This window comes from Streptomyces sp. NPDC041124, from assembly GCF_055592385.1.
Window position 1 is genome coordinate 57,672 of record NZ_JBVIYR010000007.1, and the last position, 57,671, is coordinate 115,342.

General features: G+C 71.2%; 44 protein-coding genes and 2 tRNA genes (2 of these 46 cut by a window edge). 15 read left to right on the forward strand and 31 right to left on the reverse strand.

Annotated features, from left to right (window positions below; genetic code table 11):
- Positions 1-463, forward strand: the 3' portion of a protein-coding gene (locus ACZ6A9_RS19940; RefSeq protein WP_468987303.1) for an acyltransferase. Its footprint begins 140 nt before the window's first position; only the last 463 of its 603 coding nucleotides appear in the window; its start codon lies off the left edge, out of view; its stop codon occupies positions 461-463.
- 72 nt (positions 464-535) lie between these two features.
- Here ACZ6A9_RS19940 and ACZ6A9_RS19945 read toward each other — a convergent pair whose 3' ends face one another.
- Positions 536-2,677 carry a glycosyltransferase gene (locus tag ACZ6A9_RS19945; RefSeq protein WP_468987305.1) on the reverse strand — a complete coding sequence of 714 codons (2,142 nt, stop codon included), beginning with the start codon at positions 2,675-2,677 and terminating at the stop codon, positions 536-538.
- 126 nt (positions 2,678-2,803) lie between these two features.
- Complete coding sequence (locus ACZ6A9_RS19950) at positions 2,804-4,393, reverse strand: glycosyltransferase (RefSeq protein ID WP_468987798.1); 1,590 nt, start codon at positions 4,391-4,393, stop codon at positions 2,804-2,806.
- A 339-nt stretch (positions 4,394-4,732) separates the two neighbouring features.
- Here ACZ6A9_RS19950 and wecB point away from each other — a divergent pair, with 339 nt between their 5' ends.
- The 4 genes from wecB to ACZ6A9_RS19970 all read left to right on the forward strand — a co-directional run bounded on the left by wecB (position 4,733) and on the right by ACZ6A9_RS19970 (position 10,066).
- Positions 4,733-5,809 (forward strand): non-hydrolyzing UDP-N-acetylglucosamine 2-epimerase, encoded by a 1,077-nt coding sequence (gene wecB / locus ACZ6A9_RS19955; RefSeq protein WP_468987307.1) that lies wholly within the window; start codon positions 4,733-4,735, stop codon positions 5,807-5,809.
- A gap of 146 nt (positions 5,810-5,955) precedes the next feature.
- Entirely contained in the window at positions 5,956-7,281 is a 1,326-nt protein-coding gene (locus ACZ6A9_RS19960) for a glycosyltransferase family protein (RefSeq protein ID WP_468987800.1), read from the forward strand.
- Positions 7,278-8,918, forward strand: coding sequence for a glycosyltransferase family protein (locus ACZ6A9_RS19965; RefSeq protein WP_468987308.1), 1,641 nt, complete (start codon positions 7,278-7,280; stop codon positions 8,916-8,918). Before ACZ6A9_RS19960 ends, ACZ6A9_RS19965 begins: the two co-directional genes overlap by 4 nt.
- A gap of 17 nt (positions 8,919-8,935) precedes the next feature.
- On the forward strand, positions 8,936-10,066 hold the full coding sequence (locus ACZ6A9_RS19970; protein WP_468987310.1) for an acyltransferase family protein: 1,131 nt from the start codon (positions 8,936-8,938) through the stop codon (positions 10,064-10,066).
- Between the two features lie 77 nt (positions 10,067-10,143).
- Here ACZ6A9_RS19970 and ACZ6A9_RS19975 read toward each other — a convergent pair whose 3' ends face one another.
- The 6 genes from ACZ6A9_RS19975 to ACZ6A9_RS20000 all read right to left on the reverse strand — a co-directional run bounded on the left by ACZ6A9_RS19975 (position 10,144) and on the right by ACZ6A9_RS20000 (position 20,917).
- A complete protein-coding gene (locus tag ACZ6A9_RS19975) occupies positions 10,144-11,427 on the reverse strand; it encodes a nucleotide sugar dehydrogenase (RefSeq protein ID WP_468987314.1) in 1,284 nt (427 codons plus the stop codon).
- A gap of 10 nt (positions 11,428-11,437) precedes the next feature.
- Positions 11,438-13,084, reverse strand: a complete 1,647-nt coding sequence (locus ACZ6A9_RS19980) for a glycosyltransferase family 2 protein (protein ID WP_468987315.1) — start codon at positions 13,082-13,084, stop codon at positions 11,438-11,440.
- Positions 13,074-14,099, reverse strand: a complete 1,026-nt coding sequence (locus tag ACZ6A9_RS19985; RefSeq protein ID WP_468987317.1) for a Gfo/Idh/MocA family protein — start codon at positions 14,097-14,099, stop codon at positions 13,074-13,076. Before ACZ6A9_RS19985 ends, ACZ6A9_RS19980 begins: the two co-directional genes overlap by 11 nt.
- Positions 14,096-15,211 carry a DegT/DnrJ/EryC1/StrS family aminotransferase gene (locus tag ACZ6A9_RS19990; RefSeq protein ID WP_468987318.1) on the reverse strand — a complete coding sequence of 372 codons (1,116 nt, stop codon included), beginning with the start codon at positions 15,209-15,211 and terminating at the stop codon, positions 14,096-14,098. The genes ACZ6A9_RS19985 and ACZ6A9_RS19990 overlap by 4 nt, the downstream gene beginning before the upstream one ends.
- A 442-nt stretch (positions 15,212-15,653) precedes the next feature.
- On the reverse strand, positions 15,654-19,877 hold the full coding sequence (locus tag ACZ6A9_RS19995; protein WP_468987320.1) for an Rne/Rng family ribonuclease: 4,224 nt from the start codon (positions 19,875-19,877) through the stop codon (positions 15,654-15,656).
- A 263-nt stretch (positions 19,878-20,140) separates the two neighbouring features.
- Positions 20,141-20,917, reverse strand: coding sequence for a TIGR03936 family radical SAM-associated protein (locus ACZ6A9_RS20000; protein ID WP_468987322.1), 777 nt, complete (start codon positions 20,915-20,917; stop codon positions 20,141-20,143).
- Between the two features lie 491 nt (positions 20,918-21,408).
- Here ACZ6A9_RS20000 and ACZ6A9_RS20005 point away from each other — a divergent pair, with 491 nt between their 5' ends.
- Complete coding sequence (locus ACZ6A9_RS20005) at positions 21,409-22,257, forward strand: hypothetical protein (protein WP_468987323.1); 849 nt, start codon at positions 21,409-21,411, stop codon at positions 22,255-22,257.
- 129 nt (positions 22,258-22,386) lie between these two features.
- Here ACZ6A9_RS20005 and ACZ6A9_RS20010 read toward each other — a convergent pair whose 3' ends face one another.
- From ACZ6A9_RS20010 to ACZ6A9_RS20060, 11 genes are all read right to left on the reverse strand, one after another.
- Positions 22,387-24,336, reverse strand: coding sequence for a TIGR03960 family B12-binding radical SAM protein (locus tag ACZ6A9_RS20010; protein WP_468987325.1), 1,950 nt, complete (start codon positions 24,334-24,336; stop codon positions 22,387-22,389).
- Positions 24,337-24,400: 64 nt separating this feature from the next.
- A complete protein-coding gene (locus tag ACZ6A9_RS20015) occupies positions 24,401-25,972 on the reverse strand; it encodes a CYTH and CHAD domain-containing protein (protein ID WP_468987328.1) in 1,572 nt (523 codons plus the stop codon).
- Between the two features lie 112 nt (positions 25,973-26,084).
- Positions 26,085-27,287 (reverse strand): rod shape-determining protein RodA, encoded by a 1,203-nt coding sequence (gene rodA, locus ACZ6A9_RS20020; protein WP_468987330.1) that lies wholly within the window; start codon positions 27,285-27,287, stop codon positions 26,085-26,087.
- The gene (gene mrdA, locus ACZ6A9_RS20025; protein ID WP_468987332.1) at positions 27,284-29,611 is read right to left on the reverse strand and encodes a penicillin-binding protein 2; all 2,328 of its coding nucleotides are present in this window, start codon (positions 29,609-29,611) and stop codon (positions 27,284-27,286) included. The genes rodA and mrdA overlap by 4 nt, the downstream gene beginning before the upstream one ends.
- A gap of 126 nt (positions 29,612-29,737) precedes the next feature.
- The gene (gene mreD / locus ACZ6A9_RS20030) at positions 29,738-30,406 is read right to left on the reverse strand and encodes a rod shape-determining protein MreD (protein WP_468987333.1); all 669 of its coding nucleotides are present in this window, start codon (positions 30,404-30,406) and stop codon (positions 29,738-29,740) included.
- A 13-nt stretch (positions 30,407-30,419) separates the two neighbouring features.
- Entirely contained in the window at positions 30,420-31,361 is a 942-nt protein-coding gene (gene mreC, locus ACZ6A9_RS20035) for a rod shape-determining protein MreC (protein ID WP_468987334.1), read from the reverse strand.
- A 199-nt stretch (positions 31,362-31,560) separates the two neighbouring features.
- Positions 31,561-32,580, reverse strand: coding sequence for a rod shape-determining protein (locus tag ACZ6A9_RS20040; protein WP_466186876.1), 1,020 nt, complete (start codon positions 32,578-32,580; stop codon positions 31,561-31,563).
- Positions 32,581-32,907: 327 nt separating this feature from the next.
- A complete protein-coding gene (ndk, locus tag ACZ6A9_RS20045) occupies positions 32,908-33,321 on the reverse strand; it encodes a nucleoside-diphosphate kinase (protein WP_468987335.1) in 414 nt (137 codons plus the stop codon).
- Positions 33,322-33,386: 65 nt separating this feature from the next.
- Positions 33,387-33,737, reverse strand: a complete 351-nt coding sequence (locus ACZ6A9_RS20050) for a DUF4233 domain-containing protein (RefSeq protein WP_468987336.1) — start codon at positions 33,735-33,737, stop codon at positions 33,387-33,389.
- 6 nt (positions 33,738-33,743) lie between these two features.
- Positions 33,744-35,243, reverse strand: coding sequence for a bifunctional tetrahydrofolate synthase/dihydrofolate synthase (folC, locus tag ACZ6A9_RS20055; protein WP_468987338.1), 1,500 nt, complete (start codon positions 35,241-35,243; stop codon positions 33,744-33,746).
- A 150-nt stretch (positions 35,244-35,393) separates the two neighbouring features.
- Positions 35,394-38,018 (reverse strand): valine--tRNA ligase, encoded by a 2,625-nt coding sequence (locus tag ACZ6A9_RS20060; protein ID WP_468987339.1) that lies wholly within the window; start codon positions 38,016-38,018, stop codon positions 35,394-35,396.
- A gap of 137 nt (positions 38,019-38,155) precedes the next feature.
- Here ACZ6A9_RS20060 and ACZ6A9_RS20065 point away from each other — a divergent pair, with 137 nt between their 5' ends.
- On the forward strand, positions 38,156-39,130 hold the full coding sequence (locus ACZ6A9_RS20065) for a hypothetical protein (protein ID WP_468987341.1): 975 nt from the start codon (positions 38,156-38,158) through the stop codon (positions 39,128-39,130).
- Between the two features lie 34 nt (positions 39,131-39,164).
- Complete coding sequence (locus ACZ6A9_RS20070; RefSeq protein ID WP_468987342.1) at positions 39,165-40,076, forward strand: DUF1720 domain-containing protein; 912 nt, start codon at positions 39,165-39,167, stop codon at positions 40,074-40,076.
- A gap of 78 nt (positions 40,077-40,154) precedes the next feature.
- Here the strand turns inward: ACZ6A9_RS20070 and clpX are convergent, their stop codons facing one another.
- From clpX to ACZ6A9_RS20095, 5 genes are all read right to left on the reverse strand, one after another.
- A complete protein-coding gene (gene clpX, locus ACZ6A9_RS20075; protein ID WP_004931355.1) occupies positions 40,155-41,441 on the reverse strand; it encodes an ATP-dependent Clp protease ATP-binding subunit ClpX in 1,287 nt (428 codons plus the stop codon).
- A 181-nt stretch (positions 41,442-41,622) separates the two neighbouring features.
- Positions 41,623-42,303 (reverse strand): ATP-dependent Clp protease proteolytic subunit, encoded by a 681-nt coding sequence (locus tag ACZ6A9_RS20080; RefSeq protein WP_468987343.1) that lies wholly within the window; start codon positions 42,301-42,303, stop codon positions 41,623-41,625.
- Positions 42,304-42,418: 115 nt separating this feature from the next.
- The gene (locus tag ACZ6A9_RS20085; protein WP_392035458.1) at positions 42,419-43,024 is read right to left on the reverse strand and encodes an ATP-dependent Clp protease proteolytic subunit; all 606 of its coding nucleotides are present in this window, start codon (positions 43,022-43,024) and stop codon (positions 42,419-42,421) included.
- A gap of 396 nt (positions 43,025-43,420) precedes the next feature.
- On the reverse strand, positions 43,421-44,815 hold the full coding sequence (gene tig, locus ACZ6A9_RS20090) for a trigger factor (protein ID WP_468987344.1): 1,395 nt from the start codon (positions 44,813-44,815) through the stop codon (positions 43,421-43,423).
- Positions 44,816-44,979: 164 nt separating this feature from the next.
- Positions 44,980-45,056, reverse strand: a tRNA-Pro gene (locus tag ACZ6A9_RS20095).
- Positions 45,057-45,222: 166 nt separating this feature from the next.
- Here ACZ6A9_RS20095 and ACZ6A9_RS20100 point away from each other — a divergent pair.
- Positions 45,223-45,293: transfer RNA gene (locus tag ACZ6A9_RS20100), tRNA-Gly, on the forward strand.
- A gap of 332 nt (positions 45,294-45,625) precedes the next feature.
- Here the strand turns inward: ACZ6A9_RS20100 and ACZ6A9_RS20105 are convergent.
- Positions 45,626-45,820: a hypothetical protein gene (locus ACZ6A9_RS20105; RefSeq protein WP_024887528.1), complete on the reverse strand. Its 195-nt coding sequence runs from the start codon at positions 45,818-45,820 to the stop codon at positions 45,626-45,628.
- Between the two features lie 636 nt (positions 45,821-46,456).
- On the opposite strand from ACZ6A9_RS20105, the gene ACZ6A9_RS20110 reads away from it, so the two are divergent.
- Entirely contained in the window at positions 46,457-47,644 is a 1,188-nt protein-coding gene (locus tag ACZ6A9_RS20110; protein WP_468987346.1) for an acyltransferase family protein, read from the forward strand.
- An 18-nt stretch (positions 47,645-47,662) separates the two neighbouring features.
- Here ACZ6A9_RS20110 and ACZ6A9_RS20115 read toward each other — a convergent pair whose 3' ends face one another.
- Together ACZ6A9_RS20115 and ACZ6A9_RS20120 are read right to left on the reverse strand one after the other, a co-directional pair.
- Positions 47,663-48,121 carry an HD domain-containing protein gene (locus tag ACZ6A9_RS20115; RefSeq protein WP_468987347.1) on the reverse strand — a complete coding sequence of 153 codons (459 nt, stop codon included), beginning with the start codon at positions 48,119-48,121 and terminating at the stop codon, positions 47,663-47,665.
- Between the two features lie 22 nt (positions 48,122-48,143).
- On the reverse strand, positions 48,144-49,322 hold the full coding sequence (locus ACZ6A9_RS20120; RefSeq protein ID WP_468987348.1) for a PP2C family protein-serine/threonine phosphatase: 1,179 nt from the start codon (positions 49,320-49,322) through the stop codon (positions 48,144-48,146).
- A gap of 161 nt (positions 49,323-49,483) precedes the next feature.
- Between ACZ6A9_RS20120 and ACZ6A9_RS20125 the strand changes: the two genes are divergently transcribed.
- Positions 49,484-50,734 (forward strand): GNAT family N-acetyltransferase, encoded by a 1,251-nt coding sequence (locus ACZ6A9_RS20125; protein WP_468987350.1) that lies wholly within the window; start codon positions 49,484-49,486, stop codon positions 50,732-50,734.
- A 6-nt stretch (positions 50,735-50,740) separates the two neighbouring features.
- On the opposite strand, the gene ACZ6A9_RS20130 is transcribed toward ACZ6A9_RS20125, so the two are convergent.
- Positions 50,741-51,568, reverse strand: coding sequence for an Fpg/Nei family DNA glycosylase (locus ACZ6A9_RS20130; protein ID WP_468987351.1), 828 nt, complete (start codon positions 51,566-51,568; stop codon positions 50,741-50,743).
- Positions 51,569-51,605: 37 nt separating this feature from the next.
- Positions 51,606-52,091: a ribose-5-phosphate isomerase gene (locus ACZ6A9_RS20135; protein WP_468987352.1), complete on the reverse strand. Its 486-nt coding sequence runs from the start codon at positions 52,089-52,091 to the stop codon at positions 51,606-51,608.
- Positions 52,092-52,319: 228 nt separating this feature from the next.
- Here ACZ6A9_RS20135 and ACZ6A9_RS20140 point away from each other — a divergent pair, with 228 nt between their 5' ends.
- Positions 52,320-53,801, forward strand: a complete 1,482-nt coding sequence (locus ACZ6A9_RS20140) for an amino acid permease (RefSeq protein WP_468987354.1) — start codon at positions 52,320-52,322, stop codon at positions 53,799-53,801.
- A 103-nt stretch (positions 53,802-53,904) separates the two neighbouring features.
- On the opposite strand, the gene ACZ6A9_RS20145 is transcribed toward ACZ6A9_RS20140, so the two are convergent.
- Positions 53,905-54,489 (reverse strand): biotin transporter BioY, encoded by a 585-nt coding sequence (locus ACZ6A9_RS20145; RefSeq protein ID WP_468987356.1) that lies wholly within the window; start codon positions 54,487-54,489, stop codon positions 53,905-53,907.
- 529 nt (positions 54,490-55,018) lie between these two features.
- On the opposite strand from ACZ6A9_RS20145, the gene ACZ6A9_RS20150 reads away from it, so the two are divergent.
- Both ACZ6A9_RS20150 and ACZ6A9_RS20155 read left to right on the forward strand, forming a co-directional pair.
- A complete protein-coding gene (locus tag ACZ6A9_RS20150) occupies positions 55,019-56,404 on the forward strand; it encodes an amino acid permease (protein ID WP_468987357.1) in 1,386 nt (461 codons plus the stop codon).
- Between the two features lie 233 nt (positions 56,405-56,637).
- On the forward strand, positions 56,638-56,880 hold the full coding sequence (locus ACZ6A9_RS20155; protein ID WP_468987358.1) for a hypothetical protein: 243 nt from the start codon (positions 56,638-56,640) through the stop codon (positions 56,878-56,880).
- A 2-nt stretch (positions 56,881-56,882) separates the two neighbouring features.
- Here ACZ6A9_RS20155 and ACZ6A9_RS20160 read toward each other — a convergent pair whose 3' ends face one another.
- The gene (locus ACZ6A9_RS20160; protein ID WP_468987360.1) at positions 56,883-57,530 is read right to left on the reverse strand and encodes a mycothiol-dependent nitroreductase Rv2466c family protein; all 648 of its coding nucleotides are present in this window, start codon (positions 57,528-57,530) and stop codon (positions 56,883-56,885) included.
- Positions 57,531-57,667: 137 nt separating this feature from the next.
- On the opposite strand from ACZ6A9_RS20160, the gene pepN reads away from it, so the two are divergent.
- On the forward strand, positions 57,668-57,671 hold the beginning of the coding sequence (gene pepN / locus ACZ6A9_RS20165; protein ID WP_468987362.1) for an aminopeptidase N. It continues 2,573 nt past the right edge of the window; the window shows 4 of its 2,577 coding nt (coding positions 1-4); it begins with the start codon at positions 57,668-57,670; its stop codon lies off the right edge, out of view.

Genomic DNA, 57,671 nt, shown 5'->3' on the forward strand with positions numbered 1-57,671 from the left:
CGGTTCGGGCGTACGCATGGGCGACAACTGCAAGCTGCAGAACTACGCGCTGGTGTACGAGCCGGCCGAACTCGGCGACGGTGTCTTCATCGGCCCCGCCGTCGTCCTCACCAACGACCACAACCCGCGCTCCGTGGACCCCGACGGCAAGCAGAAGCGCGGCGGCGACTGGGAGGCCGTCGGAGTGAGGATCGCCGACGGCGCGTCCATCGGCGCCCGGTCCGTGTGCGTGGCCCCCGTCACCATCGGACGCTGGGCGATGGTCGCCGCGGGCGCCGTCGTCACCAAGGACGTGCCGGACTTCGCCCTGGTGGTCGGTGTGCCCGCCCGACAGGTCGGCTGGGTCGGCCGGGCCGGGGTCCGGCTCGTCGAGCGGGCCGGGGAGGACGGCGTCTGGGAATGCCCGCAGTCCGGCGCCCTGTACGACGAGAAGGACGGCGTCCTGCTCGAGCGGGCCGTCTGACACCTGCCGCAGGAACGGAGGGGGCCGGCGGCGTACCGAGTACGCCGCCGGCCCCCTTGCCCGTCCCGGCCGTCAGTCCCTGTCGTCCAGCAGCAGCCGGTCGAACTCCGGACCGACCACGGACCAGTCCCACGTCGCCAGCGCGTGCTTGGCGGCGGGCTCCGTGGCGGCGCGCCATGCCTCCTCCGACTGCGTCAGCGCCAGGATCCGCTCCGCGGCCTCCTCCGGTGTCCCGACGACCCAGTCCGCCGGGAAGAGCGTCCGGGGGCCGTTCTCCAGCGAGGCGAAGAAGGGCCAGTCGCGGACCACCGGAAGCGCGCCGCTGACCGCTCCCTCGACCAGACCGCAGTGGAAGCTCTCGCGTACCGAACTGCTGAGGATGACGCCGACCTCCGTGAGCGCGGCCGGCACGTCGTCCGTCTGCCCCACGCGGTGCACCGCGCCGACCGCCTCGAGCTCCTCCAGCTCCGAGGCGAGCAGGTCGTCGTACGCGCGAACCGCGGCGCTCGCCTTGCGGTTGAGGCCCTCCCCGATGATCACGAGGCGGTAGCGCTCGTCCTTCTCGCGCAGCAGCCGCAGCACCTGCAGCGTCCAGCGCGGGTCCTTGGCCACCGCGCTGACACCGACCATGCCGAGGACGAAGCGGGCGTCGGCACCGCTCTTGTCCTGCTGGAAGGGGACGAGGTCCATGGCGTTGGCCACCACGTGGGGCGTGGCGGTGTCCGTACGCGCGAGCTGGGGGAGCACCTTCTCCGTCAGTTCCCGCAGGTGATCGCTGACCAGGATCAGGTCATCCACCCGGGTGAAGTCCACGACGTGCGGCCACCAGGCGAACACCTCGTAGCTGTGCAGGCGGACGACGACACGTGCGGTGCCGGGGTCGACGGCCGTGAAGATGCCGGCCGCGTTGGTGCACCAGTCGATGAAGACGGTGTCGGCCCAGTCGAGATGGGGCCTCAGGGCCGCCTCGAGCTGGGCGCGGAACTCCGGCCGGCCTCCCAGCGCGTGCTCCGTGATCCGCTTCAGGCTCTTGGCCAGCGGGCGGATCGTGGCGTCCTCGTTGACATCGAGGTAGCGGATCTCCACGTCGGGGTGGTGCTCGTAGCGTTCCCGGATGGCCCGCAGGAAAGCGTCGTTGGCATACGTCGTGACCAGCAGCCGCAGCGGACGCCCGGCCGGCGCGGGAGCGGCCGGCAGGGCGCGCCCGCGTGGCGCGGACAGCGCCTTGAAGGCGGCGCTCCGGCGGAAGACCGCGAGGTAGCCCTCCGGGTCGTCGGCCATCGGCGACGAGGTGCCGTCGAAATGCAGGCCACGGTTGAAGGCGAGGGAGAAGGCGGTGGACAGCTGGTCGGCCGCCGCTGACAGGTCCTTCTTCTTGAAGCGCTGGTCCGCCAGGTTCAGCGCGGCCTCTATGGCCTTGGCGCGGACCGCGGGGTCGTCGTGGCCACGGGCCAGGTCGGCACGGGCCGCGTCGGCCAGCAGGGCGGCGCTCAGCTTGCGGTTGGCGATGCGGTCGGCGGCCTGGTTCAGCACGATCGTGGCGCCCTTCCTGCGGCCGCCCTTCGCCATGCTCAGGCTCACTCTGCGGGCGAGCTTGGCGCGCATGCGGTCCGGCACCTTCGGGGCGACGACCGCGGTCCGCCACGCCTTGGCACCGATCGAGGTGCGCATCACGGCGGGTGACGACGCCCTGCGCAGGACGGCGCCGGCGCCGTGCCGCACGGACCGCTTCGTGGTGCGCAGGGTCACCGCCGGGGAAGGCACGGTACGGACCGCGTCACGCAGTGCGTACTGGACGCGGTACGTGTCGCGCGCCTGGAGCGCGCGGAGTGCGGGGGCCACGCCGAAGACGGCGTCGGCCCGCCGGTTGCGCTCGGCGAGCCGCCAGACGCTGTAGACGGCGTTGGCGTCCAGGGCTACGAGGACCTGCGCCTTGCGCGCGCGAGTGAGCACCCAGCGGCTGCGCTCCGCGCTCGCCCACGTCCGGCGGGACGGCGGAAGCTTGGCGACGCGTTTGGCGAACGCGGTGCCGCGGTCCGCGGCGGCCTCGGTCAGGGAGCACACGTCTGCCGCGTCGAGGACGCCGTCCACCGCCGCCCGGTCGAAGTATCCGGCGAGGTGCACCGTGGCTCCCGCGGCCCGCAACTGCTCGACGGCGGCTTTGAGCATGGAGAGCGTCGGCGCCGTGCCGGCGATCAGGAGTACATGGGTCATGCGAGGAGGTCCTTCACCTGTTCTGCGTCCGTTCCGGGCACGGTGCGGTGCGCCGGCCCGGTGGGGAGGGCCGGCGTCCGCCGGCCCTCCTCGTCACCGGGCCGACGGACCGGTCGTGGCCGTCCGTCAGACGGCGCTCGAGTACGCGGAGCCCTCCGGCTCCGCCGCCGGGGCCGGGGGCTGCCGGTCCTTCGACGCGGCAGGCGCCCGAGTGCCGGGCAGCAGCCGGTCGTAGATCTCGCCCAGCACCACGGCCTGGGCCTCCCAGGTCCACTTCTCCAGCAGACCCGGAGTGTCGTAGGCCTTGCGGTAGCGCTCCGGGTCGGCGAGGACCGCCTTGACGGCGCGGACGTAGTCCTCGACGTCCTGGGCCTTGAACACCTCGCCCTGGCCGGTCTTATCGACCATCTCGGCCATGGTGCGGATGTCGCTGACCACCAGCGGCAGCCGGGCCTGGGAGTACTCGAAGAACTTGTTGCTCAGGGCCAGTTCGTGGTTGGGCAGGTGGTGCAGCGGGCTGACCGCCGCGTCCGCCGTGGCCAGGAACTCGGGGACCTGCCAGTGCGGCACGAACGGCAGGAGATGGACACGGTCGCCCACTCCCAGCTCCTCGACCAGCTCCATGACCTTGTTCGTGGCGGGGAACGGCTTCCGCCCGGGCGGCAGGGAGACCAGGGCGACGTGCACGTCGGGCAGGTGCACCAGACCCTCGATCATGGTTTCGACGCCGCGCACCGGGTTGATTCCGCCGCAGTAGGCCAGCAGCGGGGTGTCCCGGTCGACGCCGCACAGCTCGCGCAGGTCCGGGACCGGCTCGACGTCGGCCACCTCGTCCGGCGCCGGACGGGTCACCGGGGCGTTGAGGACGACGTACGGCGTCTCCTTGAGCTTGTGCCCCTTGACCAGCAGGTCGGCGAGGGAGGGGGAGACGGTGATCACCGCGTCGGCGAACACCGCGTGCTCCTTCTCCCAGGCGACGTGCCCCGGGAGCCAGCGCTCATGGTGGGAGTGCAGCCCGGGGACGAACTCGTGCGCGTCCCAGACCAGTTTGACGGGGTGCCCCGCGCCCCGGAGCCGGACTGCCGCACGTGCACCGACCCCCAGCATGCGGAAGTCGTGCGCGTGGATCAGATCGGGCTTCAGCTCGTCGATGTGCTTGGCGAAGGCCAGCTCGAAGTCCCACAGGTACGGCAGCAGCCGCCGCCAGGCGCGCTCCCCCATGGACACCTGCCAGAACTTGGTGACCGCCTTGTCGAAGGGGGAGTCGAACTTTTCCCGCTTGCGCTTCGCCCGGTGCGTCGCCCGCGAGCGCAGCGCGACCCACTTGCCCGTGACCTTCGCCGCGGCCTTCGGGACGACCAGCCGGGCGGGCGAACCGCCGGCGCTCGGCTTGCCGGGCCCGTCGGCCTTGGCCGCGGTCGCGCGGAACCGGAGGTCGGCCCGCCAGGCCTTCACCTGCTGCTTGCGGTAGGAAGCGATCTTCGGGCTGCGGTAGGCGAGCGGGGCGCGGTGCCGCAGCCCCTTCATGTCCTGCTGGCGGGGCGAGAGCGGACTCGGCTTCGGCACCAGCCGGACCTCGGCGTCGCCTATGGTCCAGGTCTGGATCTCGCGCGTGTTCGATATACCGAAGAGGATGACGTCCCATCCCGCTTCAGCGGCGGACCGGGCGGACTTCTGGACGCGGGAGTCGTTCTTGACGCCGTTGTCCACGAGCATCACGATTCGGCCTCGAGTTCCCTTGGGCCGGCGCTGCCCGTCAGCGCTGTCGAGCTCCATAAATACGTGTGCCTTTCGTGATCTGAAGCTTTCGGCACATGGCAGGAGCCCGCACGAAGGATCGAGCTCACACACCAGTTCCGTTCAAAGCGGGCGCCTCGTGCACGCAGTTGCACGCAGACGGCACGGCCACATAACCCGGCCCGCATCAAAGCATACCGGCAGCGCACCTCCCGCCCGGGATCCGGTCCGGTCGTCCCGGGCGCACTGTCAATCATCGACACGCTCGTATGATCAGGGTTCGGTCGTCCGTCGCCTATTTCGGCAGGAGCAGTACACGTGAAGGTCATCAGTGTCGTGGGCGCGCGCCCCCAGCTGGTCAAACTCGCCCCCATCGCGGCCGCTTTCGCCGACACTCCGCACCAGCACGTCATCGTGCACACCGGCCAGCACTACGACGCGGACCTCTCCGACGTCTTCTTCTCCGGCCTCGGCATTCCGGACCCCGACGTGCACCTGGGTGTCGGCTCGGGCGGTCACGGCGCGCAGACCGGCGCGGTGCTCACCGCCATGGACGAGGTGCTGGAGGCCGAGAAGCCCGACTGGGTGCTGGTGTACGGGGACACGAACTCCACGGTCGCCGGAGCGCTTTCCGCGGTGAAGCTGCACTACCGCGTCGCCCACCTGGAGGCCGGGCTGCGGTCCTTCAACAGGCGCATGCCCGAGGAGCACAACCGCGTTCTCACCGACCACGCCGCGGACCTGCTGCTGGCCCCGACCGAGGAGGCCATGCGCCACCTCGCGAACGAGGGTCTCGCCCAGCGCTCCACGCTCGTCGGTGACGTCATGGTGGACGTCTGCCTGCGCATCCGCGACGCCGTGCTCGCCGGCGAGCACCCGCGTCCGGCGCTGCCCGAGGGCATCGACGCCGACGCTCCCTACCTGGTGGCGACGCTGCACCGGCCGGACAACACCGACGACCCGGAGCGCCTGGCCGCCATCATCGGCTCGCTGGCCGCACTGCCCGTCCCGGTGGCGCTGCTCGCGCACCCCCGTCTGGTGGCCCGTGCCGAGGAGCACGGCCTGAAGCTGGACCAGGGCGCGGTGCACGTCGGGCGTCCGCTCCCCTATGCCGGCCTGGTCGGCGCCGTCCTCGGTTCCGCAGGTGTCGTCACCGACTCGGGCGGTCTGCAGAAGGAGGCCTTCCTGCTGGGCCGCGCCTGCACCACGATCCGTCCGGAGACCGAATGGGTCGAGACCCTCGAAGGCGGTTGGAACGTGCTCGTCCCGGACCCGCACGAGACCCCGGACTTCGCGGAGCTGGCCACGCGCCCCGCTCCCGACACCGAGCGCGGTACCCCGTACGGTGACGGGAACGCCGCGGTGCGGGCCGTACAGGCCATCGTCGAGGGCTGACACCACCGTCCTCCCGTCACCGTTCAACAGTCTCTCGGAGCACTCCCTTGCGAAACGTGATCAAGCGCCTCAGCCCGTCGGCTCCGGGCGCGGTGCCGTCCGGCGTCAGGACCACGGGGCCGCGTCCGGACGGCGTCCGGCCGCACATGATCTACCTCGCCATCGGCTTCCCGCCGGCGGCGAAGAGCTGTGCGTACCGGATGCGCGAGACGGCGAACAAGTTCGTCGAACTCGGCTGGGACGTCACGGTGCTCACCATCGCGGAGGAGTCGTGGGAGCGGGAGTACGGCCTGGACCACACCCTCTCCGCCCCGGTGGACCCGCGCGTGCGGATCGTCGAACTGCCCCTGGCCCGTGAGGATCTGGAAACCGACATCCGACTGTTCACCGAGGACCGGGCGCTGAACCCGATCCGCTGGATGCAGCGGGAGCGGGAGCGGCACCTGGAGCACTTCCCCGAGCCGGTCTTCGGTGGCTGGCGCGCGGCGCTGGAGCAGGGCGTCCTGGACATCCACCGCGAGTTCCCGGCCGACCTGCTGCTGGCCAGCTGCGCCCCCTACGTCAACCTGGCAGCCGCCAGGAAGCTGTGGGACACGCACAAGGTCCCGTACGCGATCGACTTCCGGGACGGCTGGTCGATCGACGTCATCGGAGGCGGCGAGGCGTTCACCCGGGACTCCGAGGCCGGCCGGTGGGAGGAGCGCGTCCTGTCGGACGCGACCGCGATCTGGTGCGTCAACGACCCGATCGCCGACTTCTACCGCGAGCGCTACCCGGAGCTCGCCGAGCGGGTCCACGTCGTGCGCAACGGTTTCGATCCGGACAGCGTCCCCGAGGCCCACGGCGCACCGGACGCGGAGCAGGGCCTGACCTTCGGCTACCTGGGGTCGGTGAACTTCAAGCCCGCCTTCCTGGCCACCGTGCTGGACGGCTGGCGCGCCGCCAGGGAGCGCGACCCGCTCGTGGCTCGCTCCCGGTTCGAGATCCGCGGGCACATCGGCGCGGGCGCGAGCCGTGAGGCCAACGCCCACATGACGCTGATCCGGCAGGCCGAGTCGGACGGGGTGTTGTTCGGCGGCCCGGTGGCCAAGGCCGAGGTCGCGGCGACCTACGGCCGCTGGGACGCGCTCGTGCTGATGCTCGTCGGCGGACGGTTCGTCACCTCGGGCAAGGTGTACGAGTTCATGGCCTCCGGACTGCCGGTGGTCTCCTGTCACGAGGTGGACCACGACGCCTCCCACGTACTGGCGGGACATCCGCTGTGGACCGGCGCCGTCGGTCTGGACGCGGAGGGCATCGCGGACTCGTTCGTGCGGGCGGCCCGGATGGCCGTGGAGGCCACCCCGGAGCAGCGGGCGCAGGCCCGTGACCACGCGGCCAGGTTCACCCGGGGCCTGCTGATGGCTCCGGCCGCCCGGAACCTCACCGCGGCGGTCCGGCCGGCGCTCCTCGAGAAGAGCCCGAGGGCATGAAGAACATACGACGGGGGATCCGCGCGGTGACCCGCGGGGGACTCCACCCCAGGGTCCTGCGCACCGGAGCGGGGGCCCGGGCGTGGCGGCTCATGGTGACCGCGCCCGGACTGTCCGACCCGCTGCGGTACCGGCTCGCCCACCGGGTGGGCGGAGGCCTGGACCAGGTCAACCGGCCCGAGGGCGCGGTGCGCACGCTCAGCTCCGCCGCGCGCCTCACGACCGATGCCCGCCGCCGGGCCGACCTGCTCGGTGAGGCGGCCCGCGTCGAGCTGGCCCGCGGCCGGGCCCCCCGCACCCTGAACGCCGCCGTCGGCGCCGAACTCGCCTGGGCCGACGCCCGGTGGGCCGGAGGCGACGCCCGGGCGGCCGCGGCGTCCGTGGTCACGGCGCTGCAGCTCGCTTTCCACCGAGTGCTGCACCTGGACCGGACCAGCTCACCGCTCGCCGACGCCCCCGAGACGTACACGGCGCCGCTGCGCGCCAGCGCGGCCGTCCGGGCGCTGACGGAGCCGGCCGGCCGGACCGTGCCGCCCGCTTCCCCCGGCGGGCGGCCGCTGCGGCTGCTGTTCGTCACCCGCGGCAACGCCAACTTCCTGCACCGGATCCGCGGTCGCTACGAGGACCACCCCGATGTCGAGGTGCGGTTCCTCGACGTGAAGGAGGTGCCGGAGCTCGACGGGATGGCCACCTCCCTCACTCGTCTCGCGGCCCACCGGCTGGGCGCCGACCCGGATTTCGGCCGGCGGGCCGAGGAACTCCTGCGCCCCCATCTGGACTGGGCGGACACCGTCTTCATCGACTGGTGCGTCGGTCCCGCCGCGCTGTTCACCTGTGTCGACCCGGGCAGCACCCGGATCGTCGTACGGCTGCACAGCGCCGAGACCTTCAGCCCCTGGCCGTTCCTGGTCGACTTCTCCCGTGTCGACGACCTGGTGTTCGTCGGTGCTCACCTTCGGGACCTGACGGTGGCCACGGTGCCTCAGCTCGCGTCCCCCGCCGGGCCCCGGCTGCACGTCGTCGCCAACGCCATGGACCTGGCGGGTCATGTCCTCCCCAAGAGCGAGGACGCCCGGTTCACCCTCGGTCTGACGGGCATCTCGTCCGTGGCCAAGGACCCCCGGTGGGCCATCGAGGTGCTGCGGATCCTGCGCGCCCGCGACTCCCGTTTCCGTCTCCTCCTGCTCGGCGAGGACGTGGACGCGCGCTTCAGTGCCGCGTCCCGTGCCTACGCCCGGCATTACCGCCGCGAGGTGGCTGAACTCGAGCCCTCCGGTGCGCTGCGCAGGCTCGGGCAGCAGGACGACGTGCCTGCCGCGCTGACCGGGATCGGTGTGATCCTCAGCTCCTCCGTACGGGAGAGCTTCCACTGCGGGTTCGTCGAGGGCGCCGCGAGCGGTGCCGTGCCGGTGTGCCGTGACTGGCCCTTCTTCACCGGCCGGGCCAACAGCGCCCGCACCCTGTTCCCGGCCGACTGGGTCGTCGGCTCGGCCCAGGAGGCCGCCGACCGGATCCTCGAGGTCACCGCCACCCCCGAGAGCTGGCGGAAGGCCGGCCGGGCAGCGTCCACGGCCGCGCTGGAGGCCTGGGACTGGCCGGTCGTACGTGGGCAACTGGACCGCCTCCTGCTCCCCTAACGCTGAAGGAACCCTCCGTGACCTCGATACCGGCGCCGGGCCGCGACCGGCTGCCCTCGCTGACCGGACTCCGCTTCTGGGCGGCGCTACTGGTGGTGCTATACCACCTGTCCCGGCAGGTCGGCACCGTGCCGGGGGTCAGTGAGGCGGTCTGGTACGGCCGGAGCGGTGTGACGTTCTTCTTCGTCCTGTCCGGTGTGGTGCTCGCCTGGACCTACGACGGAGCGCGTGTGCCCACCCCGGTCTTCCTGTGGCGTCGCTTCGCCCGCATCTGGCCGCTGCTCGCCGTCAGCACCGCCCTCTCGGTCGCCGTGTGGGCCGTCATGGACCGGGCCGTGTCGCTCAAGGCGGTCGCTGCGACGCTGCTGCTGGTGCACGCCTGGTTCCCCGATCCGGTGATGTTCACCGGCGGCAACCCGGCGGCTTGGTCGCTCACCGACGAGGCCTTCTTCTACCTGTGCTTCCCCGCCCTGCTGGCACTGCTGGCGGCCCGCAGGCCACGGGTCTGGGCGTGGACAGCGGTCGCGGTCACCGTCGCCGCCCTGGTGCTGTGGCCCGCGCTGTCGGGGCTGCCGCCGACCACACGCGGCTGGGCCATGGACTACCTGCCGCTGACCCGGTTCCTGCAGTTCGTGCTGGGAGTGGTGGCGGGTCTCGCGCTCAAGCGCGGCTGGCGCCCCCCGGTGTCGCTGCCGGTGGCCGCCGGGCTCGTCGTCGCCTGGCACGTGGCTCTGATCCCCTGGCACCACGCGGTCCCGGACGCCCTCTGGTACAGCCCGTACACCGCCTCCCAGTGGCTGTCCGCGCCGATCTTCGCCGCTCTCATCTGCGCGGCGGCCCGCGCCGACCTCGACGGGCGGCGCACGGGCCTCGGCGGGCCCTGGATGATCCGGCTGGGCCACTGGTCCTTCGCCTGGTACCTCATCCACGAGATCGTGATCCGCGCCGCCGTCTTCCAGTGGGGCCGCCCCGGCCCGGGCGGCGAGACCCTCCTCTTCTGGGCCGGTGTGCTGCTGGTCAGCCTCGCTGCCGCGGGCATCGCCTACCAGTGGGTGGAGCATCCCGCCGAGCGCCGGCTGCGCCGCCTGGGTCCCTCCGTCCGGCGTCCCACCCGGTCCGGGTCCCCACCGATGGCGGACGCCCGGTGACTTCCGTCACCTCCGCGTGAACGGCTCCGGCCCCGCCCCCTGCATGGGGGCGGGGCCGGAGCCGTTCGCGCGGGGAGTCAGCCGCCGATGACGACCCGCCGGACGCCCTTCCAGGCCTCCGGGTCGGTGGTGCGGCGGCCGTCGACGAGGACCGTGACGTCCGGCAGGTCGGCCGGGGTCAGGGTGCGGTACTCGGCGTGGTCGGCCTGCAGGATGGCGGCGGTGACCGTCTCACCGGCGTGCGGGGTGAGACCGTGCGCCGCCAGCTCCTCGGCGGTGTACATCGGGTCGGAGACGAACGGCACCGCGCCGCGCGCCCTGAGCGCCTCGACGGTCGGGAAGACACCGGAGAACGCCGTCTCCTTGACGCCTCCGCGGTAGGCGGCGCCCAGCACCAGCACGTTGACGCCGGTCAGGTCGCCGTAGGCGGCGGCCAGCAGGTCGACGGCGTACTCGGGCATCGCGGCGTTCGCCTCGCGGGCGGAGCGGACCACGGTGGCGGCGGGGTCGTTCCACAGGTACATCCGCGGGTAGATCGGGATGCAGTGGCCGCCGACGGCGATGCCCGGCTGGTGGATGTGGCTGTAGGGCTGCGAGTTGCAGGCCTCGATGACCTTCTTGACGTCGATGCCGTTGCTGTCGGCGAACCGCGCGAACTGGTTGGCCAGGCCGATGTTGACGTCGCGGTAGGTGGTCTCGGCGAGCTTGGCGAGCTCCGACGCCTCCGCCGTGCCCAGATCCCAGACGCCGTTGGGACGGGGCAGGTCGTCGCGGGCGTCGAAGTCCAGGACCGCCTCGTAGAAGACGACACCGCGCGCCGCGGAGGCCTCGTCGATGCCGCCGACCAGCTTCGGGTAGCGGCGCAGGTCGGCGAAGACCCGGCCGGTGAGCACGCGCTCGGGCGAGAAGACCAGGTGGAAGTCCTCGCCCGGGGTCAGGCCCGAGCCCTCGGCGAGCATCGGCGCCCAGCGGGTACGGGTGGTGCCGACCGGCAGCGTGGTCTCGTACGAGACGAGGGTGCCCGGCCTGAGGCCCTGGGCTATCGCCTTGGTAGCGGCGTCCATCCAGCCGAAGTCCGGCACGCCCTCGGCGTCGACGAACAGCGGGACGACCACGACGACGGCCTCGCACTCGGCCACCGCGGCGGCCGTGTCCGTCGTCGCGCTCAGCAGGCCCGCGTCGACGGCCTGCTTCAGCTTCACGTCCAGGTCGTGCTCACCGGGGAAGGGCTCGACGCCGGCGTTGACCAGCTCGACGACCTTCTCGTTGACGTCCGCTCCGATGACGCGGTGGCCCTTGGAGGCGAACTGCACGGCGAGCGGAAGCCCGATCTTGCCGAGCGCTACTACACAGATGTTCATGGTTCGGTCGTTACTTCCTCTTGAGACCGCGGACGAGTGTGGTCTTCACCCGGGAGGCCAGGGACTTCTTCGGCGGGTACAACTGGGCCGTGGCGACCACCACGCGTCCCTTGTCGTTGACGAGGGCGGCGGCGCGGTAGGGGTCGTCGAGGCTGCCCCAACGGCGGGACAACGGCATGGGCTTGCCCTTGCCGGGCACCGGGATCTCGTACTCCGTCCCGGCGAGCCGCAGGTAGACCCGGGCGCCGAGCTTGGCGTCGCACCGCTCCAGCGGGATGCGGGCGTGCAGGACCGTGCCGGCGCCGTCCCCGGCGGGCTCGGTGCCGTGGTGGCCCACCGGTTTCGGGAGGGAGTGGTCGGCCGGCAGTTTCCTCGCCCCGGCCTTGTCGGCCGACTTGGGCATGGCCCCGCGGGCCAGCCGCAGGACGGCACCGGCCGTGTCACCGACGACGGGCACCCTGACCGACGCCGTGTACGTGATCTCCTCGCCCTCCTGTTCCCAGGCGGAGGCGAGCAGTTCGGTGCCCTGTGCGAGCCTGCCGGGGACCGCCTCGCCGACGAGTTCGTAACACCGGTCGGGCAGGCCGGTCAGGGAGTCGCGGAAACCGGGGTAGCGGGCGTAGGCGCGGTCCCCCTCGGCGACGAAGGGTGGGGCCCCGTGCTGCATCTCCGAGGTGATGGCCTCGCACAGCGTGTCGATCGCCCCGGCCCGGGCCAGGCAGATGCGCACCCGGCGCTTGACGTCCATCGCGTCCCGGATGCCGTCCGTGAAGTAGGCGTCGGCGAGCCGGGCGATGCCCGCGCAGATGTCGCGCTGGAGGTCGCGGTCGAGGGCGGGGAAGTCGTCCTGGATCAGCTTGGCGAGTTCCCAGGTGAAGTGGCGACGGAGCACGGCGTCGCGCTCCGGGCCTGCCGGGAGGAGCCCGGCGGTGAAGTCCATGATCTCCGCCGTGCAGCGCAGCCGGGCCAGGTGGTCGGCGCGGTAGGTGATGTTGCTGGCGTCGCCTCGCTTCACCGCGTAGTAGCAGGTGTAGTCGGCCACCACGGAGATCTTCCGCGCGCGCACGCACGCCTCGATGGTGAACGGCTGGTCGCTGCCCACGGGCAGGTTCTCGGGGAAGCGCAGCTTGTGCTGCTCGACCAGGTCGCGCCGGAACAGCTTGGTGTTGGCGAGAGTGAAGGGCAGGGCGGAGCCGGTGAGACGGACGTCCGGGTCGCTCTTCTTGTACAGCGCCTGGTGGACGTACCGCCCGTTGGTGCCGACCATCTTGCCGACCACGATGTCGGAGTCGTTCGTGTCGGCGCACTTCACCATGCGCTCCAGGGCTTCCTCACCGAGGTAGTCGTCGGAGCCGATGAAGTAGACGTAGCGGCCGGTCGCGACGTCCAGCGCCCGGTTGCTGGGTGCCGCCGGGCCTCCGGAGTTGTCCTGGTGGATCACCTTGACGGTGCCGGGGTAGCGCTCGGCGAACCGGTCCAGCTCGGCGCCGCTGTCGTCGGTGGATCCGTCGTCGACCGCGACGATCTCCAGCCGCTTGCGCCCGATGCTCTGTCCGATGAGGGAGTTCAGACACTCCGTCAGGTAGGGCATCGTGTTGTACACCGCGACGATCACGCTGACGTCCGGTGCGGTGCGCCTGTGGCGCTCAGCCGCCATGACTGATCAGGTCCTCCGGCAGGAGCGAGACACTGCGGCTGTCCGCCGCCGACTCCAGTACCGCCGCGGCGACCTCGACGGTCCGCAGGCCCTGGCGCAGGGTGCAGATGTCGGCGGGCCGGCCGAGGACCGCGTCGCGGAACAGCTCGTGCTCGACGAGGAGCGGCTCGCGCTTGGGAATCGCGTACCGGATCATGTCGCCCTCGGCGACGCCGCGGAATGCCTGGAGGGCCTCCCACTCGGTGGCCACCGCCGAGTTGGAGTGGAAGGTCAGGTCGGCGGTGAGGGTGTCGGCGATGAAGCAGCCGCGCTCGCCGGTGACCGAGGTGAAGCGCTCCTTGAGCGGGCTCAGCCAGTTGACCAGGTGGTTGACCATCGTGCCGTCGTCGAGGCGGCCGACCGCGGAGACCATGTCCTCGTGGGGGCGGCCGCTCTTGGAGACGGTGTGCGCGGCGATGGAGGTGTACGTACGGCCGGTCACCCAACCGGTGAGGTCGATGTCGTGGGTGGCCAGGTCCTTGACCACGCCGACATCGGCTATCCGGTGCGGGAAGGGGCCCTGGCGCCGGGTGACGACCTGGTACACGTCGCCGAGTTCGCCCGCCTCCAGCCGTGCCCGCAGCGACAGCAGCGCTGGGTTGCAGCGCTCGATGTGCCCGACGCCGGCCACCAGGCCGCGCGACTCGAAGGCCTCCACGAGCCGGCGCGCCCCGTCCACCGTGTCGGCGAGCGGCTTCTCGATCAGCGCGCAGACGCCCGCCTCGGCGAGCTGCAGGCCGACCGTCTCGTGCAGCGCGGTGGGGCAGGCGACCACGGTGTAGTCGACGCCGAGGTCGATGAGTTCCTCGACGGTGGCCAGGACGGGCGCGCCCTGCGCGGCTCCGTGCTTGTCGCCCATCGGGTCGACGACGCCGACGAAGTCGACGCCCTCCAGACCGGACAGGACGCGGGCGTGGTGGCGCCCCATGGAACCCAGGCCGACGAGTCCGGCCCGCAGCCGCTTCGCGGTGCTCACTTCTGCTCCCCCAGCGCGTTCACGGCGGACACGATGCGCTCCAGGTCCCGCTGGGCCAGGCCCGGGTGGACGGGCAGCGAGACGACCTCGGCCGCCGCGCGCTCCGTCTCGGGCAGGTCCCAGGTCCGGCCGGCCTTCTGGTCGGGCTCCCAGTACGGCTTGAGCCGGTGGATGGGCGTCGGGTAGTACACGGCGTTGCCGATGCCGGCCTCGGTGAGGCGGGCCATGGCGGCGTCCCGGTCCCCCCGGACGCGCACGGTGTACTGGTGGTAGACGTGCCGGGCGCCCTCGGCGACCTTCGGCGTGACCACGGTCGGCGCGGTGATGTGCTCGGTGAGGTAGGCGGCGTTGGCGATGCGCCGCTCGGTCCAGGCGGGGAGCTTGCCGCGCTGCACCCGTCCGATCGCGGCGGCCACGTCCGTCATGCGCATGTTGGCGCCGACGATCTCGTTCGCGTAGCGCTGCTCCATGCCCTGGTTGCGCAGCAGGCGCAGGACACGGGCCACCTCGGCGTCGCCGGTGCTGACCATGCCGCCCTCGAGGGCGTGCATGTTCTTGGTCGGGTAGAAGCTGAACGTTCCCGCGCTGCCGAAGGCTCCGACCGGCGTGCCGTGCAGCGCGGCCGCGTGGGCCTGGCAGGCGTCCTCGACGACGGCGAGACCGTGCCGGCCGGCGATGTCCATGATGCGGTCCATGGCGGCCGGGTGGCCGTACAGGTGGACCGGCATGATCGCCGCGGTGCGCGGGGTGAGGGCCGCTTCGACGGCGGCCGGGTCCAGGCAGAAGCTGTCGGGCTCGATGTCGGCGAAGACCACGTCGGCGCCGACCAGCCGTACCGCGTTGGCGGAGGCGGCGAAGGAGAACGACGGCACGATGACCTCGTCCCCCGGGCCGATCCCCAGGGCGAGCAGGGCCAAGTGCAGTGCGGAGGTGCCGGAGTTGACGGCGACGCAGTGCCGCCCGCCGACCAGCTCGGAGAATTCCTCCTCGAAGGCGGCCACCTCCGGCCCCTGTACGACCCGGCCGCTGCGCAGCACGCGCACCGCGGCCTCGATCTCCTCCTCGTCGATGACGGGCCTGGCGGCCGGTATCAACTCATGGGCGTCGGTCATCGACGCTCCCCCTCCTCGTTCGGCGGCCTCGTGGACGCCTCGCGATGTGATCGGGAAGGGACGGTCCCGAGCGCGGGACGTCCGTGTCCGTGCTGTTTGAATTCAACCGATTGCCGTCGGCGGCACCGGCCTCCGCGCGGGCTCAGGCCCCGAGGAGCCTTTGACGGAGAACAGCCGCCTCCCGCACAGGTCGCGGTGAGCGGCTGGGTCCACGGCGGCGGAAGAACAGCGGCCGAGACCGCGATTACGTTACCAGCAGATGAGAGGGGCGATTCCTCATAGTTACCACAGAGAAACCTTCGAATGGTCAATAAGTGACCACATGCGCGCACGGTACGACCTCGCTCGACATTCCATGTGACGGACAGTCATCAGTGGTGCACGGCACGGCGCGGGACACCGGTGGTTGTCCGGTGTCCCGCGCCGTTCCCGCCGGGACCGGTCAGTCCTCGGTGCCGGCCGTGACCGAGGACGGCGGCTGCTCCGCCGCGGCCGCGGTCTTCTTCGACGCCGTCTTCCTCGTGGTCGTCTTCTTGGCCGCGGCCGTCTTGGTGGTCGCCGCCTTCTTGGCCGTCGTCTTCTTGGCGGCGGTCTTCTTGGCCGTCGTCGTCTTCTTGGTGGCGGCCTTCGTCGCCGTGGCCTTCTTGGCCGCCTTGCGGGCGGTCTTCTTGGCCGGAACGGCCTCCGCCTCACCGTCGGCGGTCTCCGCGCTCTCCGCGCTCTCGCCGACCGGCTCCCCGGAGGGCGCCTGCTCCTCCGCGGGGGCGGACGGGACGACCACGACGGCCGTGTCCTCCGACGCGGTGGACGTGCTCGGCTTGCGCACCGCGCGGCGGCGCGGGCGGGCCGGGGCCTCGGGCTCCGCCGGGGCGGCCACCTCGGCGGGGGCCTCCTCGGGCGCCGGTGCCTCCTGCGTCCTCACGGGCTCCGCGACCGTGACCACCGCGGCCTCCGCTCCCGCCGGGGAACCGGCCGGTGCGGACACCTTGCGGGTGGCCCGGCGACGCGTACGGGCCTTGGGCGCGGCCTCCTCGGGCACCACGGCGTCCTCGACGGCCGCGGGCTCGGCGAGCGCTTCGGCGGCCGACTCCGGCTGCACCGGACGCGCGGCCTCCTCGGCTGCCGTCACGTCCTGGGCCGTCGGGGCCCCGGCCGGCACGGACTCCACGGCCTCGACGGGCTCCTCGGTCCGCTCGTCGACGGCCTCCGCCGCCTGCGTGGCCTCGGCGGCCCGGGCGGTCTCCCGCTTCGGCGCGCCCGCGGGCGCGGACGCCCGCCGGCTCGCCCGGCGGCGCGTACGGCCACGGGTGGCCGCGGCCTCCGCCTCGGCGGCGCTGCTGTACAGCTCCTCGTCCGGCGTGAACTCGGGTACCGGGAGGGCGGCCGGCTCGGCGGCGACCTCGGCCACCGACTCGGCCTCGGCCTCGGCTTCCTCCTCCGCCGTCCCGGTGTCCACGGCCTCGTGCTCGTGCTCGTGCGGCGCTTCCGCCCCGCCGGCCCGCGCCCGCTTCCTGCGCTTGCCGCCACCGCCGGCGGCGGCCGGCTGGTCCAGATGCACCAGGACACCGCGCCCGTTGCAGTGGACGCAGGTCTCGGAGAAGGACTCCAGCAGGCCCTGGCCGACCCGCTTGCGGGTCATCTGCACCAGGCCCAGCGAGGTGACCTCGGCGACCTGGTGCTTCGTACGGTCGCGGCCCAGGCACTCCAGCAGGCGCCGCAGCACCAGGTCGCGGTTGGACTCCAGGACCATGTCGATGAAGTCGATGACGATGATGCCGCCGAGGTCGCGCAGCCGCAGCTGGCGCACGATCTCCTCGGCCGCCTCCAGGTTGTTCCTGGTGACCGTCTCCTCGAGGTTGCCGCCCTGACCGGTGAACTTGCCGGTGTTGACGTCGACGACGACCATCGCCTCGGTCCGGTCGATGACCAGCGAACCGCCGCTGGGCAGCCAGACCTTGCGGTCCAGCGCCTTGGCGAGCTGCTCGTCGATCCGGTAGGTGGCGAAGACGTCGACCTCGCTGGTCCACCGGGACAGCCGCCCGGCCAGGTCCGGCGCCACGTGCGACACGTACCCGTGGATGGTCTCCCAGGCGTCGTCACCACTGACGACGACCTTGGTGAAGTCCTCGTTGAAGATGTCCCGCACGACCCGGACGGTCATGTCCGGCTCGCCGTACAGCAGCGTCGGCGCGGTGCCGCCGTTCTTGGACTTCTTCCTGATCTCCTCCCACTGCGCCTGGAGCCGCTCGACGTCGCGGCGCAGCTCGTCCTCGCTCGCGCCCTCGGCGGCGGTGCGCACGATGACGCCCGCGTCCTCGGGGACGATCTTCTTGAGGATGGTCTTCAGCCGGGCCCGCTCGGTGTCGGGCAGCTTGCGGCTGATGCCGGTCATCGAGCCCTCGGGGACGTACACGAGGTAGCGGCCCGGAAGGGAGACCTGACTGGTGAGGCGGGCGCCCTTGTGCCCGATCGGGTCCTTGGTCACCTGGACCAGGACCGACTGGCCGGACTTCAGCGCGGACTCGATGCGGCGCGGGCCGTGGCCCATGCCCAGCGCCTCGAAGTTGACCTCGCCGGCGTAGAGCACCGCGTTGCGGCCCTTGCCGATGTCGATGAAGGCGGCCTCCATCGACGGGAGCACGTTCTGCACCTTGCCGAGGTAGACGTTGCCGACGTACGAAGTGGCCTGCTCCTTGTTGACGTAGTGCTCGACGAGCACCCCGTCCTCCAGGACACCGATCTGTGTGCGGTCGCCGTACTGGCGGACCACCATGACGCGCTCGACGGCCTCGCGGCGGGCCAGGAACTCGGCCTCGGTGATGATCGGCACGCGGCGGCGGCCCTGCTCGCGTCCCTCGCGGCGGCGCTGCTTCTTCGCCTCCAGGCGCGTGGAGCCCTTGATGGACTGCACCTCGTCCGACGGTTCGCTCGCCTTGCGCGGCTCGCGCACCTTGACGACGGTGCGCTCGGGGTCGTCGGTGGAGGTGTCGCCGTCGCCACCCCCGCTGTCACCGGCCCGGCGACGGCGGCGACGGCGACGGCGGCTGCTGCTGGAACCGCCGGAGTCCTCGCGGTCCTCGCGGTCCTCGGCGTCCTCCTCGGTCTGCTCGGCGGTGTCCTCGGCGTCCTGGGCGGCCTGCTGCGAGGCGGTCCGCTCGGTGTCGGCGTCCTCGTCCGCGGACTCGCCGCCCTCGGCGTCGGAGTCGGCGGACTCACCGCGCCGGCGGCGACGGCCGCCGCGGCGACGACGGCGGCGCGCACCGGAGGACTCGCTGTCGTCGGAGTCCTCGGTGTCGGCGTGGTCGTCGGCCGGCTGGTCCGCCTCGTCCGCCTCCTCCGCCTCGTCGTCGGCGTGGGTCGCGGGAGCGGCCTCGGCGGGCTCGGTCTCGTCACCCGCGCCGCGGCGACGGCGACGGCGACGGGACGCGGCGGGCTGCTCCTGCGCGAACTCCTCGGTCTCGTCCTCCGGCTCGGCCGGCGCGACGACCTCGGCCGCGGCCTCGGCGGCGGCCCGCTCGGGGGTCTGGAAGCGGGGTTCGGTGAACACCGGCGGCTGGAACACGGCGACGGCCGGGCGTGCGGGGCGCCGGGGCGAGCCTTCCGCCTCGTCGGAGCCGGCGGATGCGTCGGATGCGGCAGCGGTGCGGCCGGTGCGCGCGGGCTCGGCGAAGCCGGCGGCGGCCTTGCGGACCGTGCGACGGCGGCGGCGCGGCGCGGCGTCGTCGTCGGCGGGGGCGGCGGCGGGGGTTTCGGCGGCCTCCGGGGCCTGCTCGGTCCCGGTCTCCGTCCGCTTCTCACTCTCGGCCACCGGGGCCTCCTCGGCGGCCGGGGCGGCCTGGGCGGGCTCACCCGCGTCGCCCTCCGCCGTCTCGGCGGTCACCGGGGCGCCGGCGGGCGCGGAGGCGCGGCGCGAGGCACGACGCCGGGTGCGGCGCGGGGCGGCGTCCTCGTCGGTCACGGCCGTCCCATCGGTTTCGGTGGTCTCGGCCGGCTGGGCCTGCTCCGCGGGGGTCTGCGCCTGCTCGGCGCCGTCCGCGGTCACAGCCGCCTCGGCGGGGGCCGCCGGCGCCGCGGCGGTGCGCGTGGCACGGCGACGGGTGCGGCGTGGAGCGGCGTCCTGGGCGGTCTCGCCGGCCTCGGGGGCCTCTGCCGCATCGGGGGCCGCTTCGGCCGCTTCGGCCTCTTCGGCGGTCTCCGGGATCTCGGGGGTCTCCGGGACGGCGGACGGCGTGGTCACCGTGCGCGTCGCCCGGCGGCGGGTGCGCCGGGGGGCGGCGTCCTCGGAGGTGTCCGCGGTGGCGGCGGGCTCGGGGGCCGGAGCGGTCACGTCCGCGGCGGGGGCCGCCGGTACGACGGTCTCCGCGGCTTCCGCGGGTGCCCCGGCGGGCGCGGCCGCGCGGCGGACCACACGGCGGCGCCGGGGCGCGGCGGCCTCGGTCTTCTCCCCGGCCCCGGTGCTGTCCGGCGCGTCCACGGGCTCTGCGGGCCCGGGCGTGTCGGCGACCTCCGCGGCCGGTACGGCCGGCGCGACGGTCTCGGCAGTCGTGTCGGCCGCGGCGGCGGGCGGGCCCGCCGGGCGGGACGCGGCACGCCGACGCCTGGGCGGCAGGGTGTCGCTGGGGGTGTTCGGTTCGGAGCCCTGGGTGGGCTCGATCGGCTCGAGCATGCGGGCGGTTCTCCCGTCAGGCTCCCGGGCGCCGCACCTGGCCCGGCGATGCCGGTGACGTCCGCGGCTCGCGCGGTGCGCGGTTGCCGCCGTCCGGGGCGCGGGCGCCGCTCGGGAGCTTTCTGTGTCCTGTCTCGCCGGTTCCGTACGCCGAATGCGTACGGCCTGGCGAAAGTCTTCTGGTCGGTGCGCTGCCCGACCCAGGTGGCTCCCGAGTTCGAGGGCGGCGCTTGTCCGACGTCCGTCCCTGCGCGGGACCTTCCCTACGCCGGCGCCGTCGCGGCGGCAGTGGCGCCGGCCGGTTGCGGCTCGGTCGCTGCTGCCTCGCGGTCGGGCGCGAGCGGGTCGGTCACCGTGCCGGTCTCTTCATCGAACAGCCCCTGCGCCAGCCTGGTCACCGCTGCGGGGACCGGCGGCGCCAGGTCGGCCACGGCGCGGAGACCGGACAGGACGTCGTCGGGTCGTACGGCAGGCGTCACGTGCCGAACAACCAGCCGCAGTATCGCACAGGGCCGGCCGGTCGGCCTATCAGGCTGCGACGATCCGGCCTCCACGCACTCCAGGGCCACGACCGCGGAGCGGGCGTCGAAGGTACGGACACCGTTCTTGGTGCGGCGCTGGACCTCGACGGTCTCGGCCGCGTCGAAGACGTCCACCGCCCGGCGGGCGTCCTCGGGGGCCACGCCGTCCAGCCGCAGCTCCCACACGGAGGCGGTGAGCCGGTCGGCGAGGCCGGAGGTACGGGCCTCGACCGCCTCGACGATGTCGAGTCCGGCGGGCATCGACTCGTCGAGCAGGCCTTTCAGCCGCTCGGGGTCGCGTGGCTCGGTGAGCGCGATCTCCAGGTACTCGGCCTCGCTGCCCGTGCCGGTGGGTGCGGCATTGGCGTACGACACCTTCGGGTGCGGCGTGAACCCCGCCGAGTACGCCATGGGCACCTCGGCGCGGCGCAGCGCGCGCTCGAAGGCACGCTGGAAGTCACGGTGGCTGGTGAACCGGAGGCGGCCGCGCTTGGTGTAGCGCAGTCGGATGCGCTGCACCGCGGGTGCGGGCGGCGGGCCTTCGGGCTGTCGCTTGCCCAGTGGATCTTCTCCTCGTTGCGAGGAGGCGCGGGGCGCGCCTCCCTTCTAGCGTACGGCTGTACGACGACCCTGGTGTCCCGGCCGGGGACCGGGGTCGCGGTCCCTTTCAGAGTACGTCCGAGCCGGGCCGGCGGTTCCCTCACCCGGGCGTACTGCGCGGGTTCCCACGATGTCCCGAGATCCACACCGGCGTGGACGCCGGCGCGGCCCGCGCGGATGCCCCACGGCGGCACGGACGTCGCTCATCCGCCGAACGCCCCTCGAGAAATCGCAGTGACGAGGCTCATATAAAGCAATGGTCAGCACGGCCGTTCACTCATTCGCCGCGCATCCAAGTGAAACAGGGGCCGTTAGTCGCTGTATGAAGGCAAGCAGGTCAGAGCCACCCCAACTCCACTTTGCAGAAACGATGTTGACCGCTCCCGCCGGCCCGATGAATCAATTCTGACATGAATGATGAACGCTACGACCCTCTCTGGTACAGCGCCGACATCCCGGACCAGTACACCGAGGCGGGCACCGGACGGCACCGGGCCGGAGCCGTCTACGCGGACCCCGTGGAGCCGGCCGTCCCGCCCTGGAACCCGGCGGCGGACCCGGCCGTCCCGCCCTGGGACCCGATGGATCCCTCCGTCCCGCCCTGGGACCCGGCCGAGGAACTCGCCTACCTGCTCCAGGAGGCCCGCGGCGAGGAGTACGGCAGAACCGTCCCGCCTCCGCGCGAGGAGCCCTCCGTCACCGCACCCCCCGCGGGCAGCCCCATGGGCAACCTCCAGGAGATCACGGCCGAACTGCCGCCCCTGCGCGCGCCGGCCCCGCGCGGCCACCGCAAGCCCCCGCGCAAGCGCCCCGACGCGCTGCGCGTCGCCAGTTACGTCATCGCCGCCATGGCAGCGGTCACCGTGTCCATGGTGAGCGTCTTCAGCGGCGTGGTCACCTACGAACCCCTGCTCCTCGTCACCACCGCGCACAGCAGCGGCAGTTCCTCCGCCTGGTGGCCCATCCTCGTCTACGGCCCGTGGCTGGCGGGCTCCCTCTCCATCCTCCGCGCGGCACTGCACCAACGGCGCGCGCTGCACTCCTGGTTCGTCGTCCTGCTCTTCTCCTCCGTCGCGGTCCTGCTCTGCGTGGCCCAGGCCCCCCGCACCATCACCGACACCGCCGCGGCGGCCCTCCCGGGCGTGGCCGCCCTGGCCTGCTTCCAGCAACTGGTCCGCCAGATCACCCTCACCCGCCCGCCCCGCCGCACCGTCGCCCCCCGTCACCGCGTCCGCCCGTACGGCCGCGAGGTCCCGTAGCCCGGCAGCCACAGGGGTGTTCCCGCGCTGTCCACCTCACGTCGCGCCCGCCCGCTCCAGGCGCACCACAACGGCCCGGGGCCCGTTCGCACCCAAGCGAACGGGCCCCGGGCCGTGCGGCACGCGGTCTCAGCCGACCGCGGTCGAGTTCTTGACCGTGAGGGGCAGCAGCTTCTTGCCCGTCGGTCCGATCTGAATGCTGGTGTCCATCTGAGGACACACGCCGCAATCGAAGCACGGGGTCCAGCGGCAGTCCTCGACCTCCGTCTCGTCGAGGGCGTCCTGCCAGTCCTCCCACAGCCAGTCCTTGTCGAGACCGGAGTCGAGGTGGTCCCAGGGGAGGACCTCCTCGTAGGAGCGCTCGCGGGTGGTGTACCAGTCGACGTCGACGCCGAAGGAGGGCAGCGTCTTGTCGGCGCAGGTCATCCAGCGGTCGTAGGAGAAGTGCTCGCGCCAGCCGTCGAAGCGGCCGCCGTCCTCGTAGACCGCGCGGATGACCGCGCCGATGCGGCGGTCACCGCGGGAGAGCAGGCCCTCGACGATGCCGGGCTTGCCGTCGTGGTAGCGGAAGCCGATGGAACGGCCGTACTTCTTGTCCCCGCGGATCTTGTCGCGGAGCTTGCCGAGACGCTCGTCGGTCTCCTCGGCGGAGAGCTGCGGCGCCCACTGGAACGGGGTGTGCGGCTTGGGGACGAAGCCGCCGATGGAGACCGTGCAGCGGATGTCGTTGGAGCCGGAGACCTCGCGGCCCTTGGCGATCACACGGGTGGCCATGTCGGCGATCTGGAGGACGTCGTCGTCGGTCTCGGTGGGCAGACCGCACATGAAGTACAGCTTCACCTGGCGCCAGCCGTTGCCGTAGGCGGTGGCGACGGTCCTGATGAGGTCGTCCTCGGAGACCATCTTGTTGATGACCTTGCGGATGCGCTCCGAGCCGCCCTCCGGCGCGAAGGTGAGGCCCGAGCGGCGGCCGTTGCGGGTCAGCTCGTTGGCCAGGTCGATGTTGAAGGCGTCGACGCGGGTCGAGGGGAGGGAGAGGCCGATCTTGTCTTCCTCGTAGCGGTCCGCGAGGCCCTTGGCGACGTCGCCGATCTCGGAGTGGTCCGCCGAGGACAGGGAGAGCAGGCCGACCTCCTCGAAGCCGGTCGCCTTCAGGCCCTTCTCGACCATCTCGCCGATGCCCGTGATGGAGCGCTCGCGCACCGGGCGGGTGATCATGCCGGCCTGGCAGAAGCGGCAGCCGCGGGTGCAGCCGCGGAAGATCTCCACGGACATGCGCTCGTGGACCGTCTCGGCCAGCGGGACGAGGGGCTGCTTGGGGTAGGGCCACTCGTCGAGGTCCATGACGGTGTGCTTGGAGACGCGCCACGGGACGCCGGACCTGTTCGGTACGACGCGGGCGATCCGGCCGTCGGGCAGGTACTCGACGTCGTAGAAGCCGGGGACGTACACCCCGCCGGTCCTGGCGAGCCGGAAGAGGAGTTCCTCGCGGCCGCCGGGGCGGCCCTCCTCCTTCCAGGCACGGATGATCCGGGTGGCCTCCAGGACCGCCTGCTCGCCGTCGCCGATGACCGCGCAGTCGATGAAGTCGGCGATCGGCTCGGGGTTGAAGGCCGCGTGGCCGCCGGCCATGACGATCGGGTCGTCCAGCGTCCGGTCCCTGGCCTCCAGGGGGATGCCGGCCAGGTCCAGGGCGGTGAGCATGTTGGTGTAGCCGAGCTCGGTGGAGAAGCTCAGGCCGAACACGTCGAAGTTCTTCACCGGGCGGTGGCTGTCGACGGTGAACTGCGGGACGTGGTGCTCCCGCATCAGCGCCTCGAGGTCCGGCCAGACGCTGTAGGTGCGCTCGGCGAGGACGCCGTCCTGTTCGTTGAGGACCTCGTAGAGGATCATGACGCCCTGGTTGGGCAGTCCGACCTCGTAGGCGTCCGGGTACATGAGCGCCCAGCGGACGTCGCAGCTCTCCCACGGCTTGACCGTGGAGTTGAGCTCTCCGCCGACGTACTGGATCGGCTTCTGCACATGCGGGAGCAGAGCTTCGAGCTGCGGGAACACAGACTCGGCGGCTTCGGCAGGCATCTCGCGAACCTTTGTGTGCTGAGTGGGGTGACCATTCAGCGTAACGCGGCCGGAGGGGTACTCCCTACGCCGTCCAGCGCCGGTGATCACCGGTGATCGAGGCCCAGGCGTCGGGGAGGGCGTGCTCGGCGAGCTCCGCGCGGCGTTCCTCGCGGGCGTGGAGGACGCCGTAGGTGAAGGCGTTCTCCCCCGCCGCGTGGGCGACGGCGGCGAGTTCCCGCAGGGTCTGGCGGGCCATGACGCTGTCCTGGTGGTCGCCGAGCAGGCCCTGGAGCGACTTCATGGACGCGACGAGCCGCTTGGCGGGTTTGCCGAGCGCGGGGGTGGCGGCCTCGGCGGCGTAGCGGGTGCGCTTGGTCTTCTTGCGGGCCTCGTGGATGGCGATGTCGCGGTCGGTGCCGGGCGGGAGGCCGAGAGCGTGGGTGACGAGTCCGGTGAGTTTGTCGAGGTCCTTGCGTACGGCCTTGGTGAGGACCTTCTCCGGCTCGGCTCCGGCCTTCTTGCGCAGGGGCGGGTGGTCGATCAGGGCGTCCAGGGTGTCGAGGAGGGTGAGGTAGCGGCGGGAGTCGAGGATGCCGGTGAGCCGTCCGCGGGCTCCGGCGTGGCGGGCCTCGGCCCAGTGGGTGAGGCGGTCGCCGACGGGGCCGTGGACGAGGTCGGGGGGCAGGTCGGCGAGGGCGGTCTCGAGGCGTTCGGCGAGGACTTCCTGGTCGCGGTCGAGGCCGAGCTCGCCGGCCAGCCACTTGAGGTCGGTGGCGACGGGGTCGGTCGTCTCCCGGTCCAGGACGGTGCGGAAGGTGCGGAAGGTGCTGCGCAGGCGGCGGGTGGCGACGCGCATGCTGTGCACGGCGTCGGGGAGGTCCTGGCGTACGGCGGGGTCGAGTTCGACGAGGGCGTCGCGCTGGGCGCGGACGTAGGCGAGGACGTGGTCGCCTGCGGTGACGGGTTCGCCGACCGTGCGGGAGCGCCGTTTCTGTTTCGGGGCCGCTTCGGGTGCCGTGGCGGGGGTGGGTGACGTGGCCGGGGTGGTGGTGCCGTGCGGGGCCGTCTCGGCCAGGGCCCTGGCCAGTTTGGAGGACGACCGCGCGGGGCGGGCGCCGGCCTTGCGGAGGCGTTTTTCGACCTTGTCGAGGAAGGCGGGGTCGCCGTCGTCGGCGAGTTCGACCTCGATCTCGGTCCACCGGGCGGTGCCGCCGGCACCGGTGAGGCGTTCGGCGTGGACGGTGTCGAAGCTGACCTCGGCGAGGAGCCGGCCGTCGGCGTCGAGGAGGTGGCGTACGTCACGGTCGGAGCGCAGGCGGACGACGGGGCGCAGGGGGTGGTCGCGGACGCGGGAGCGGACGAGGGCGGCGAGTTCGCCGGGGAGGGTGTCGGAGAGTGGGGCGCGGATCTCGTCGCGCACGCCGGGGGCGACGGGGAACTTGAGGTGCCAGCCGGCGTCGGCGCCGCCGGTGCGGCGGCGCAGGGTGACGGCGGACGCGGCGAGGCGTTCGTCGGCGGTGTCGTGGTAGACCGCGTCGAGGTGGGTGACGCCCTGGTCGTGGACGGAGGCGACGCCGGGGACGCGGGTCAGGTCGGGCAGCCCGCCGGTGTCGGACTCGTACTTGCGTTCGATCTCTCGCTTGGTGTCCGCCATGGGTCGAATCTAGTCGCCGTGGGTGCGGAGCGGCAGTGGGCCGCTCCGCACCGGTGACGTGCGGGGCTGCCGGAGGGGGCGGCGGTCGCGCGGCCCCGGGGGGTGTCGGGGGTCAGGCGGACATCGGCCGTTGCAGTTTGATCGACTGGAGCAGGCCGACCGCCAGCCATGTGGCGAACATGGAGGAGCCGCCGTAGGAGACGAAGGGCAGGGGCAGGCCGGTGACCGGCATGATGCCGAGGGTCATGCCGATGTTCTCGAAGGTCTGGAAGCCGAACCAGGCGACGATGCCGGCGGCGACGACGGTGCCGTAGAGGTCGGTGGTGTCGCGGGCGATGCGGCAGGCGCGCCAGAGGATGACGCCGAGGAGGGCGATGATCAGTGCGCCGCCGACGAAGCCGAGTTCCTCACCGGCGACGGTGAAGACGAAGTCGGTCTGCTGCTCGGGGACGAACTGGCCGGTGGTCTGGGAGCCCTGGAAGAGGCCGGAGCCGGTCAGTCCGCCGGAGCCGATGGCGATGCGGGCCTGGTTGGTGTTGTAGCCGACGCCGGCCGGGTCGAGTTCGGGGTTGGCGAAGGCGGCGAAGCGGTTGATCTGGTACTCGTCGAGGACGCCGATCTGCCAGACGGTGACGGCGCCGATCGCGCCGGCGCTCATCAGGCCGAAGACCCAGCGGTTGGAGGCGCCGGAGGCGAGCAGGACGCCGAGGACGATGACGACCATGACCATGACCGACCCGAGGTCGGGCATGAGCATCACGATCAGCATGGGGACGACCGCGAGGCCGAGGGCCTGGAGGACGGTGCGGTGGTCGGGGTAGGGCTTGTCGCCGGCGTCGACCCTGGCGGCGAGCAGCATCGCCATGCCGAGGATGATCGTGATCTTGACGAATTCGGAGGGCTGGAGGGAGAAGCCGCCGGGGAGCTTGATCCAGGAGTGGGCGCCGTTGATCGTGGAGCCCAGGGGGGTGAGCACCAGGAGGATCAGGAAGACCGAGGCTCCGTACAGCAGGGGCACGGCGGTGCGCAGGGCGCGGTGGCCGAGCCAGAGGGCGCCGATCATCAGGGCGATTCCGATGCCGGTGTTGAGCCAGTGCCGGACGAGGAAGTAGTAGGGGTCGCCCTGGTTGAGTTCGGTGCGGTTGCGGGTGGCCGAGTAGACCAGGAGGGAGCCGAGCAGGGACAGGGCGAGTGCCGAGAGCAGTATCGGCCAGTCCATGCGGCGGGCGAGGGAGTCGCGGGCGAAGAGCCTGGTCCAGCCGGCCCGCTCGGGTCCGTATCCGGAGACCTGGAAGCTGTTGACGCCGCCGGTCATGACGTCGTCCTCCGTGTTCCGGTCCGGCCGCGGTGGTGGTGTGCGCGGCAGCGGGTGCGGGCGTCGCCGGGGCGTGGTCCGCCGCCCCGGCGTCGTTCACGGCGGCGGGTGTCGCGGTTGGTGTTCTCCGGTGAGGGCGTCGTGCCGGTCTGCTGGGGGTCGGCGGGAGCGTCGTCCTGCGGGGTGGTGGCGCCGGGTGAGGGGGTGGCCCGGTCCTTGGCGGGATCCTTGGAGATCTTCGGGGACTGAATGGTGCCGTCGGTGCGGACCGTGGGGAGGGCCTTCTGCGGTGTGGGCAGCAGCGCCTTCTTCTTGTCGATCTCGCCCTCCGGGGAGACGCCGTAGAGGGCGTTGTAGATGTTGCGCACGGCGGGGCCCGAGGCGCCGGAGCCAGTACCACCCTGGGAGATCGTCATGACGATCGAGTAGTCCTTGGTGTACGTGGCGAACCAGGAGGTGGTCTGCTTGCCGTGGACCTCCGCGGTACCGGTCTTGGCGTGCATCGGGATCTCGTCCTGCGGCCAGCCCCCGAACCGCCACGCGGCCGTACCGCGGGTGGCGACTCCCTCGAGGGCTTCGTCTATCTGGGCGAGGGTCTTCTTCGTCATCGGCAGCTTGCCGTACGTCTTCGGTTCGATCTCCTCGACCGTCTTGCCGTCGGGGCTGATGACGGCCTTGCCGACGGTGGGGTGGTAGAGGCTGCCGCCGTTGGCGAGGGCCGCGTAGATGGTGGCCATCTGGATGGGGGTGACGAGGGTGTCGCCCTGGCCGATGGAGTAGTTGACGGAGTCACCCGCGCGGAGCCGGTTGCCTTCGAGGCAGTTCTCGTAGGCGATCTTCTCGGCGTAGCTGCCGTCCTTCTTGCCGTACTTGCACCAGGAGTCCTTGTTGGCCGTCCAGTAGTCCTTCTTCCACTGGCGGTCGGGGACGCGGCCGGTCACCTCGTTGGGCAGGTCGATGCCGGTTTCCTTGCCGAGGCCGAACTGGTGGGAGGTCTTGTAGAACCAGTCGTTGGTCTTCTTCTTCGGCTTGTTGCCGCCGTCGCGCTTCCACTCCTCGTGGGAGAGGCGGTAGAAGACGGTGTCGCAGGAGACCTCCAGGGCGCGGCCGAGGCTGATGCCGCCGAAGCTCTGGGACTCGAAGTTCTTGAAGACCTGGCCGCCGATGGAGTACGAGCTGGAGCACTCGTAGGGGCCTTCGAAGGAGTACCCGGCGTTGATGGCGGCGGCCGTCGGGATGACCTTGAAGATGGAGCCGGGTGCCGACTGGCCCTGGATGGCGCGGTTGAGCAGCGGGTAGTTGGAGTCCTTGCCGGTGAGGGCGGCGTAGTCCTTGGCGGAGATGCCGCCCACCCAGGCGTTGGGGTCGTAGGTGGGGTTGGAGGCCATGGCGACGACGCGTCCGGTCTTGGCCTCCATGACGACGACGGCGCCGGAGTCGGCCTCGTAATTGCGGTTGGTGTTGCGGTCGTGCTGCTTGCGGGCTTCCTTCATCGCCTCGTTCAGTTCGTACTCGGCGATGCGCTGGACGCGGGAGTCGATGCTGGTGACGAGGTTGGCGCCGGGCTGGGCGGGGTCGGCCTCGGCCTGGCCGAGGACGCGGCCGAGTTTGTCGACCTCGTAGCGGGTGACGCCGGCCTTGCCGCGCAACTGCTTGTCGTACTGGCGCTCGAGGCCGGAGCGGCCGACCATGTCGGAGCGCAGGTAGGGCGAGCTGGTGTCCTGCGCCTTCTGGATCTCCTCGTCGGTGACGGGCGAGAGGTAGCCGAGGACCTGGGCGGTGTTGGCCTTGCCGGGGCTGGTGTAGCGGCGCAGGGCCTGCGGTTCGGCGGTGATGCCGGGGAAGTCCTCGGCGCGTTCGCGGATCTGCAGGGCCTGCTTGGGGGTGGCCTCGTCGGTGATGGGGATGGGCTGGTAGGGCGAGCCGTTCCAGCAGGGCTGGGGGGTCTCGGCGTTGCACAGCCGGACCTTCTGTTCGACCTCTTCGGGCTTCATGCCGAGGACGCCGGCGAGTTTGGTGAGGACCGCCTTGCCGTCGTCCTTCATCTTCAGGAGGTCGGTGCGGGAGGCGGAGACGACGAGCCGGGTCTCGTTGTCCGCGAGGGCCACTCCGCGTGCGTCCAGGATGGAGCCGCGGACGGCCGGTTGGACGACCTGCTGGACGTGGTTGCCGGAGGCTTGTCTGGCGTACTGGTCGCCCTCGCGGATCTGGAGGTACCACAGGCGCCCGCCGAGGGTGCCGAGGAGGGAGATGACGAGGACCTGGATGACGACGAGCCGGATCTGGACCCGCGGGTTGCGGCCGGTCTCGGGGATGTTGGTCACGCGGTTTCCTCCTCTCTCAGAGCGTGTGGGCGTGGGGGCGTACGAGGGATGAACGGCCGGTGCGCCGGTCGGCGTTCCGCCGTCGTTCACTCGTCGGAGTGAAGTATCGGGAGAAGGTGCGGGAGGTCACAGTCGCTTGACCCCCTTGATGCGTCCGGCGCGGGCCGTCCGGGCCCGGGCCGCCTTGACCTTCAGTCCGCCGCGCTGGCCGCCGATGCGCAGTCCGGTGCCGCCGGAGAGCCAGCCGGAGGAGATGTCGCCGGACGCCGTGGAGCCGGTCTCGGCGAGCGGGTCGTTCTCGGTGCGCCGGGCCAGGGCCATGACGCCGGGCACGACGAACGGTGCGAGCAGCAGGTCGTACAGGGCTGCGGTGAACAGCAGGGAGCCGAGGCCGACATGGCGTGCGGCGGTGTCGCCGACCAGGGCGCCGACACCGGCGTAGAGGAGGGTCGAGCCGACCGCGGCGGCGACGACCACGACCATGGGGCCGGTGGCCGACCGGACCTGGCCGCTCTCGGGCTTGACGAGTCCGGCGAGGTAGCCGATGACGCACAGCACGAGGGCGTAGCGGCCGGCGGCGTGGTCGGCGGGCGGGGCGAGGTCGGCGAGGAGTCCGGCGCCGAACCCGACGAGGGCGCCGCCGACGTGGCCGTAGACGAGGGCGAGGCCGAGGACGGTGAGCAGCAGCAGGTCGGGGACGGCGCCCGGGAGGTGGAGGCGGGCGAGGACGCTCACCTGGATCACCAGGGCGACGACGATCAGGGAGCTGGAGAGCAGGATCCGGTTGACGCGCATGGGGTGACAGCTCCTACTGCTCTTGCTGGTTCGGGCCGTCGGCAGGGGCGGAGGGGGTGACGGTCACCGTCACGGTCGGTGTGGGGGTCGGCTCGGGCTTCTTGGGCAACACCGTGTCGCGCGGGTCCTTCTGGGGGGCCTGGACGACGACGCCCACGACGTCGAGCTTGCTGAAGCTGACGTAGGGCGTGACGTAGAGGGTGCGGGTGAGGTCGCCGCCGGAGGGGTCGACGCGGGAGACGACGCCGACGGGGACGCCGGGCACGAACGGCTTGTCGGCCTGTGAGCCGAAGGTGACCAGGCGGTCGCCCTTCTTGATCTCGGCCTTGCCGTTGAGCAGTTCGACGCGCAGCGGGCGGTCGCCCTGGCCGGAGGCGAAGCCGAGCTCGTCGGAGCCCTCCATGCGGGTGCCGACGGTGAAGTCGGGGTCGCTGGCCAGCAGCACGGTGGCGGTGTTCGGGCCGACGGTGGTGACGCGGCCGACGAGTCCGTCGCCGTTGAGTACGGTCATGTCGCGCTGGATGCCGTCGTTGGCGCCGGCGTCGATGGTGATGGTCCAGGAGAAGCCCTGGGCCGCTCCTATGGCGATGACCTGGGCGCCCTTGATGCCGTACTGGCCCTTGCCGGAGACGCTCAGCAGTTTGTCGAGCTGGGCGAGGCGGCTGCGGCTGCGGTCGTCGCTGCCGAGTTCGGCCTTGAGCGCCGCGTTCTCCTGCTCCAGCCGGGCGAGCCGGTCGTGCCGGTCGCCGGACTCGCGGACGGCGGTGACCGCGTTGCCGATCGGGTCGACCGCGCTGGACACGCCGTTCTCGATCGGGCCGAAGACCGTCGCCGCGGCCTGCCGGGCACCGTCGACCGGGGAATCCTCCCCACCACGGATGTCCACCGTGATCAGTGCGAACGCGATGGCGATCAGCAGCACCAGGAGCAGCCGGCTCTCTCGTGTGTCCCTCACGTGCGGCGGCCGTGCCTTCCTCGTCGAGAACGGGTGTGCGGTGTCGTGTTGTTCAGGTGTCTGATGGTGTGTGCGGTGCTTCTCGAGGCGTCGCGGGCGAGTTCACGCCTCTGCGCCGGCGATCCGCCGTACGGCCTCTATACCAGCGATCCGCCGTACGAGGGGTGAGCGTCCCGTACGGCGGAATCGAGGCGTTGTGTCATCTGCGGGGCTGGGCGTCAAGTACCTGCTGGAGCGCCTCGAACTCCTCGACGCACTTGCCGGATCCGAGCGCCACGCTGTCCAGCGGGTCCTCGGCGATGTGGATCGGCATGCCCGTCTCCCGGCGCAGCCGCTCGTCGAGGCCGCGCAGCAGTGCGCCGCCGCCGGTCAGGACGATGCCCCGGTCCATGATGTCGCCGGACAGCTCCGGCGGGCACTTGTCCAGGGTGGTCTTGACCGCGTCGACGATGGCGTTGACGGGCTCCTCGATCGCCTTGCGCACTTCGGCCGCGGAGATGACGACGGTCTTGGGCAGTCCGGAGACCAGGTCCCGGCCGCGGATCTCGGTGTGCTCGTCGTTGTCGAGGTCGTACGCCGAACCGATCGTGATCTTGATCTGTTCGGCCGAACGCTCACCCAGCAGGAGGGAGTACTCCTTCTTGATGTGCTGGATGATCGCGTTGTCCAGTTCGTCGCCCGCGACGCGGATGGACTGGGCGGTGACGATGCCGCCGAGGGAGATGACCGCGACCTCCGTGGTACCGCCGCCGATGTCCACCACCATGTTGCCGGTGGCCTCGTGGACCGGCAGCCCGGAGCCGATGGCGGCGGCCATGGGCTCCTCGATGATGTGCACCTGGCGGGCGCCGGCCTGGGACGACGCCTCGATGACGGCGCGGCGCTCGACGCCCGTGATGCCCGAGGGCACACAGACGACGACCCGCGGACGGGCCAGGTAGCGCCGCTTGTGGATCTTCAGGATGAAGTAGCGGAGCATCCGCTCGGTGATCTCGAAGTCGGCGATGACGCCGTCCTTCAGCGGACGCACGGCGACGATGTTGCCCGGGGTGCGCCCGATCATCTTCTTCGCTTCGGCACCGACCGCGAGGATGCCACCGGTGTTGGTGTTGATCGCGACGACGGACGGCTCGTTGAGTACGATTCCGCGACCCCTGACGTACACCAGCGTGTTGGCGGTCCCGAGGTCGACAGCCATGTCACGGCCGATGAACGACATTGAGTTCCCCATCAGGATTCGACTGGCCTTCCCACGAGCTTTTGAGGGCTTCTCAGGTCGGCGAGGTGGGTGCGGTGACGTGAAGGCTCCATCGTAGACGCGCCTTCGCGAACACTGCGCGAGGGTCTTCGCCATTGTCATCAGACGGCGTGTCGCCCTGCTTGTGGAGACGGGCCATCGGGGGCATCCGTTCCCCCGAACGCCGCGCATATGCCAAAAATGGTCCGGGGGCAAAGCCCCGAGACCATCCGACACACGGCAAACGCGCTGGACACGGCCGCGACATGATCGTTATGCGGAAATTCCGCGACGGCCGTTCGGGTGACGTTACGCGCGACCAGGGAAGAAGATCTTCACCTCGCGCTCGGCGGACTCCTCGGAGTCGGAGGCGTGGATCAGGTTCTCCCGGACGATCACGCCGAAGTCGCCGCGGATCGAACCGGGCTCGGCGGCGATCGGGTCCGTGGGGCCCGCCAGCTTGCGCACTCCCTCGATCACCCGCTCACCCTCGACGATCAGGGCCACGACCGGGCCGGACGCCATGAACCCCATCAGCGGCTCATAGAACGGCTTGCCCTTGTGCTCGCCGTAGTGCTGCTCCAGCGTGTCGTGGTCCAGGGTGCGCAGCTCCAGCGCGGTGATCTGCCAGCCGGCCTTGCGCTCGATACGGCTGAGGATCTCGCCGGTCAGGCCACGACGGACGGCGTCGGGCTTGAGGAGGACGAGGGTGCGCTGGGTCACGACGGAGCTCCTTGTGCGTGAAGTGGTGCGGGACCACGAGATTACCGGGCGTGTCGCGACATCTGTCACGCAGCGTCAGGCTGCTCCGCCTGCGCGGCGAAACGGGCCTTCGCTTCGTCCACCTTTCGCCCGAAGTGCACCGATGCCCACCACAGCAGGGCGAAGACCGCGCCCATGAAGAACATCATCGGGACGAACACACCGGAGACGATCAGCGCGATCTGCAGCGCCCAGCCGAGGGCCACCCCGCCGGGGCGGGTGATCACCCCGCACAGGGCCACGCACAGGAACATCGCGATGCCGCAGACCGTCCACACCGTGCCGGTGGACAGGTCCGCGTCCTTCATCGCCACCAGCCCGGCGAAACCGATGATGAAGAACTCGCCGATCAGCGTCGAAGCACAGAGCGTACGCACGGGAACTCAGCCCTTCCCCAGGAGCAGCCGGGCCTCGCCGACCGTGATGACGGAACCGGTGACGAGCACACCGCCGCCCGCGAACTCGCCCTCTTCCTCGGCCAGCGTGATCGCGGCCTCCAGCGCGTCGGGCAGTCGCGGCTCGACCTGGACGCGGTCCTCGCCGAACACCTCGACGGCGACCGCGGCGAGCTCGTCCGCGTCCATCGCACGGTGGCTGGAGTTCTGCGTGACGACGACCTCGGCGAAGACCGGTTCGAACGCCTCCAGCAGCCCGCGCACGTTCTTGTCGCCGCTCGCGCCGACCACGCCGATGAGCCGGCTGAACTGGAACGCCTCCCCCACCGCCTCGGCCGCCGCCCGCGCGCCCGCCGGGTTGTGCGCCGCGTCCAGGACGACGGTCGGCGACCGCCGTACGACTTCGAGCCGCCCCGGGGAGGCGACGGCGGCGAACGCCTTGCGCACCGTGTCGATGTCGAGCGGCTGGGCGTGCTGGGAGCCGACGCCGAAGAACGCCTCCACGGCGGCGAGCGCCACGGCCGCGTTGTGCGCCTGGTGCGCGCCGTGCAGCGGCAGGTACACCTCGGGGTACTCACCGCCGAGTCCGCGCAGGGTCACCAGCTGGCCGCCGACGGCGACCTGCCGGGCGACGACCCCGAACTCCAGGCCCTCCCTGGCCACCGTGGCGTCCACCTCGACGGCCTTCCTCAGCAGCACCTGCGCGGCGTCCACCGGCTGCTGCGCCATGATCACCGTCGCGTCGCGCTTGACGATGCCGGCCTTCTCGCCGGCGATCTCCGCGTGCGTGGTGCCGAGCCGGTCGGTGTGGTCCAGGTCGATGGGCGTCACCACGGCGACGCTCCCGTCGATCACGTTCGTCGCGTCCCAGCTGCCGCCCATGCCGACCTCGACGACCGCCACGTCCACGGGCGCGTCGGCGAAGGCCGCGTACGCCATGCCGGTGAGCACCTCGAAGAAGGACAGCCGGTACTCCTGCGTGGAGTCGACCATCTCGACGTACGGCGCGATGTCCCGGTACGTCTCGATGAACCGCTCGGCGGCGACCGGGGCCCCGTCGAGACTGATCCGCTCGGTGATCGACTGGACGTGCGGGGAGGTGTAGCGGCCGGTGCGCAGCTCGAAGGCGCCGAGCAGGGCCTCGATCATGCGGGCGGTGGAGGTCTTGCCGTTGGTGCCGGTGATGTGGATCGAGGGGTACGAGCGCTGGGGCTCGCCCAGGACGTCCATCAGGGCGGCGATCCGGCTGACCGAGGGCTCCAGCTTGGTCTCGCCCCAGCGGGTGGCGAGCTCCGCCTCGACCTCGCGCAGCGCCTTGTCGACCTCGGGGTCGGCGGGGCGGGCGGGGACGTCCGCCTGGGGGCTGCCGCCCTGGGTGCGCAGGGTGCGGCTGCCGGCCTCGATCACCGCGAGGTCGGGGTCGCGGTCGGTCTCGGCGGCGACGATCTCCTCGAAGGAGTCGCTGTCATTCGGGGGGATCTCACTCACGGACCCCAGTCTACGTACCTTCCCCCGACGCCCCCGGTCCCGTCCCGCCCGCTCCGGCCACGCTGCGGGGCAGCACGCCAGGCTGCGGGCAGCCGGGGGCCGCCGCCGCGATGTCGGATCCGCGGCGGCGGCGAGTCGGCCGCTGGTGGGTCAGGCGGCCGGGAGGCGGTTCAGCTGGGACTGGATTCGGGTGATGTCGTCCTCCGCCTTCGCCAGGCGGGTGCGGATCTTGTCGATCACCTGGTCCGGTGCCTTCGCCAGGAACGCCTCGTTGCCGAGCTTCGCCGTCGCCTGCGCCTTCTCCTTCTCGGCGGCGGCGAGGTCCTTGGCCAGGCGCTTGCGCTCGGCGGCGACGTCGATCACGCCGGACAGGTCCAGCGCGACCTCGACGCCCGCCACCGGCAGGGTCGCCGTGGCGGTGAAGGAGTCGCCCTCCGGCTGGAGGCGCAGCAGCTGCCGGACGGCCGGCTCGTGCGGGGCGAGTGCCGTACCGGAGAGCGTCAGCCGGGCCGGAACCCGCTGGCCGGGCTGCAGCCCCTGGTCGGCACGGAAGCGGCGGACCTCGGTGATCACCGACTGGAGCGTCTCGATCTCCCGCTCGGCGTCCGCGTCCCGGAAACCGCTGTCGGACGGCCAGTCGGCGATGACGACCGACTCGCCGCCGGTCAGCGTGGTCCAGAGGGTCTCCGTGACGAACGGGACCACCGGGTGCAGCAGCCGCAGCGTGACGTCGAGGACCTCGCCGAGGACCCGCTTGCTGACCTCGGCCGGCGCGCCGCCCGCCTGGAAGGTCGTCTTGGACAGCTCGACGTACCAGTCGAACACCTCGTCCCAGGCGAAGTGGAACAGAGCGTCGGACAGCTTGGCGAACTGGAAGTCGTCGTAGTACGCGTCGACTTCGGCGACGACCGAGTTCAGCCGGGACAGGATCCAGCGGTCGGTCGGCGACATCTGCGACGCGTCCGGCAGCGGACCCTCGACCGTCGCGCCGTTCATCAGCGCGAACCGCGTCGCGTTCCAGATCTTGTTGGCGAAGTTGCGCGAGCCCTGGACCCAGTCCTCGCCGATCGGGACGTCGACACCGGGGTTGGCGCCGCGGGCGAGGGTGAAGCGGAGCGCGTCGCTGCCGTACTTGTCCATCCAGTCCAGCGGGTTGACCGCGTTGCCGAAGGACTTCGACATCTTCTTGCCGAACTGGTCGCGGACCATGCCGTGCAGGGCGATGGTGTGGAACGGCGGGGTGCCGTCCATCGCGTACAGGCCGAACATCATCATCCGGGCGACCCAGAAGAAGAGGATGTCGTAGCCGGTGACCAGGACGGAGTTCGGGTAGAACTTCGCGAGCGAATCCGTCTCCTCGGGCCAGCCGAGCGTGGAGAACGGCCACAGGGCGGAGGAGAACCACGTGTCGAGGACGTCGGTGTCCTGGTGCCAGCCCTCGCCGGCCGGCGCCTCGTCATCCGGTCCGACGCAGACGACCTCACCCTCCGGCCCGTACCAGACGGGGATGCGGTGGCCCCACCACAGCTGCCGCGAGATGCACCAGTCGTGGAGGTTGTCGACCCAGTCGAAGTACCGCTTCTCCATCTCCTGCGGGTGGATCTTGACCCGGCCGTCGCGGACGGCGTCACCGGCCGCCTTCGCCAACGGGCCGACCTTGACCCACCACTGCATGGACAGGCGTGGCTCGACGGTGGTCCTGCAGCGCGAGCAGTGGCCGACGCTGTGGGCGTAGGGCCGTTTCTCGGCGACGATCCGGCCCTCGGCGCGCAGCGCGGCGACGATGGCCGAGCGGGCCTCGAGCCGGTCCTGGCCCTGGAAGGGACCGTGGACGGTGATGACGGCGTGCTCGTCCATCACGGTGAGGGACGGCAGGCCGTGACGACGGCCGATCTCGAAGTCGTTCGGGTCGTGCGCCGGGGTCACCTTGACGGCACCCGTGCCGAACTCCGGGTCGACGTGCTCGTCGGCGACGACCGGGATGGAGCGGTCGGTCAGCGGCAGCTTGACGAGCTTGCCGACCAGGTGCTTGTAGCGCTCGTCGTCCGGGTGGACCGCGACGGCGGTGTCGCCGAGCATCGTCTCGGCGCGGGTGGTGGCGACGACGATGGTGTCGTCCCCGTCTCCGTATTTCATGGAGACGAGCTCGCCGTCGTCGTCCTGGTAGTTGACCTCGATGTCGGAGATCGCGGTGAGGCAGCGCGGGCACCAGTTGATGATGCGCTCGGCGCGGTAGATCAGCTCGTCGTCGTGGAGACGCTTGAAGATGGTCTGGACGGCCTTCGACAGGCCCTCGTCCATGGTGAAGCGCTCACGCGACCAGGCGACGCCGTCGCCGAGGCGGCGCATCTGGCCGGAGATCTGCCCGCCGGACTCGCCCTTCCACTGCCAGACCCGCTCGACGAACGCCTCGCGGCCCAGGTCGTGGCGGGACTTGCCCTCCTTGGCGAGCTCCCGCTCGACGACGTTCTGCGTGGCGATGCCGGCGTGGTCCATGCCGGGCTGCCACAGCGTCTCGAAGCCCTGCATGCGCTTGCGGCGGGTGAGGGCGTCGATCAGCGTGTGCTCGAACGCGTGCCCGAGGTGCAGGCTGCCCGTGACGTTCGGCGGCGGGATGACGACGGTGAACGGCGGCTTGTCGCTCTTCTCGTCCGCCTCGAAGTAACCGCGCTCTACCCAGCGCTCGTACAGCGGCCCCTCTACATCGGCCGGCGCGTACTGGGTCGGCAGTTCGGTGGTGGGCGCTGGTGGCTGCTGCTGAGCGTTCTCGGTCACGGGGCTCAGTTTAGAGGCGTCACGAGCCTGTCCCGAAACGCGTTTCGTTTGTAACGGTGCGACCCCCACTGGCCTGAACGCTTCCCTCCTGAGTCAGGATGTCAGCAACGCGTAAGCATCTGGAGGGGAACCCAGTAATGAGTCACAACCAGCCGGGCCCGTACGGCGGGCAGCCCCAGCAGCCCGGGCCGTACGGCCAGCCGGGACCTTACGGCCAGCAGCCGCAGGCTCCGCAGCCCGGCTACGGCTACCCCCAGCAGGCCCCGCCGCCCGGTCAGCCCGGTTACGGCTACCCGCAGCAGCCCGGCCAGCCCGGCGTCCCGCCGCAGCAGGCCCCGTACGGGCAGCAGGCCCCGTACGGGCAGCAGCCTCCTTACGGCCAGGCGCCGTACGGCATGCCGCCCCAGCCGCCCGCCTCGGGCGGAGGCGGCAAGAAGGCCGCCATCATCGTCGGTGCCGTCGCGGTGGTCGCGGCGATCGGCGTGGGCGCGTACTTCGTGATCGGCGGGGGCGGCGGCGCGGCCGGCCTGGAGGACGACGGCGCTCACACGCTGGCGACGCCGGAGAAGGTGCTGGGCGAGTACACGCGGGTCGGCGAGGGCGGCGAGGACGCCAGCTCGAGCATGGCGAAGGACCTGGCCAAGGGCGGCATCAAGGACGGCAAGTCGGTCGCCGCCGCCTACTCGACGGCCGACTTCAGCAACTACGACCCGCAGGACCCGACCTCCATCCCCGACCAGTCCGAGCTGCTGACCGCGAAGGGCGTGTCCTTCTTCGGCGCCTACGGCGAGGTCACCGACCCGGAGGCCGCGGTCGACAAGATCTTCGCGTCCCTCAAGAAGGAGACGGAGAAGGGGTCGAACAACGAACTCATGTCCGAACTGGTCGGTGAGCCGGAGTCGGTCGACATCGACGGCGCGGTGATGAAGTGCCAGGCGGCCAAGGGCACCAACAACCTCACCAAGAAGGAGACGACCAACTGGTTCTGCGCCTGGGGCGACTACAGCACCATCGCGGTGGTCTCCCCCGGTGACAACACCAAGGACATCACCAAGAGCGCCGCGGCGGACATCACCACCAAGCTGCGGGGCGAGGTCCGCACCAAGGCCTGACCGCCGCAGCAGTGACTGGAGGGGGAAGGAAGCAATGAGTCACCACCAGCCGGGCCCGTACGGCGGGCAGCCGCAGCAGCCGGGCCCGTACGGCGGGCAGCCGCAGCAGCCGGGCCCGTACGGCGGGCAGCCGCAGGCTCCGCAGCCCGGCTACGGCTACCCGCAGCAGCCCGGCGTCCCGCCGCAGCAGCCTCCGTACGGTCAGCAGCCGCCGCACGGCCAGGCTCCGTACGGCGCGCCGCCGCCGCCGCCCGCCTCGGGCGGCGGCGGGAAGAAGACGGCGATCATCGTCGGCGCGGTCGCGGTCGTCGCGGCGATCGGTGTGGGCGCGTACTTCGTGATCGGCGGGGGCGGCGGCTCGGACATCGCGGACGACGGGCCGCACAAGCTGGTGCCGCCGGCCTCGGTCGGCGAGTACAAGAAGGGCGGCGGCTCGTCCGGTTCGGGCGACGGCGGTCCGACCGGCACGAACTCCAAGGCGGACCTGGAGAAGATCGGCATCGAGGGCGGCGAGGTCGTGAAGGCGTCCTACGCCACCGGCTCGTCCACCGAGCTCGGCAAGGCCATGGCGTTCAACGGCGCCTACGGGGAGATCAGCGACCCGGAGGGCTCCATCGACAAGGCCTTCGTCAACGCCCACGAGAACTCGAAGGACACCGGCGACACCGCCGGTGCGAAGGAGACGGTCACCTGGAAGGGCGACCCCGAGACGGTCGAGCCGGACGGTCTGGACGGCGCCGTCATGAAATGCCAGACGGCCGTGATCGCCGAGGGCGCCACCAAGCTGGAGATGCCGGTGTGCGTCTGGGCCGACCACAGCACCTACGGCGTGGTCAACGGACTGGACCTGGCCGCGGCGCAGAAGGGCGGCAGCGGCGGTCTCGCCACGAACGACGTCGCCGCGTTCGCCGCCGAACTGCGCTCCGCCGCGCGGGTCAAGGCCTGACCCCGAGTCGTCCGCACGGGCGAAGGGCCCCGGTCGTCGACCGGGGCCCTTCGCCCGTCGCTGTGAACGCCGCGGCGGTTACGCCGTCTTCTGCTCGCCGGAGCCCCGGCCGCGGGCGTCGCGCGGGATCAGGGTCGGGTTGACGTTGGAGAGGACCACGTCGGCCGTGATGACGACCCGGGCGACGTCCTTGCGGGACGGGACCTCGTACATCACGCCCTGGAGGACCTCCTCCATGATGGCGCGCAGCCCGCGGGCGCCGGTCTGGCGGAGGATGGCCTGGTCGGCGATGGCCTCCAGCGCCTCGCGTTCGAAGTCCAGCTCCACGCCGTCGAGTTCGAAGAGGCGCTGGTACTGCTTCACCAGGGCGTTGCGCGGCTCGACGAGGATCTGCAGCAGGGCCTCGCGGTCGAGGTTGTGGACCGAGGTGATGACGGGGAGCCGGCCGATGAACTCGGGGATCATGCCGAACTTGACCAGGTCCTCCGGCATGACCTCCTCGAACTGGTCCTTGGACTCCATCTCCCGCTTGGAGCGGATCGTCGCGCCGAAGCCGATGCCCTTGGCGCCGGCCCGGCCCTCGATGATCTTCTCAAGACCGGCGAAGGCGCCGCCCACGATGAACAGCACGTTCGTCGTGTCGATCTGGATGAACTCCTGGTGCGGGTGCTTGCGTCCGCCCTGCGGCGGGACGGAGGCCGTGGTGCCCTCGAGGATCTTCAGCAGGGCCTGCTGCACGCCCTCGCCGCTGACGTCGCGGGTGATCGACGGGTTCTCACTCTTGCGGGCGACCTTGTCGATCTCGTCGATGTAGATGATCCCGGTCTCGGCCTTCTTGACGTCGTAGTCGGCCGCCTGGATCAGCTTCAGCAGGATGTTCTCGACGTCCTCACCGACGTACCCGGCCTCGGTGAGCGCCGTGGCGTCGGCGATCGCGAACGGCACGTTCAGCATGCGGGCGAGCGTCTGGGCGAGGAGGGTCTTGCCGGAGCCGGTGGGGCCCAGCAGCAGGATGTTGGACTTCGCCAGCTCGATGGCGTCCTCGCGGCCCTGCGCGCCGCCGTTCTCGCCGGCCTGGACGCGCTTGTAGTGGTTGTACACGGCGACGGAGAGGGCCTTCTTCGCCGCCTCCTGCCCGACCACGTACCCCTCGAGGAACTCGTAGATCTCGCGGGGCTTGGGGAGTTCCTCCCAGCGGACCTCACTGGTCTCCGCGAGCTCTTCCTCGATGATCTCGTTGCAGAGATCGATGCACTCGTCGCAGATGTACACACCGGGCCCTGCGATGAGCTTCTTGACCTGCTTCTGGCTCTTGCCGCAGAACGAGCACTTGAGCAGATCGCCGCCGTCACCGATGCGTGCCACGGTGTGCTTCCCCTTCGCCTGGGAGACGACCGGACATCAATGTCCGGCGGCTCCTGGTGCTGCCTTATGTCGACGGTACCTTGCCTGGCACCCCGTTCGGGCCCCCCTTGGCACGGTTCACTTTGACGTGGACCGTGCCAAACCGTGCCAAGGGGCGGCAGACGTTACACCCCGTCCCGCGTCACCGCAGGCTGGCGTTGTCCATCTTCCGGGTGGTGATGATCTGGTCGATCAGGCCGTACTCCAGCGCGTCCTCGGCCGTGAGGATCTTGTCGCGCTCGATGTCCTCGCGGATCTTCTCGATCGGCCGGGTGGAGTGCTTGGCCAGCATGTCCTCCAGCTGCGTGCGCATCCGGAGGATCTCGTTGGCGGCGATCTCCAGGTCGGAGACCTGACCGCGGCCCGTCTCGCTGTACGGCTGGTGGATCAGCACGCGCGCGTTCGGCAGGGCCATGCGCTTGCCGGGCGTGCCGGCGGCCAGCAGGACGGCGGCGGCGGAGGCCGCCTGGCCCATGCAGACCGTCTGGATGTCCGGCTTCACGTACTGCATCGTGTCGTAGATCGCCGTCAGCGCGGTGAAGGAGCCGCCGGGGCTATTGATGTACACCGAGATGTCACGGTCGGGGTCCATCGACTCCAGGCACAGCAGCTGCGCCATGACGTCGTTGGCGGAGGCGTCGTCGATCTGCACGCCGAGGAAGATGACACGCTCCTCGAAGAGCTTCGCGTACGGGTCGTACTCGCGGATGCCCTGGGAGGTGCGCTCGACGAAGCGCGGGATGACGTAGCGGGACTCGGCCGCGGGGCCGGTGTACTCGGCGCGCGTACGGCCGTACAGGCCGCTGCCGGGGAAGTCGTTCACAGTGTCTCCTGGAAGGGGGCTGAGGCGGTCGGCTGGGGCTGCTGGGGCTGTGCACCGGGCCCGGGGCGGGGCCCGGTGGGGGCGTCTACGGGGCCGCGGGGCCCCGTACGGCCGCTCAGGCCCCGGTGCCGCCGCCGCCCGGCATACCGGCGGCCGTGGGGATCACGTCGTCGATGAGGCCGTACTCCTTGGCCTCGAAGGCGTCGAACCAGCGGTCGCGGTCGGAGTCGCGGGTGATCTGCTCGACCGACTGGCCCGTGTGCTGGGCCGTCAGCTCGGCCATGCGCTTCTTGGTGTGCAGCAGGCGCTCGGCGTGGATCTTGATGTCCGAGGCCGAACCGGCGAGACCGGCGGACGGCTGGTGGATCAGGATCTCGGCGTTGGGCAGCGCGAAACGCTTGCCGGGGGTGCCGGCGCTCAGCAGGAACTGGCCCATGGAGGCCGCAAGGCCCATCGCGATCGTCACCACGTCGTTCTTGATGAACTGCATCGTGTCGTAGATCGCCATGCCGGCCGTGATGGAGCCGCCGGGGCTGTTGATGTACAGGTAGATGTCCTTGTCCGGATCGGCGGCAAGGAGCAGCAGCTGTGCGGTGATCTTGTTGGCAATGTCGTCGTCGACCGGCTGGCCGAGGAAGATGATCCGCTCGCCGAGCAGCCGGTTGTAGACCTGGTCGCCGAGGCCACCACCGATGGAGGGCTCGCCGGCGGCTGAGGGCATCAGATTCGTCACGTATCCACCTGCTCGTCTTACGACGGCGCCGGGCCGTCTCACGTTTCCCTGCGGGGCGGGAGCCGTATTCGGTGACTCCCCTGCCCTCGTATTCATGGACCCTAACGCGGGGGCTGCGCCGGGGAATCCCGGTAACGGGGGTGTTCGCCGGGGGCGTAGAGAGGCGTACTCCGCGATGTGCCGCGCATGCGGCCGGAGGCGCTCCCGCCGTGGGCTCGCGGGAGCGCGGGCGGGTGCGGGCCGTCGGGGCCGGTCGCACGGTTGCCCGCGCCCCTGGTGGGCTGTGCCCGCGCCGGGCGGAAGCGGGCCCGGCGCCGGACGACCGGGCCCCGGAGTGCTGTGCACTCCGGGGCCCGGTGATCACGTCGGAGGTGACGCGGGGAATCAGCCCTCGGTCTTCTCGTCGGCCTTGTCCTCGGCGGCGTCCGCGGCCTCGGTGACCTCGGCGGTCTCGTCCTCTTCCTCGTCCTCGTCCTCGAGGTCGATGATCTCGCCGTTGGTGTCCTTGACGGTGGCCTTCTCGACCACGGCGGCCAGGGCCTTGCCGCGGGCGACCTCACCGACGAGGAGCGGGACCTGGCCCTGCTCGACGACGGCCTGGGCGAACTGGTCGGGGGACATGCCGGAGGAGGCGGCGCGCCGCATGAGGTGCTCGGTGAGCTCCTCCTGGTTGACGTTCAGCTTCTCCTGCTTGACGAGCTCGTCAAGGACGAACTGGGTCTTGATGCCCTTGACCGCGGCCTCACGGGTCTCGGCGTCGAACTCCTCCTCGGTCTTGCCCTGGATCTCCAGGTACTTCGCGAGGTCGAGGCCCATCTGGCCGAGCTGGTGGTGCTCGAGGTTGTGCTTACGGGTGTTGATCTCGTCCTCGAGCAGCTTCTCGGGGACCGGGATCTCGACCAGCTCGAGCAGCTTCTCCAGGACGCGCTCCTGCGCCTGCGTGGCCTGGTCGTACTGCTTCATGTTCTCCAGGCGCTTGCGGCTGTCCGCCTTGAGCTCCTCGAGGGTGTCGAACTCGGAGGCGAGCTGGGCGAAGTCGTCGTCCAGCTCGGGCAGCTCGCGCGCGGCGACCTGGGTGACCTTGACGGTGACCTCGGCCTCCTTGCCGGCCGCCGAGCCGCCCTTGAGCTCGGAGGTGAAGGTGGCCTCGCCACCGGCCTCCACGCCCTTCACGGCGTCGTCGATGCCGTCCAGCAGCTCACCGGAGCCGATGGTGTACGAGACGCCGTCGGCGACGCCGTCCTCGAGGACCTCGCCGTCGACCTTGGCCTGCAGGTCGATGGTGACGACGTCACCGTCCTCGGCGGCGCGCTCCACCGGGGAGGTGGAGGCGAAGCGCTCGCGCAGCTCCTCGACCGCCTTGTCGACGTCCTCGTCGGTGACCTCGACGGCGTCGACCTCGACCTCGATGCCGGAGTAGTCCGGGATCTCGATGGCGGGACGGATGTCGACCTCGGCGGTGAAGTTCAGCGTCTCGCCGTCCTTCAGCTCCGTGATGTCGACCTCGGGCTGGCCCAGCGGGTTCAGCTCGGCCTCGTTGACCGCGTCGGTGTAGAACTTCGGGAGGGCGTCGTTGACGGCCTCCTCCAGCACCGCACCGCGGCCGAAGCGCTGGTCGATGACCCGGGCCGGGACCTTGCCCTTGCGGAAGCCCTTCACCGTGACCTGCTGGTTGATCTTCTTGTACGCCGCGTCGAGGCTGTCCTTGAGCTCCTCGAAGGGCACCTCGACAGTGAGCCGAACCCGGGTCGGGTTCAGGGTCTCCACGGCGCTCTTCACGGTTCGGTCTCCTTGTGGCTGACTTCTCGGGTTCTGCCGGGACCAGAACGGTCCGGCCGATTCGCCGCCCGGAGGACTTCAGAGACACACAGGGCGCGCAGTTTGCATAGTAACGGCAGCGGCTACGGCACCCAAAAGGCGATCACCGGTGGATGGCAGGTGGCTGGTCGGGGTGGCGGGATTTGAACCCACGGCCTTCCGCTCCCAAAGCGGACGCGCTACCAAGCTGCGCCACACCCCGTCTGGTGCGACACGAAGGGTACATGCACCCGGGCGGAACGGCCTCCGCATTCCCGGGTGCGGCGCGGCCAGGTGCGGCGGCGGGGAAACGGGGTGTGCGGCGAGGGCGCACGACCCGCTACGATACCTGTCAGTGCCGCGGCCTTCCGACGCGCGGCACGCTCTGTGCGGGCGTAGCTCAATGGTAGAGCCCCAGTCTTCCAAACTGGCTACGCGGGTTCGATTCCCGTCGCCCGCTCTGTATGGCTCAGGGCCAGGTCGCGGGATCATTCCCGGCCTGGCCCTGATCGTTTCCCTGGGTCGCCGGTCGGTCGCGCGCGCGGCGTGCCCCCGTGGGATCTCCGCGACGGCCGGGAGGGAGTCTCCCTGCGCCGGGTGCCTGATCAGTGGCGAGGCCGTCCGGCACACCGGGCACAGCCACCGGGTGAGGATCAGGATCGGACAGTGGACCGACCAAGGGTGAGCCGGCCGGCCGCGCGTGCGCGCGACCCGCAGGTGCGCCCGGTCCGCGGGCACGAGGCGGGGAACGGCGGGTGGTCGCGGTGATGCGGACCGAAGGGCGCAGGGCCGTCAGAAGCTGATCGAGTTGATCATGTCCGCTATCGAGTCCAGGAACCGCTGGATGTCGTCGGCCATGCCGGTGGAGGCGAGGAAGAAGCCGAAGAGGACGGCGACGATCGCCGGCCCCGCCTTGATGGAGCCGCCTCTCAGCAGCACCACCAGGATGATCGCCAACAGCAGCACCACAGACAGTGAAATGGCCACAACTGATCACACCCTCGGTCGGTTCGGCTTCCCCGGCCCGGGCGACGCGACCCCGCGCACCCCGCCAGAACCATCGTGCCACCAACACGGCCGCGTCATGCGGCAGCTGACGCATCATCCGTTCCGCGGTGTCCCCGCACATCGGGGGCGCACCCGCCACAGAACGCCAACGTCCGTATGTCGCACGACAATTCGAAGGAACACCCGTGCAGGGAATTGGACAGGGCCGTCGCCGTTTCCACACAATGCGTTCGCAGGTAATTCGAATGGTCACCGCAGACACTCCGACGACCCGGCGGGCAACTCCCCGAAGGGGAACAAAGGCGGACATATCACCGGAGTCGCCTGCCGACCTCATGCACGACCTCATCAGGAAGAATCCTGACAAGTACGGTCGTCCGGGGTAATCAAAGGTAATCAAACCCCTTTGCGGGCTCATGTGTTGACCATCACTGCCAGCGGCATGCTCCCTTTCCCCGATCCGGGGTACCCGAACTGAATACCGGTAACGACGTCGGGCGTTTTACCAAATCCCACGGACAACGCTAGGGTGCCTCAGATGTTCCACGCTGCCTCGTCCCCCGCAAGCGCAGCGAGTTCACCGATCGTCTCCCCGAGTCCCCGCCGGGAGGGTCAGTGACGAACTCGCAGCGACCGTACGGCAACCGCAGGGCGCCGCTCCCCCCGGCACAGTCACCGGCGGACGGAGTGCCGAGCCCGCGCCCCCACAGCAAGGAAGACGACCGGCCGGCCCCGTCCGGCAGACAGCGCGACGCGTTCTTCGACAACGCCAAGTACCTGGCGATCGTGCTGGTGGCCGTGGGCCACGCGTGGGAGCCGATCAAGGGTGACAGCCGGACCCTGGAGGCTGCGTACTCGGTCGTGTACGCGTTCCACATGCCGGCCTTCATCATCATCTCCGGCTACTTCTCGCGCAGCTTCGACATGCGCTCCGACCGGCTGCGGCGGCTGATCACCGGCGTCGTCGTGCCGTACATCGTGTTCGAGACCGCCTATCCCCTCTTCAAACGGTTCGTCGCCGACGACCCGCAGCAGGAGATCAGCCTCCTCGACCCCTGGTACCTGACCTGGTTCCTGGTCGCCCTGTTCGTCTGGCGGCTGACCACGCCCATCTGGAAGCTGGTCCGCCACCCCCTGCCGCTGGCCCTCGGCATCGCCATGCTGGCCAGTGTCAGCCCCGAGATCGGCGACGACCTTGACCTCCAGCGCGTGCTGCAGTTCCTGCCGTACTTCGTGCTCGGCCTGTGCCTGCGGCCCGAGCACTTCCACCTGGTGCGCCGCCGGTCGGTGCGGATCGCCGCGGTGCCGGTGTTCGCGACGGCGCTGATCCTGAGCTGGATGGCCGTGCCGCGGATGAGCGCCGCGTGGTTCTACCACCGTGACTCCGCGCAGGAACTGGGCGGCCCATGGTGGGCCGGTCCGGTCATGGTGCTGGCGACGTTCGGCTGCTCGCTGCTGCTGACCGCCTGCTTCTTCGCCTGGGTGCCGGGCCGCCGCACGTGGTTCACCGCGCTCGGCGCGGGCACGCTGTACGGCTACCTGCTGCACGGTTTCGTGGTGAAGGGCGGCGACTACCAGGGCTGGTTCGAGCCGGCCGCGCTGCACACGCCGCTCGGCGCGGTCGTGGTGACCGTCCTCGCGGCCGCCATGGTGACGTTCCTGTGCGGCAGGCCGGTGCAGCGGGTCTTCCGGTGCGTGGTGGAGCCCAGGATGGAGTGGGCGTTCAAGCGCGACGCCGCCCAGCCGGTCCCGGCACGCGAGCGGGTGGAGCAGCGGGAGCCGCGCGAGAAGGTCGACGCCTAGCCGGGCACCGCTCCCCTTTCACACGAGGCCGAGAAGTGCGCGCATCCGCGCGTACTTCTCGGTCAGCCGTTTCCTGGTGGCCCCGTCGAGGAGCGCGAGCCGGGCCGGGTCGGCGTTGTGCGGCAGGTCGGCCTCCTTCACCAGCAGTGCGCCGGGGGTGGCGAGGATGCGGGCCGCGTACGCCTCGGGCGGCTCCCCTGACCGCTTGGTGACCGCGAGGACGATGTCCTTGGTGCGCCGGGTGAGCGGCGCCTCGTCGAGCCACCGTGCGGTGAGTCTGTCGTCCTCGACGGCGTCGTGCAGCCAGGCCGCCGCGATCTGTTCCCGGTCGCCGCCGCGCGCCCGCACGCCCTCGGCTACGGCCTCGAGGTGCTCGGCGTAGGGGCGGCCCGCCTTGTCGGTCTGGCCGGCGTGCGCGGCGCGGGCGACGGCCTCCACCCGGTCGGGGGTCAGCGGGGTGCTCGGTGTCTCGGTCATCCGTCCAGTCTGCACGGGGAGTTCAGCGGGCCGCGGCGGCCGTCGGACCCTCCCGGCATATGAGCAGCAGCGCGCGGTCGTCGTTGACGTCCTTGGCGACCGACTCGATGAGGTGCCAGGCGGCGCCGTGGAAACCGCCGGCGACATAGCGGTCGGCCTCGCCGGTGAGGCGGTCGATGCCCTCGACCATGTCCCGGTCGGAGGTCTCCACGAGGCCGTCGGTGAACAGCATCAGGACGTCTCCGGGCCGCAGCGAGCCCTTCACCGAGTCGAACTGGGCGCCGTCGTACACCCCCAGCAGGGGGCCGTCGGCGGCCTTCTCCTCCCAGCGTCCGCTGCCCGCGCTGAGCTGGAGGCCCGGCGGGTGCCCGGCGGAGTACAGCTCGTAGTCGCCGGAGTCCAGGTCGAGGACCAGGTGGATGGAGGTGGCGAAGCCCTCGTCCCAGTCCTGACGGAGCAGGTAGCCGTTGGCGGCGGGGAGGAAGGAGTGGGGCGGGAGACTGCCGAGCAGACCGCCGAAGGCGCCCGACAGCAGCAGGGCGCGCGAACCGGCGTCCATGCCCTTGCCGGAGACGTCCGTCAGGACGACCTCCAGTGTGCGCCCGCCGTTGGTGCGGGCCGCGACCACGAAGTCACCGGAGAACGACTGTCCGCCCGCCGGGCGCAGGGCCATCTCGCGGTGCCAGCCGTCCGGCAGCTTCGGCAGCTTGCTCTGCACCCGGATCCGCTCGCGCAGGTCGAACAGCATGGTGCCGCCGCGCCGCCAGGGCACGCCCACCCGGCTGCGGAACTGGGCGACGAGCAGCCCGAAGAAACCACAGGCGGCGACGACGAGGACCACGCCGGGGGTGACCCGGGCGGCGCCCTCGGTGTAGGGGCCGAGCTGCACCGCCTCCACGATCAGCGCCCCCGCCGCGGCCGCGTAGAGGCCGAGCAGGCTCGCCGGGCGCAGCAGCAGGCCGCCCACGACGATCGGGACGACCAGTGCGGCCGGCGCGCACCACACGGAGTTGGCGAGGGTGCCGGCCGCGATCAGGGGGACGGTCAGGAGCAGTCCGACGAGCGCGATCCAGTCCGAGCCGTCCCCGCGGAAGTAGTCGACGGCGGCTCGGCGCACGCCGACGCGGGCCCGGTGCCACTGCTTCTTCAACCGGGCCGTGAACGTGTCGGCTTCCGCGCGCCGCTCTCGTCCTGCTGCCATTAGTTCGGGACCCTATCCATCGGACCGGCCGCTTGGCACGGGAGGTCCTGGTTGTCCCCTCCGACGGGGACCATCACAGTGAACGTCATGGAACGCCGCCGTGGGGCCACCCCGGAGAAATTCCGTCGCTCGCCCCGCATTGTGCTGGTAGGCATGGGTCCATGGCGAACGAGCTGACGGGCCCCACGCCCGAACTCCGGGTGTTGAAGCCGGAGGAATGGGACAAGTTGTACGCGAACCTCATCCGTGCGTTCGGCGAGCCCCCGGAGGCGGAGGAGGAGCGGGAACTGTGGCGCGCGCTGACCGAGTACGACCGCTTCCTGGGCGCCTGGCAGGGCGAGGAGTGCGTGGCGTCGGCGGGCGCGTTCCGCTTCCGGCTGACCGTGCCCGGTGGCACGTCCGTGCCGGCCGCGGGGGTCACCATGGTCGGCGTGGCGGCCACGCACCGGCGGCGCGGGGTGCTGACGTCCTTGATGCGGCGCCAGTTGGACGACGTCCGGTCGTGGGGCGAGCCACTGGCGGTGCTGACGGCGTCGGAGCCGGCGATCTACGGCCGGTTCGGGTACGCGGCGGCGACCTTCCAGACGGACGCGGAGATCGACACCGGGCGCGCGGGGCTGTCGGTGCCGCCCGGTACGGATGACGTACGCCTGCGGTACGTGGAGCCCGCCGACGCGCTGGACGCCTGTGAGGCGGTCTACGCCCGGCTGGTGCCGGAGCGCCCGGGAATGGTGGCGCGGGGTCCGGGCTGGGAGCGGCTGGGTGTGCTCGACCCGGAGAGCGGGCGGGGCGGTGCGTCACCGCTGAGTTGCGTGGTGGCCGAGCGGGACGGCCGGACGGTCGGGTACGCGCGGTTCCGCGTGAAACCCTCCTGGGGGCCGGGCGGCCCCGACGGGGAGGTGGTCCTCAGTGCCCTGGAGGCGCTGGATCCGGCGGCGGGCGCGGCGCTGTGGCGCTTCCTGTTCGACATCGACCTGACGTCGAAACTGGTGGCTCGGGGACGGCCCGTGGACGAGAGCTGGCAGTACCTGGTGTCGGACATACGCCGGTGCGGCCCGAGGATCCGGGACGCGCTGTACGTACGGCTGGTGGACGTCGGCGCGGCGCTCGGGGCGCGGACGTACCGGGCGCCCGTGGACGTCGTGCTGGAGGTGGAGGACGCCTTCTGCCCCTGGAACGCGGGCCGTTGGCGGCTGAGCGGCGACGCGAAGGGGGCGTCCTGCGAGCGTACCGACGATGCCGCCGATCTCGCCCTGTCGGTGCGGGAGTTGGGTGCCGCGTATCTGGGCGGGGTGGCGCTCACCGCGCTCGCGTCGGCGGGCCGGGTGCGTGAACTGCGCGGTGGTGCGCTCGCGCAGGCGTCCCTGGCGTTCGGGAGCGACCCGGCGCCGTGGCTGCCGCACGGCTTCTGAGGGGTCTCAGGGGCGCTGGCAGGCGGGGCACCAGAAGAGGTTGCGGGCGGCGAGGTCGGCGGTGCGGATCTCGCCGCCACAGATGTGGCAGGGCAGGTTCGCCCTGCGGTAGACGTACACCTCTCCGCCGTGGTCGTCGACGCGCGGCGGGCGCCCCATCGCCTCGGGGGTGTGCTCGGGGCGGACGGTGTCGATGCGGTTGTGCCGGACGCCCTCGCCCATGAGCGCGACCAGGTCGGCCCAGATGGCGTCCCACTGGTCCGGGGTGATGTCCCGGCCCGCGCGGTAGGGGTCGATGCGGTGCCGGAAGAGGACTTCGGCGCGGTAGACGTTCCCCACGCCCGCGATGACCTTCTGGTCCATGAGGAGCGCGGCGATCGTGGTGCGGCTGCGGCTGATCCTGCGGTAGGCGAGGGCCGGGTCGGCGTCCGGGCGCAGCGGGTCGGGGCCGAGGCGCTGGTGCACGGCCCGTTTCTCGCCGTCCGTGATCAGGGCGCAGGTGGTGGGGCCGCGCAGATCGACGTACGAGGTGTCGTCGGCGAGGCGCAGGCGCACGGTGTCCGTGGGTGGCGGGACCGGGGCCGGGCCGAAGGTGACCTTGCCGAAGAGGCCGAGGTGGATGTGGACCCAGTCGGTGTGTGCGGGCTCGGGGTCGCCGAAGCCGAGGAAGAGGTGCTTGCCGTGGGCGTCGGTGGCGTGCAGCGGGGTGCGGTCGAGAAGAGCGGCGGCGTCGCTGAACTTGCCCTGCGGGCTGGTGACGCGAAGGGGGCCGCCGGTCACGAAGGCGCCGGCGTAGTCCTGGGCGAGCCGGTGGATCGTGTGGCCCTCAGGCACGGGTCACCCCCTCGCTCGCTCTTCCTCGTCCCGCCGTCTACTGCTGGGGGTGGTGGGCCGGGATCGGGGGGAGGTCGCCCGTGGTCTCGTAGGCGGAGAGCATGTCGATCCGGCGGATGTGACGCTCGTCGCCCGAGAACGGGGTGCTCAGGAAGGTCTCGACGAACTTCGTCGCCTCGTCCTGGCTGTGCATGCGCGCGCCGACCGCGACCACGTTGGCGTTGTTGTGCTGACGCCCCAGGGCCGCCGTCTCCTCGCTCCACGCCAGGGCCGCCCGCACGCCGTCGACCTTGTTCGCGGCGATCTGCTCGCCGTTGCCGGAGCCGCCGATCACGATGCCGAGGGCGCCCTCGTCCGCGGCGGTCCGCTCGGCCGCGCGGAGGCAGAAGGGCGGGTAGTCGTCCTGGGCGTCGTAGAGGTGCGGACCGCAGTCGACGGGCTCATGGCCCGCTTCCTTCAGCCACTCGACGAGGTGGTTCTTGAGTTCGTAGCCCGCATGGTCGGAGCCGAGATACACGCGCATGCGTCGAGTGTGACACGGCCGCCCGCGGACGGCGGCGCGGGGTGGCGGCGGGGGGCGGCGACACGGGGCGGACCGCGTGAGAAGTGTGAGGGAATCCACAGAACCTTAGGAAAAGTTCCAGTAAAGGTCTGATTCACAGGTTCCGGTTCGAGTTCACCTCAGTTTCACTGGTCCGGCTCGTACCCCGCTTGTTCGGGGATCGCTCAACCGGCGCAAAGGAAACCCCCCATGACTTCGCAGCCGACCCTCACCCAGGCCGGGAACGGCCCCGAAAGGCCCGGCGGCCACGGGAACCCGCCGGACTCCGGCCTCCAGGCCGGGCTCAAGAACCGCCACCTGTCGATGATCGCCATCGGCGGTGTCATCGGCGCGGGCCTGTTCGTCGGTTCCAGCACCGGCATCGCCACCGCCGGTCCCGGCATCCTCCTGTCGTACGCCCTCGTCGGCACACTCGTGGTGCTGGTGATGCGGATGCTCGGTGAGATGTCCGCGGCGAACCCGACGTCCGGGTCCTTCTCGGCGCACGCCGACCGGGCGCTCGGGCCGTGGGCCGGGTTCTCCATCGGCTGGCTGTACTGGTTCTTCTGGGTCGTGGTGCTGGCGGTCGAGGCGACCGCGGGGGCCGCGATCCTCGAGGGGTGGATACCGGCCGTTCCCCAGTGGGGCTGGGCGCTCGCCGTGATGGTGGTGCTGACCGCCACCAACCTCGCGTCCGTCGGCTCCTACGGCGAGTTCGAGTTCTGGTTCGCCGGGATCAAGGTCGTCGCCATCGGCGCGTTCATCGTGGTCGGCGGCCTGGCCGTCTTCGGTGTGCTGCCCGGCGTCGACAGCGACCAGGCGGGGCTCGCCAACCTCACCGGCCACGGCGGCTTCCTGCCGAACGGCGCGGGCGCGATCCTCACCGGCATCCTGCTCGTCGTCTTCTCCTTCATGGGCAGCGAGATCGCCACCCTGGCCGCCGGCGAGTCGGAGGACCCGCAGCGGGCCGTCACCAAGGCGACCAACAGCATCATCTGGCGCATCGGTGTCTTCTACCTGGGCTCGATCTTCGTCGTGGTCTGCCTGCTGCCCTGGGACAGCGGGTCCATCACGAAGGACGGTTCCTACGTGGCCGCCCTGGACTCCCTCGGGATCGCGCACGCCGGTCAGATCATGAACTTCATCGTGCTGACGTCGGTGCTGTCCTGCCTCAACTCCGGGCTCTACACCGCCTCGCGGATGGCCTTCTCCCTCGGCCGGCGCGGGGACGCGCCGAAGGCGTTCGCCCGGACCACCCGCCGGGGCGTGCCGCAGAACGCGATCATCGCGTCGGTGGTGTTCGGCTTCGTCGCGGTGTTCTTCAACTACGAGTTCCCGGACTCGGTCTTCCTCTTCCTCGTCAACTCCTCCGGCGCGGTCGCGCTGTTCGTGTGGCTGGTGATCTGCTTCTCGCAGCTGCGGATGCGGAAGATCATCGAGGCGGAGGCGCCGGAGAAGCTGGTCGTACGGATGTGGCTGTACCCGTATCTGACATGGGCCAGCGCGGGGTTGATCGTGTTCGTGCTCGGCTACATGCTGACGGACACGGAGCACAACGGCCGCACGACGATGCTGCTGTCGCTGATGGTCGCCGGCGTCGTGCTCGCCGTCTCCCTCGTGAAGCACCGGGTGGTGGGGCGGCGCGGTGACGCGGACGCCGGGGCCGCCCGGGACGAGGCGCGGACCGGCTGACCCCGCACGTCCCGTCGCGCTCGCGGCACCGTCGGGCCGCGCCACGTGAAGAGGCTCGCCGGTCCCCACGGACCGGCGAGCCTCTTCGCTGCGAGCCGTGCGCCTACCGCTTGTCGAGGAGCTTCCAGGCCGTGGGGAGCACGCCCATCGCGAGCGCCGCCTTCAGGGCGTCGCCGATGAGGAACGGGGTGAGGCCGGCCGCGATCGCGGCGGAGGCGGACATGCCCGTGGCGAGGGCCAGGTAGGGCACGCCGACGGCGTAGATGATCGCCGAGCCGAGCACCATGGTGCCCGCCGTGCGCCAGGCGGAGCGGTCCGCGCCGCGGCGGGCGAGCGCGCCCACCACGACGGCGGCGAGCAGCATGCCGAGGATGTAGCCGAAGGACGGCATCGCCATCCCGGACCTGCCCTCCGCGAACCACGGCACACCGGCCATGCCCACCAGCGCGTACACCGCGAGGGCGGCGAATCCCCGACGGGCGCCGAGGGTGGTGCCGACGAGCAGCGCCGCGAAGGTCTGACCGGTCACCGGCACCGGGGAGCCGGGGACGGGCACCGCGATCTGGGCGGCCAGGCCGGTGAACGCGGCACCGCCGAGCACGAGCGCCGCGTCCCGGACGCGGGAGGCCGGCACCAGGTCGGCGAGGACCTGTCCGGATCGGGCGGACGTGACGGAAGCGGTGCTCATGGGGTCTCCGCGGGGGTGAGGGCGGTTGGGGACACCGCGACGCTATACCCGCTCCCCCACGGCGATCACCGTCAGCGCCCGACAAAGGCGCGAACACGGACTTGGTGGACTCCGGACAAAGAGCGGCGACCGCCAGGGGGGCGGGGTGACGCCGGTCACTGAGGTGAGGTGGTGTCACCAACACGCGGCCGGACAACGGCTGCTGTAGGGAACCACCAAAGGTGCGGCCGGGGTGCGCGGCGGCCGTCTCGCCCGTCGGTCGCCGTCCGGGCCGCGCGTCGCACGGGAGTCGAGGGGGACGCCACGCACCACACGCCGGTCGCGGCGTGAGCGGGGCGCCGGACGGGTCGGTGACGACGGCGACCGTGTCCGGGACGGTGACCGGCACCGTGACCGGAACCCCCAGGTGACCGGAGCATCACCCTCCGGATGACCGCCGTCCACATGCTGGGCGGCTCCCCGTGGTCGCGTGGAGGCCGCTCAGACTGGTCGGCGTTGTGTCATCTCCCGCATTGGACGAGCCGCGCCCATGCCCAGCACCACCGTCGAGACGCCCCCGAAGCAGGACGGCGCCTCCCTCTCGCACGGCCTGAAACAGCGCCACCTGTCGATGATCGCCCTCGGCGGGGTGATCGGGGCCGGCCTGTTCGTCGGATCCGGCGCGGGTATCGCCGCCGCCGGGCCCTCCATCGTCGTCGCCTACACCCTCTCCGGCCTCCTGGTGATGCTGGTGATGCGGATGCTGGGCGAGATGTCCGCCGCGTACCCGTCCTCGGGTTCGTTCTCCGCGCACGCCGAGCGGGCCTTCGGCCCGTGGGCGGGATTCACCGCCGGCTGGGCGTTCTGGGTGCTGCTGTGCACGGCCGTGGGACTGGAGGGCATCGGCGCCGCGAAGATCGTCACCGGGTGGCTGCCGGGCACGCCCGAGTGGGCGTGGGTGGCGCTGTTCATGGTGGTCTTCTGCGGGACGAACCTCGCAGCGGTGAAGAACTTCGGCGAGTTCGAGTTCTGGTTCGCCGCCCTGAAGGTCGGCGCGATCGCCCTGTTCCTGGGCCTCGGCGTGCTGGCCGTCGCCGGTGTGCTGCCGGGCACCGACTCCCCGGGCGCCTCGAACCTCACCGACTTCCTCCCCCACGGCGGCGAGGGCCTGGTGATCGGGCTGCTCGCGTCGCTCTTCGCGTACGGCGGCCTGGAGACGGTGACCATCGCGGCGGCCGAGTCGGAGAACCCAGTGAAGGGCGTGGCGAGCGCGGTCCGCACCGCGATGTGGCGGATCGCGCTGTTCTACATCGGCTCGATGGCGGTCGTCGTCACCCTGGTCCCGTGGGACGACCCCGCGGTCGTCGAGGACGGCCCGTACGTCGCCGCCCTGGACCGTCTGGGCATCCCGGGCGCCGGCCAGCTGATGAACGTGGTCGTGCTGGTGGCGCTGCTGTCCGCGATGAACGCCAACATCTACGGCGCCTCGCGCATCGGCTACTCGCTGGTGCGGCGCGGGCACGGTCCCACGGCCATGGGCCGGGTGTCGGGCGGGGTGCCGCGGATCGCCGTACTGGCCTCCTCCGTCTTCGGCTTCCTGTGCGTGCTGCTGAGCTACTGGCGGCCCGACGACGTCTTCACCTGGCTGCTGAACATGATCGGCGCGGTGATCCTGGTCGTCTGGATCTTCATCGCCGCCTCCCAGCTCCGGCTGCGCCGCCGGCTCGAGCGCGAGACGCCCGGGAAGCTGACGGTGCGGATGTGGGCCTTCCCGTGGCTGACGTGGGTGGCGCTGGCCGGCATGGGGGCGGTCTTCGTCCTCATGGCCCGCGAGCCGGACACCCGTGTGCAGCTGTACTCGACGGGCGGGATGACGCTGGCCCTGGCGGCGGCGGGATACGCCTGGCAGCGGGCACGAGCGCGGGCGCGGGGCTGACCCACCGGCGTCGACGGCCCTCGCACGGACACGCGGGGGCCGTTCCGTGTGCCCGGGGGCCTTCGCACGGCCCCTTCCGCTGCTAGCGTGTAGTTGCAAGTTATTTGCAATAAGCGTCCTGCCTCGTGGTCGCCTTCTCACCGTTCACCCGGCAGGCGGAAAGAGGGAAGCCCCCGCGAGGACATGACCCGCGGGGGCTTCCGGTATGCCGCGATCCGGGTCATCGTGGTGCGGTGGCGACAACCAGGACGATGACGCTGCTCTGCTCGACCTGCGGCGGCCCGCACCGGCACCGGCTGATGACCCCGGAGGAACAGGCCCGGGCCAAGAAGCAGCTGGGCCTGCGGGCCGTGTACGACCTCTGGCTGTGCGAGAACGTGGTGGACGCCGAGTCCGGCCGGCGCTGCCGGACCCTGCGCCGGTGGGGGCGGACCAATCCGTTCCCCCGACCCGTCAAACTGCTGCCGCCGGAGTGACGTCACAGGTTGCTGAAGTCGGGACCCTTCGTACGGCTGCGCTTGATCTCGTAGAAGCCGGGGACCGAGGCGACCGCGAGGGTGCCGTCCCACAGCCGGGCGGCCTCCTCCCCCTGGGGGGCGGGGGTGACGACCGGGCCGAAGAAGGCGATCTGCCCGCCGTCGGCGCCGGGGACCGCGATCACGGGCGTGCCCACGTCCTGGCCGACCTTGTCGATGCCCTCCTGGTGGGAGGCCCGAAGCTGCGGCTCGTAGGGAGTGGAGTCCCAGTGGTCCATGAGGGACTCGGGCAGGCCGACGTCCTCCAGGGCGGCGGCGACCGTCTCCCTGCCCGGGCCCTCGTCCTTGGTGTGGATGCGGGTGCCGAGCGCGGTGTAGAGGTCGCCGAGCACCTGGGCGCCGTGCTCCTCCTGCGCCGCGATGACGACCCGGACCGGACCCCAGGCCTTGGTCTCCAGCAGCTCGCGGTACTCGTCGGGGAGCTCGTCGAGCCGGTCCTCGTTGAGGACCGCGAGGCTCATCAGGTGCCAGCGGACCTCGACGTTGCGCACCTTCTCCACCTCACGCATCCAGCGGGAGGTCATCCAGGCCCAGGGGCACAGCGGGTCGAACCAGAAGTCGACGGGCGTGGCGGGAGACTTGTCCGACATGTCACTCCTCGTGAAGGCAGCATCTCCGGTTGACAACGCCGCGGCCCGTCCCGGCCATTCCCGGCTGCCCCGCGTCAGGAGCACATGGCAGGATCGGTGCTGTTCACCCCTGTCGACGACGCATGAGGAGTCCGCCCGTGC

What these genes read in the sequence shown, in the direction of transcription:
- ACZ6A9_RS19975 (WP_468987314.1), bottom strand. Translation starts at nt 11,427, where the DNA reads ATGAACATCTGTGTAGTAGCGCTCGGCAAGATCGGGCTTCCGCTCGCC.
- ACZ6A9_RS19965 (WP_468987308.1), top strand. Translation starts at nt 7,278, where the DNA reads ATGAAGAACATACGACGGGGGATCCGCGCGGTGACCCGCGGGGGACTC.
- ACZ6A9_RS19990 (WP_468987318.1), bottom strand. Translation starts at nt 15,211, where the DNA reads ATGACCGACGCCCATGAGTTGATACCGGCCGCCAGGCCCGTCATCGAC.
- ACZ6A9_RS20065 (WP_468987341.1), top strand. Translation starts at nt 38,156, where the DNA reads ATGAGTCACAACCAGCCGGGCCCGTACGGCGGGCAGCCCCAGCAGCCC.
- ACZ6A9_RS20115 (WP_468987347.1), bottom strand. Translation starts at nt 48,121, where the DNA reads ATGACCGAGACACCGAGCACCCCGCTGACCCCCGACCGGGTGGAGGCC.
- ACZ6A9_RS19960 (WP_468987800.1), top strand. Translation starts at nt 5,956, where the DNA reads ATGATCTACCTCGCCATCGGCTTCCCGCCGGCGGCGAAGAGCTGTGCG.
- ACZ6A9_RS20070 (WP_468987342.1), top strand. Translation starts at nt 39,165, where the DNA reads ATGAGTCACCACCAGCCGGGCCCGTACGGCGGGCAGCCGCAGCAGCCG.
- ACZ6A9_RS20145 (WP_468987356.1), bottom strand. Translation starts at nt 54,489, where the DNA reads ATGAGCACCGCTTCCGTCACGTCCGCCCGATCCGGACAGGTCCTCGCC.
- ACZ6A9_RS20140 (WP_468987354.1), top strand. Translation starts at nt 52,320, where the DNA reads ATGACTTCGCAGCCGACCCTCACCCAGGCCGGGAACGGCCCCGAAAGG.
- ACZ6A9_RS20040 (WP_466186876.1), bottom strand. Translation starts at nt 32,580, where the DNA reads ATGTCGTTCATCGGCCGTGACATGGCTGTCGACCTCGGGACCGCCAAC.
- ACZ6A9_RS20010 (WP_468987325.1), bottom strand. Translation starts at nt 24,336, where the DNA reads ATGCCTGCCGAAGCCGCCGAGTCTGTGTTCCCGCAGCTCGAAGCTCTG.
- ACZ6A9_RS19945 (WP_468987305.1), bottom strand. Translation starts at nt 2,677, where the DNA reads ATGACCCATGTACTCCTGATCGCCGGCACGGCGCCGACGCTCTCCATG.
- ACZ6A9_RS19980 (WP_468987315.1), bottom strand. Translation starts at nt 13,084, where the DNA reads ATGGCGGCTGAGCGCCACAGGCGCACCGCACCGGACGTCAGCGTGATC.
- ACZ6A9_RS19995 (WP_468987320.1), bottom strand. Translation starts at nt 19,877, where the DNA reads ATGCTCGAGCCGATCGAGCCCACCCAGGGCTCCGAACCGAACACCCCC.
- mreD (WP_468987333.1), bottom strand. Translation starts at nt 30,406, where the DNA reads ATGCGCGTCAACCGGATCCTGCTCTCCAGCTCCCTGATCGTCGTCGCC.
- ACZ6A9_RS19950 (WP_468987798.1), bottom strand. Translation starts at nt 4,393, where the DNA reads ATGCTCGTGGACAACGGCGTCAAGAACGACTCCCGCGTCCAGAAGTCC.
- ACZ6A9_RS20135 (WP_468987352.1), bottom strand. Translation starts at nt 52,091, where the DNA reads ATGCGCGTGTATCTCGGCTCCGACCATGCGGGCTACGAACTCAAGAAC.
- ACZ6A9_RS20150 (WP_468987357.1), top strand. Translation starts at nt 55,019, where the DNA reads ATGCCCAGCACCACCGTCGAGACGCCCCCGAAGCAGGACGGCGCCTCC.
- ACZ6A9_RS20015 (WP_468987328.1), bottom strand. Translation starts at nt 25,972, where the DNA reads ATGGCGGACACCAAGCGAGAGATCGAACGCAAGTACGAGTCCGACACC.
- ACZ6A9_RS20125 (WP_468987350.1), top strand. Translation starts at nt 49,484, where the DNA reads ATGGCGAACGAGCTGACGGGCCCCACGCCCGAACTCCGGGTGTTGAAG.
- rodA (WP_468987330.1), bottom strand. Translation starts at nt 27,287, where the DNA reads ATGACCGGCGGCGTCAACAGCTTCCAGGTCTCCGGATACGGACCCGAG.
- ACZ6A9_RS20005 (WP_468987323.1), top strand. Translation starts at nt 21,409, where the DNA reads ATGAATGATGAACGCTACGACCCTCTCTGGTACAGCGCCGACATCCCG.
- ACZ6A9_RS20120 (WP_468987348.1), bottom strand. Translation starts at nt 49,322, where the DNA reads ATGGCAGCAGGACGAGAGCGGCGCGCGGAAGCCGACACGTTCACGGCC.
- ACZ6A9_RS20085 (WP_392035458.1), bottom strand. Translation starts at nt 43,024, where the DNA reads ATGCCCTCAGCCGCCGGCGAGCCCTCCATCGGTGGTGGCCTCGGCGAC.
- ACZ6A9_RS20160 (WP_468987360.1), bottom strand. Translation starts at nt 57,530, where the DNA reads ATGTCGGACAAGTCTCCCGCCACGCCCGTCGACTTCTGGTTCGACCCG.